The 57,671-nt window shown below is 40.7% G+C and carries 47 protein-coding genes, 1 tRNA gene and 3 pseudogenes (1 of these 51 running past the window's edge); 21 read left to right on the top strand and 30 right to left on the bottom strand.

The window, feature by feature from the left end; genetic code table 11:
• From pntA to B0185_RS08830, 3 genes are all read left to right on the top strand, one after another.
• Positions 1 to 509: the final stretch of a Re/Si-specific NAD(P)(+) transhydrogenase subunit alpha gene (gene pntA / locus B0185_RS08840; RefSeq protein ID WP_005706535.1), read on the top strand. It extends 1,030 nt beyond the left edge of the window; the window shows 509 of its 1,539 coding nt (coding positions 1,031-1,539); its start codon lies beyond the left edge, outside the window; it ends in the stop codon at positions 507 to 509.
• Between the two features lie 11 nt (positions 510 to 520).
• Complete coding sequence (pntB, locus tag B0185_RS08835) at positions 521 to 1,969, top strand: Re/Si-specific NAD(P)(+) transhydrogenase subunit beta (RefSeq protein ID WP_005706547.1); 1,449 nt, start codon at positions 521 to 523, stop codon at positions 1,967 to 1,969.
• Positions 1,970 to 2,041: 72 nt separating this feature from the next.
• Positions 2,042 to 2,272 (top strand): YceK/YidQ family lipoprotein, encoded by a 231-nt coding sequence (locus tag B0185_RS08830; RefSeq protein WP_005706566.1) that lies wholly within the window; start codon positions 2,042 to 2,044, stop codon positions 2,270 to 2,272.
• A gap of 138 nt (positions 2,273 to 2,410) precedes the next feature.
• On the opposite strand, the gene B0185_RS08825 is transcribed toward B0185_RS08830, so the two are convergent.
• The 10 genes from B0185_RS08825 to lexA all read right to left on the bottom strand — a co-directional run bounded on the left by B0185_RS08825 (position 2,411) and on the right by lexA (position 20,647).
• On the bottom strand, positions 2,411 to 3,175 hold the full coding sequence (locus B0185_RS08825; RefSeq protein WP_005706511.1) for a glycosyltransferase family 2 protein: 765 nt from the start codon (positions 3,173 to 3,175) through the stop codon (positions 2,411 to 2,413).
• A 124-nt stretch (positions 3,176 to 3,299) separates the two neighbouring features.
• Positions 3,300 to 4,529, bottom strand: a complete 1,230-nt coding sequence (locus tag B0185_RS08820) for a uracil-xanthine permease family protein (protein ID WP_005706517.1) — start codon at positions 4,527 to 4,529, stop codon at positions 3,300 to 3,302.
• 178 nt (positions 4,530 to 4,707) lie between these two features.
• Positions 4,708 to 6,117 (bottom strand): YadA family autotransporter adhesin, encoded by a 1,410-nt coding sequence (locus tag B0185_RS08815; RefSeq protein WP_050855319.1) that lies wholly within the window; start codon positions 6,115 to 6,117, stop codon positions 4,708 to 4,710.
• A 29-nt stretch (positions 6,118 to 6,146) separates the two neighbouring features.
• Entirely contained in the window at positions 6,147 to 14,525 is an 8,379-nt protein-coding gene (locus B0185_RS08810; protein ID WP_005706515.1) for an ESPR-type extended signal peptide-containing protein, read from the bottom strand.
• A 358-nt stretch (positions 14,526 to 14,883) separates the two neighbouring features.
• The gene (locus B0185_RS08805) at positions 14,884 to 15,294 is read right to left on the bottom strand and encodes a DUF2251 domain-containing protein (protein ID WP_005706564.1); all 411 of its coding nucleotides are present in this window, start codon (positions 15,292 to 15,294) and stop codon (positions 14,884 to 14,886) included.
• Positions 15,295 to 15,389: 95 nt separating this feature from the next.
• Positions 15,390 to 16,700, bottom strand: a complete 1,311-nt coding sequence (gene eno, locus B0185_RS08800) for a phosphopyruvate hydratase (protein WP_005706543.1) — start codon at positions 16,698 to 16,700, stop codon at positions 15,390 to 15,392.
• Between the two features lie 196 nt (positions 16,701 to 16,896).
• Complete coding sequence (gene rlmC, locus B0185_RS08795; RefSeq protein WP_039863241.1) at positions 16,897 to 18,075, bottom strand: 23S rRNA (uracil(747)-C(5))-methyltransferase RlmC; 1,179 nt, start codon at positions 18,073 to 18,075, stop codon at positions 16,897 to 16,899.
• A gap of 2 nt (positions 18,076 to 18,077) precedes the next feature.
• Positions 18,078 to 19,115, bottom strand: a complete 1,038-nt coding sequence (gene nagZ / locus B0185_RS08790; RefSeq protein WP_005706513.1) for a beta-N-acetylhexosaminidase — start codon at positions 19,113 to 19,115, stop codon at positions 18,078 to 18,080.
• A 200-nt stretch (positions 19,116 to 19,315) separates the two neighbouring features.
• Positions 19,316 to 19,993 (bottom strand): DNA mismatch repair endonuclease MutH, encoded by a 678-nt coding sequence (gene mutH, locus B0185_RS08785; protein WP_005706512.1) that lies wholly within the window; start codon positions 19,991 to 19,993, stop codon positions 19,316 to 19,318.
• Positions 19,994 to 20,017: 24 nt separating this feature from the next.
• Entirely contained in the window at positions 20,018 to 20,647 is a 630-nt protein-coding gene (gene lexA, locus B0185_RS08780; protein ID WP_005706552.1) for a transcriptional repressor LexA, read from the bottom strand.
• Positions 20,648 to 20,775: 128 nt separating this feature from the next.
• Between lexA and plsB the strand changes: the two genes are divergently transcribed.
• The 8 genes from plsB (at position 20,776) to B0185_RS08740 (ending at position 29,827) form a co-directional block, all read left to right on the top strand.
• Positions 20,776 to 23,187, top strand: coding sequence for a glycerol-3-phosphate 1-O-acyltransferase PlsB (gene plsB / locus B0185_RS08775; RefSeq protein ID WP_005706555.1), 2,412 nt, complete (start codon positions 20,776 to 20,778; stop codon positions 23,185 to 23,187).
• A 182-nt stretch (positions 23,188 to 23,369) separates the two neighbouring features.
• Positions 23,370 to 24,899, top strand: a complete 1,530-nt coding sequence (gene der, locus B0185_RS08770; RefSeq protein WP_005706575.1) for a ribosome biogenesis GTPase Der — start codon at positions 23,370 to 23,372, stop codon at positions 24,897 to 24,899.
• 68 nt (positions 24,900 to 24,967) lie between these two features.
• Positions 24,968 to 26,398: a bifunctional D-glycero-beta-D-manno-heptose-7-phosphate kinase/D-glycero-beta-D-manno-heptose 1-phosphate adenylyltransferase HldE gene (gene hldE, locus B0185_RS08765; RefSeq protein ID WP_005706531.1), complete on the top strand. Its 1,431-nt coding sequence runs from the start codon at positions 24,968 to 24,970 to the stop codon at positions 26,396 to 26,398.
• Between the two features lie 68 nt (positions 26,399 to 26,466).
• Complete coding sequence (locus B0185_RS08760) at positions 26,467 to 27,417, top strand: peptidylprolyl isomerase (RefSeq protein ID WP_005706537.1); 951 nt, start codon at positions 26,467 to 26,469, stop codon at positions 27,415 to 27,417.
• A 77-nt stretch (positions 27,418 to 27,494) separates the two neighbouring features.
• Positions 27,495 to 28,367 (top strand): 16S rRNA (adenine(1518)-N(6)/adenine(1519)-N(6))-dimethyltransferase RsmA, encoded by an 873-nt coding sequence (gene rsmA / locus B0185_RS08755; RefSeq protein ID WP_039863235.1) that lies wholly within the window; start codon positions 27,495 to 27,497, stop codon positions 28,365 to 28,367.
• 161 nt (positions 28,368 to 28,528) lie between these two features.
• The gene (locus B0185_RS08750; RefSeq protein ID WP_005706525.1) at positions 28,529 to 28,918 is read left to right on the top strand and encodes a RidA family protein; all 390 of its coding nucleotides are present in this window, start codon (positions 28,529 to 28,531) and stop codon (positions 28,916 to 28,918) included.
• A 19-nt stretch (positions 28,919 to 28,937) separates the two neighbouring features.
• Positions 28,938 to 29,672: a peptidoglycan editing factor PgeF gene (pgeF, locus tag B0185_RS08745; protein WP_005706519.1), complete on the top strand. Its 735-nt coding sequence runs from the start codon at positions 28,938 to 28,940 to the stop codon at positions 29,670 to 29,672.
• A 78-nt stretch (positions 29,673 to 29,750) separates the two neighbouring features.
• Positions 29,751 to 29,827, top strand: a tRNA-Ile gene (locus B0185_RS08740).
• A gap of 240 nt (positions 29,828 to 30,067) precedes the next feature.
• Here the strand turns inward: B0185_RS08740 and iscX are convergent.
• The 9 genes from iscX to B0185_RS08695 form a co-directional block, all read right to left on the bottom strand.
• Positions 30,068 to 30,262 (bottom strand): Fe-S cluster assembly protein IscX, encoded by a 195-nt coding sequence (gene iscX, locus B0185_RS08735; RefSeq protein ID WP_005706580.1) that lies wholly within the window; start codon positions 30,260 to 30,262, stop codon positions 30,068 to 30,070.
• Complete coding sequence (gene fdx / locus B0185_RS08730) at positions 30,262 to 30,603, bottom strand: ISC system 2Fe-2S type ferredoxin (RefSeq protein WP_005706571.1); 342 nt, start codon at positions 30,601 to 30,603, stop codon at positions 30,262 to 30,264. Before fdx ends, iscX begins: the two co-directional genes overlap by 1 nt.
• An 11-nt stretch (positions 30,604 to 30,614) precedes the next feature.
• A complete protein-coding gene (gene hscA, locus B0185_RS08725) occupies positions 30,615 to 32,468 on the bottom strand; it encodes a Fe-S protein assembly chaperone HscA (protein WP_005706565.1) in 1,854 nt (617 codons plus the stop codon).
• A 35-nt stretch (positions 32,469 to 32,503) separates the two neighbouring features.
• A complete protein-coding gene (locus B0185_RS08720) occupies positions 32,504 to 33,136 on the bottom strand; it encodes a DUF2625 family protein (protein ID WP_005706561.1) in 633 nt (210 codons plus the stop codon).
• 119 nt (positions 33,137 to 33,255) lie between these two features.
• Positions 33,256 to 33,777, bottom strand: coding sequence for a Fe-S protein assembly co-chaperone HscB (gene hscB, locus B0185_RS08715; protein WP_005706558.1), 522 nt, complete (start codon positions 33,775 to 33,777; stop codon positions 33,256 to 33,258).
• A 9-nt stretch (positions 33,778 to 33,786) separates the two neighbouring features.
• On the bottom strand, positions 33,787 to 34,110 hold the full coding sequence (iscA, locus tag B0185_RS08710) for an iron-sulfur cluster assembly protein IscA (protein WP_005706573.1): 324 nt from the start codon (positions 34,108 to 34,110) through the stop codon (positions 33,787 to 33,789).
• Between the two features lie 159 nt (positions 34,111 to 34,269).
• Positions 34,270 to 34,653 carry a Fe-S cluster assembly scaffold IscU gene (iscU, locus tag B0185_RS08705; RefSeq protein ID WP_005706518.1) on the bottom strand — a complete coding sequence of 128 codons (384 nt, stop codon included), beginning with the start codon at positions 34,651 to 34,653 and terminating at the stop codon, positions 34,270 to 34,272.
• A gap of 55 nt (positions 34,654 to 34,708) precedes the next feature.
• Positions 34,709 to 35,935, bottom strand: a complete 1,227-nt coding sequence (locus B0185_RS08700; protein ID WP_005706550.1) for an IscS subfamily cysteine desulfurase — start codon at positions 35,933 to 35,935, stop codon at positions 34,709 to 34,711.
• Positions 35,936 to 35,996: 61 nt separating this feature from the next.
• Positions 35,997 to 36,449 (bottom strand): Rrf2 family transcriptional regulator, encoded by a 453-nt coding sequence (locus tag B0185_RS08695; protein WP_005706523.1) that lies wholly within the window; start codon positions 36,447 to 36,449, stop codon positions 35,997 to 35,999.
• 337 nt (positions 36,450 to 36,786) lie between these two features.
• Between B0185_RS08695 and B0185_RS08690 the strand changes: the two genes are divergently transcribed.
• The 5 genes from B0185_RS08690 to trpD all read left to right on the top strand — a co-directional run bounded on the left by B0185_RS08690 (position 36,787) and on the right by trpD (position 42,153).
• Positions 36,787 to 38,175, top strand: a complete 1,389-nt coding sequence (locus B0185_RS08690; protein ID WP_005706527.1) for an outer membrane protein transport protein — start codon at positions 36,787 to 36,789, stop codon at positions 38,173 to 38,175.
• 75 nt (positions 38,176 to 38,250) lie between these two features.
• Positions 38,251 to 38,805 (top strand): methylated-DNA--[protein]-cysteine S-methyltransferase, encoded by a 555-nt coding sequence (locus B0185_RS08685; protein ID WP_005706546.1) that lies wholly within the window; start codon positions 38,251 to 38,253, stop codon positions 38,803 to 38,805.
• A gap of 100 nt (positions 38,806 to 38,905) precedes the next feature.
• A complete protein-coding gene (locus tag B0185_RS08680) occupies positions 38,906 to 40,462 on the top strand; it encodes an anthranilate synthase component 1 (RefSeq protein WP_005706530.1) in 1,557 nt (518 codons plus the stop codon).
• Between the two features lie 18 nt (positions 40,463 to 40,480).
• Positions 40,481 to 41,059 (top strand): aminodeoxychorismate/anthranilate synthase component II, encoded by a 579-nt coding sequence (locus tag B0185_RS08675; RefSeq protein ID WP_005706532.1) that lies wholly within the window; start codon positions 40,481 to 40,483, stop codon positions 41,057 to 41,059.
• Positions 41,060 to 41,151: 92 nt separating this feature from the next.
• On the top strand, positions 41,152 to 42,153 hold the full coding sequence (trpD, locus tag B0185_RS08670) for an anthranilate phosphoribosyltransferase (protein WP_005706581.1): 1,002 nt from the start codon (positions 41,152 to 41,154) through the stop codon (positions 42,151 to 42,153).
• Between the two features lie 56 nt (positions 42,154 to 42,209).
• Here the strand turns inward: trpD and pyrG are convergent, their stop codons facing one another.
• The 5 genes from pyrG to nrfA form a co-directional block, all read right to left on the bottom strand.
• Positions 42,210 to 43,847 carry a glutamine hydrolyzing CTP synthase gene (gene pyrG, locus B0185_RS08665; RefSeq protein WP_005706576.1) on the bottom strand — a complete coding sequence of 546 codons (1,638 nt, stop codon included), beginning with the start codon at positions 43,845 to 43,847 and terminating at the stop codon, positions 42,210 to 42,212.
• A gap of 192 nt (positions 43,848 to 44,039) precedes the next feature.
• Complete coding sequence (gene nrfD, locus B0185_RS08660; protein WP_005706562.1) at positions 44,040 to 45,005, bottom strand: cytochrome c nitrite reductase subunit NrfD; 966 nt, start codon at positions 45,003 to 45,005, stop codon at positions 44,040 to 44,042.
• Complete coding sequence (gene nrfC / locus B0185_RS08655) at positions 45,005 to 45,682, bottom strand: cytochrome c nitrite reductase Fe-S protein (protein WP_005706551.1); 678 nt, start codon at positions 45,680 to 45,682, stop codon at positions 45,005 to 45,007. Before nrfC ends, nrfD begins: the two co-directional genes overlap by 1 nt.
• Positions 45,682 to 46,335 (bottom strand): cytochrome c nitrite reductase pentaheme subunit, encoded by a 654-nt coding sequence (gene nrfB / locus B0185_RS08650; protein WP_005706549.1) that lies wholly within the window; start codon positions 46,333 to 46,335, stop codon positions 45,682 to 45,684. Before nrfB ends, nrfC begins: the two co-directional genes overlap by 1 nt.
• 19 nt (positions 46,336 to 46,354) lie before the next feature.
• Positions 46,355 to 47,869 carry an ammonia-forming nitrite reductase cytochrome c552 subunit gene (nrfA, locus tag B0185_RS08645; RefSeq protein ID WP_005706539.1) on the bottom strand — a complete coding sequence of 505 codons (1,515 nt, stop codon included), beginning with the start codon at positions 47,867 to 47,869 and terminating at the stop codon, positions 46,355 to 46,357.
• Positions 47,870 to 48,235: 366 nt separating this feature from the next.
• On the opposite strand from nrfA, the pseudogene ilvG reads away from it, so the two are divergent.
• The 5 genes and pseudogenes from ilvG (at position 48,236) to leuD (ending at position 53,471) form a co-directional block, all read left to right on the top strand.
• Positions 48,236 to 49,884, top strand: a pseudogene (gene ilvG, locus B0185_RS08640) (acetolactate synthase 2 catalytic subunit).
• A 1-nt stretch (position 49,885) separates the two neighbouring features.
• Positions 49,886 to 50,107: an acetolactate synthase 2 small subunit gene (ilvM, locus tag B0185_RS08635; RefSeq protein ID WP_005706556.1), complete on the top strand. Its 222-nt coding sequence runs from the start codon at positions 49,886 to 49,888 to the stop codon at positions 50,105 to 50,107.
• A 57-nt stretch (positions 50,108 to 50,164) separates the two neighbouring features.
• A complete protein-coding gene (lpxK, locus tag B0185_RS08630) occupies positions 50,165 to 51,142 on the top strand; it encodes a tetraacyldisaccharide 4'-kinase (RefSeq protein ID WP_005706514.1) in 978 nt (325 codons plus the stop codon).
• 303 nt (positions 51,143 to 51,445) lie between these two features.
• Positions 51,446 to 52,855, top strand: a complete 1,410-nt coding sequence (gene leuC / locus B0185_RS08625; protein WP_005706545.1) for a 3-isopropylmalate dehydratase large subunit — start codon at positions 51,446 to 51,448, stop codon at positions 52,853 to 52,855.
• A 13-nt stretch (positions 52,856 to 52,868) separates the two neighbouring features.
• On the top strand, positions 52,869 to 53,471 hold the full coding sequence (gene leuD / locus B0185_RS08620; RefSeq protein WP_005706526.1) for a 3-isopropylmalate dehydratase small subunit: 603 nt from the start codon (positions 52,869 to 52,871) through the stop codon (positions 53,469 to 53,471).
• A 224-nt stretch (positions 53,472 to 53,695) separates the two neighbouring features.
• On the opposite strand, the gene B0185_RS08615 is transcribed toward leuD, so the two are convergent.
• The 6 genes and pseudogenes from B0185_RS08615 to B0185_RS08585 form a co-directional block, all read right to left on the bottom strand.
• Positions 53,696 to 54,040: a hypothetical protein gene (locus B0185_RS08615; protein ID WP_005706559.1), complete on the bottom strand. Its 345-nt coding sequence runs from the start codon at positions 54,038 to 54,040 to the stop codon at positions 53,696 to 53,698.
• Positions 54,041 to 54,059: 19 nt separating this feature from the next.
• The gene (locus B0185_RS08610; protein WP_005706544.1) at positions 54,060 to 55,046 is read right to left on the bottom strand and encodes a hypothetical protein; all 987 of its coding nucleotides are present in this window, start codon (positions 55,044 to 55,046) and stop codon (positions 54,060 to 54,062) included.
• Positions 55,047 to 55,274: 228 nt separating this feature from the next.
• Positions 55,275 to 55,721 (bottom strand): annotated as a pseudogene (locus B0185_RS08600) (5' nucleotidase, NT5C type); the annotation flags it as partial.
• Positions 55,722 to 56,120: 399 nt separating this feature from the next.
• Positions 56,121 to 56,910 (bottom strand): annotated as a pseudogene (locus tag B0185_RS08595) (SIR2 family NAD-dependent protein deacylase).
• A 35-nt stretch (positions 56,911 to 56,945) separates the two neighbouring features.
• A complete protein-coding gene (locus B0185_RS08590) occupies positions 56,946 to 57,362 on the bottom strand; it encodes a hypothetical protein (RefSeq protein ID WP_040217139.1) in 417 nt (138 codons plus the stop codon).
• Entirely contained in the window at positions 57,362 to 57,556 is a 195-nt protein-coding gene (locus B0185_RS08585; protein ID WP_005706574.1) for a DNA translocase FtsK, read from the bottom strand. Before B0185_RS08585 ends, B0185_RS08590 begins: the two co-directional genes overlap by 1 nt.
• Between the last annotated feature and the right edge of the window lie 115 nt (positions 57,557 to 57,671).

Raw genomic sequence — 57,671 nt, 5'->3', positions numbered from 1 at the left:
GCGAAATCAACATCAACTTTGAAGATGTGGTATTACGTGGCGTAACCGTTATTCGCGAAGGCGAAGTAACCTGGCCAGCACCACCAATTCAAGTATCAGCTCAACCGCAACAAAAAGTGGCAGCTACCCCAGTTGAGAAAAAAGAAGAGAAACCAACCGATCCACGCGTGAAATATGGCGTGATGGCAGGTGTTGGTGCCTTATTCCTTTGGTTAGCTTCTGTTGCACCAGCGGCATTCTTATCACACTTTACCGTATTCGTATTGGCGTGTGTGGTAGGTTACTACGTGGTTTGGAACGTAAGCCACGCATTACACACCCCGTTAATGGCGGTAACCAATGCGGTTTCAGGGATTATCATCGTGGGGGCGGTGTTACAAATTCGCCAACCAACGGGTAATTTCTTCATTGATATTCTTGCCTTTATCGCGATTTTAGTCGCAAGCATCAATATCTTTGGTGGTTTTAAAGTGACGCAACGTATGCTTGCAATGTTTAGAAAAGGTTAAGGAGAAGCAAAATGTCATTTGGATTTGTTACCGCAGCGTACATTATTGCTGCAATCCTCTTTATTATGAGCTTAGCTGGTCTTTCTAAACACGAAACCGCAAAAGCAGGTTGTTGGTATGGTATCGTGGGTATGGCAATTGCATTAGTTGCAACCATCTTTGGCCCACAATCACAAGGTACACTTTGGATCTTAATTGCAATGGCAATTGGTGGTTTCATCGGTGTAAAAAAGGCCCTTAAAGTGGAAATGACTGAAATGCCAGAGCTTGTGGCAATTCTTCACAGCTTTGTGGGTTTAGCCGCGGTATTAGTGGGCTTCAATAGCTGGGGCTTACACGTAGAAGCCGTTGCACCGACTAATTTAGATGAAGTAGCACTTGCCGCATTCCACGCAGAACAAACAACTCTTGCGAACATTCACAACGTGGAAGTGTTCTTAGGGATCTTCATCGGTGCAGTAACCTTCTCTGGCTCATTAGTTGCATTTGGTAAATTAAGCGGTAAATTATTTGGTCGCAAAGTAAACTCTGCGGCATTAAATCTTCCGCACAAACATAAATTAAACCTTGCAGCATTAGTGATTTCAGCTTTCTTAATGGTGTCATTCTTAAAAAGCCCAGATAATATCTTCCCTGTGTTAATTATGACAGCAATCGCTCTTGCATTTGGCTGGCATTTAGTCTCATCAATCGGTGGTGCCGATATGCCAGTGGTGGTGTCAATGCTTAACTCATACTCAGGTTGGGCAGCCGCAGCGGCAGGCTTTATGCTAAGCAACGACTTGTTAATCGTAACAGGAGCGTTAGTAGGTTCATCAGGTGCAATCCTCTCTTACATTATGTGTAAAGCAATGAACCGCTCATTTATCAGCGTAATCGCAGGTGGCTTCGGTACAGAAGTGAAAGCAAGTTCAGGCGATGAAGAACAAGGCGAATACCGCGAAACTTCAGCAGAAGAAGTGGCAGAAATGCTTAAAAATGCAAGCTCTGTGATCATCACACCTGGATACGGTATGGCGGTCGCACAAGCACAATACCCTGTAGCTGAAATCACCGCAAAATTGCGTGAAAAAGGCGTGAATGTTCGCTTTGGTATTCACCCTGTTGCAGGTCGTTTACCTGGTCATATGAACGTATTATTAGCGGAAGCGAAAGTACCTTACGATGTGGTATTAGAAATGGACGAAATCAACGATGATTTCGAAGATACTGATGTTGTATTAGTTATCGGTGCAAACGACACCGTAAACCCAGCGGCATTAGACGATCCATCAAGCCCAATCGCAGGTATGCCAGTATTAGAAGTTTGGAAAGCACAAAATGTAGTAGTATTCAAACGTTCAATGGCGGTAGGTTACGCTGGTGTTCAAAACCCACTCTTCTTTAAAGAAAATACCCAAATGTTATTCGGCGATGCAAAAGAACGTGTAGACGATATTTTAAGAGCATTGAATAACTAGCTCTAAATTTAACAAAAGATAAGACTGACTTTGATATAATGCAAATGTCAGTCTTTTTTATTTCTTAATTTTATGAAAAATAACTTAATCAAATATAGCGGTTTAGCGATCCTTTTAGTAAATTTAACCGCTTGTGGCACAATAATTAATTTAGGCAAAGGAGATTATACTGCCTATGGTGGAGTCAGAAATGATTTTAACGTTATTCAAGAGGGGGGAGTGTTAGGCGTTTTAGCGGTGCTTGATTTACCATTGAGTTTTGTTTTTGATACATTGATATTGCCCGTCACATTAAGCAAATAATGCTAGTATTATATAGCAGTTGTACAAAATGATTTTTGCACTGATGAGGATATTAAAATGACTTTACCAATTTATTCTATTCGAAATAGGTGCGTGAACCTTACGATTCACACAACAATGTAAAATAATTTGGTACTCTTAATCATTATTTCTCGTTCTATTCCATAAATCTGCATATTTCACAAATGTAGAGTGTGCAGATAATATAGCAAGCAAAAATCCTTGTTTACCATCTAGAAATCCGGCTTTCAATAAATACATTTTTACAAAACAGCCTAATGCGTGAGTAACTCCATCCATTAAAGATGCCTTTTTCCCTGTATTAGCTCGCTGAATTGCCCAGGCTTTAGCATAACTCGCTGATTTTACTAAGTAATGGTGAATATCCTTATAGGTAAAATGTAATAAGTCCCCTTTAAGTTTCTTAACTTGTGCATTTTTAGGATAATGCACCTTCTCATGCACTAATTCATCACCATATTGTGCAAAATCTTGACGATATAAACGCACAACATAATCAGGATACCAGCCTGAATGTGTGATTTGACGACCAAAAACTTCACTTAAACGGCTTACTTGATAAACTGTATTTTGTTCATTATTTTCGACCGCTTGTAAAATACTTTGCTTCAGCTCTGGTGTTACTCGCTCATCAGCATCAAGCCATAATACATAATCACTGGTCACATATTGTTGTGCTAATTGGCGTTGCTTGCCAAAGCCCTGCCAATCTGTGTTAATGTAAACTTTCGCATCAAATCGCTCAGCAATTTGTAAGGTTTCATCGGTGCTGCCGCTATCTAAAATGACAATTTCATTTACCCAATCTTTTACTGTTTCAAGACAAGCAGCTAAATCCTGAGCTTCATTCTTTACAATCATTGCAACACTTAATGTTGGCATCTTTTCATTCCTATTCATATTGAGTAATACGGTTATTTTACGTGATATGAAGCAAAATCGCATCTTAAAAACAAGAAAACCTGATCAAGCATTGCTTAATCAGGTTTTGATCAGTTAAAGAAAATTATGCTTCGGTGTTTTTAACTCTAGGCAGTACTAAATTCATTAGAATCGCGGCAATTGCACAAAGGCTGATGCCTTTAAGTGAAAATTCGCCTACATTGATAAGCATACCACCAATACCAAAGGTCATCACGACTGAAACAATGACAAGGTTACGAGCTTCGCCCATATCTACTTTGGCTTTAATGAGCGTGCTCATTCCCACTGCTGCGATAGAGCCAAATACAAGCATCATAATACCTCCCATCACCACACCTGGAATCGTTTGTAAGAACGCCCCCACTTTACCGCAGAATGAAATGGCAATTGCCCAACAAGCCGCCCAAGTCATAATCGTTGGGTTGAAGTTTTTAGTAAGCATTACTGCACCTGTCACTTCTGCATAGGTCGTATTGGGTGGGCCACCAATTAAAGAAGCTGCGGTAGTTGCTACGCCATCACCTAATAATGTGCGGTGTAAACCTGGTTTTTTTAAAAAGTCGTTACCCGTTACAGAGCTGATTGCCATAATACCACCCACATGTTCCACTGCTGGAGCAATCGCAATGGGAAGTAAATATAAAATCGCATCTAAGCGGAATTCTGGGAAAGTAATGGTCGGCACATCAAACCATGCTGCATTTTGCACAGGAGTGAAGTCTACAATACCTAGAAAAAGAGATAACAAATAGCCCACAACGATACCGAACATAATCGGCACAAGTTTCATCAAACCTTTAGCAAAGACGGCAACAATGACAGTAGTGATTAACGTAACCATTGAGACAAGCATTGCAGTATCTTGTGAAATAGCTCCATTTGTATTTTTACCTAATGCCATATCCACTGCAACAGGGGCTAATCCTAAACCAATGATGATGATAACAGGACCAACAACAACAGGCGGAAAAATTCTGTCCATTATTTGAGCCCCTTTCCATTTTACCAGGCTACTTAAACAGAGGTAAACCAAGCCCGTACAAGCTAATCCGCCCATAGTAACAGCAATCCCCCACGCTTGCACACCGTATTGAATTGGAGCGATAAAAGCGAAAGAAGAAGCAAGAAAAATAGGTACTTGACGTTTGGTACAGAGTTGGAAAAGGAGAGTACCGACACCTGCAGTAAGCAGCGCGGTGTTTGGATCAAGCCCCGTGATTAACGGAACTAGCACTAAAGCACCGAAAGCGACAAAGAGCATTTGTAAGCCAACAAAGGCTTGTTTCGGTCTACTAATGGTTTGATTGTTCATGGAAGTTTCTCAGTTGTGATAATAAAAACAAGTTGGTTATCTTTCGACAACTGAGAGTAAATTATACTGAAAATCAGCTAGCTTGAATAGAACTTATCAATGGCTAATAAAAAAAGCGGTCAATTTTGACCGCTTTTTATCATTTAATCATTAACTTATAAAGTTAATATTAGTGGGATTACCATTGGTAACCTACACCTACAGAGCCACCCACTTCACCACGTGTATTCGCATTACCTTGAAGTTTCAAGATAACTTTACCGTTGTCTGAAGCACGAGAGTAACCTACTGCTACCGCACCTTGACCTTTGAAGGTACCTGCTGCGGCTGCTACCATTGATTTACCTGGAATGTAAACTTGTGGTAAGCCTGCTGCGGCATTTGAGCCAGCAATACCTGCACGTAAATCTTTACCCATACGATTCACTTTATTATCTAAGTGAGCAATGTTTTGATTAATTTGTGCATTGCTATTACGTAATTGACTTACATTTACGGCATCAGTGTCTTTGGCACCCGCAGCAACATTTGTGACACGTGTTGCTTTACCTGCTGCATCAGTAAGTTTCACTTCAGTGACACCATCTTCTGCTGATGATGATGTAGTAACTGTTGTTGCTGCATTACCAGCCCCTACTGTTACAGTATTCACGCTTACATCATTTGCTAATGCATAAGTCACAGCATTTCCATCACGTTTAACTTTTAAGTTTTTACCTGCAACATGGGTAATTTCATTACCAGCACGTACAGAAGAACCTTCATCATTAGCCGTAGAAGTCGTAATTTCTTCTTGTGTATCAGCAACTTTTACAGTCCAACTTGCACTGTTGATTGCATTTGCCACATTTTGAACAGTTGCAACTTTGTTACCTTCACCCGCTGCCACAGTGACTTTACCGCGATTTGCACCAGCCACATCTGTCGCTTCTGTGATTTCACCAGTGTTCACTTTAACGCCATCTTTACCCACAGTTAATGTATCTGTGTTAGCTGATTTCACATTAAAGGTTACATCTAAACCGCCTGTTGTTGAGTTCGCTACAACATTTGCTTTCGTACCGTCACCATTTACGTAGTTTACTTGCGTATTTGGGGTAACCACTTTCGTTGTAACATTACCGTTCGCATCTGTTACATTCGTTAACCAACCAGTGTTGTTGATGGTATTTGCTACATCTCCCACTGTTGCAACACGTTTACCATCACCATTTGTTGTTGCTTTACCATCTTTATAGCTGATAGTACCAGTAACTTGGTTCACGATTGAAGTTGCATTCACAGCAAAGTCTAACGAACTTGTTGAACCATCAGATTTAGCGGTAATTTTTACTGATCCATCTTTGCTCGTGAAGTTCACGTTATTACCGTGTGTAACAGCATCAACAGCTTCATCATTTGCTTGTAAATTCCAACCAGCATTTAACACATCGTTAACTGTTGCAGCATCTTTGCCTTTACCTTTAGGATCAATGTTAGTTGGTTTTGTAACCGATTTAGCATTGTTAGCTACTGGCGTTAAGTGATCTTCTGTAACAAGATCGTAAGATACATTAACTGTTTCTTTACCATCTGCTGCTTTAGTCACTACCACATTAGCTTTAGTGCTATTGCCATCTACGTAATTTTCCAGCCTGACTCATTAATCGCTTTCGCTACTTGGTCACCTGTTACGTAGTTTTTATCGCCTGTTGCAACACCCGTTGTTGTGTTACCTTCAACTTTACCTTGAGCAATGCTTACATTGATATTACGCACGCCATGTTCATCTGTTTCACCTGTTACAGAGATACCATTTGAACCATTGAAACGTACTTCATTTGCATTCGTTACGTTTGCTGCATAATCACCTGCTGATACTACCCAGCCTAATCTTTTCGCATCCGCAACAGTTAACGCATTGGTTTCGTGTGAGTTCTCTAAATCCGCTAAACCTGATGCCGCTTTCACATATGCTACATACGATTTCAACTCTGGTTTTGCTTTTACTAATTCATCTAACTCTTCTTCTGTCGCCAATGTGCTTTCTTTTGTGAAGTCTGCAACACCTGTTTCTGGGTCAACAACATAGTATTTATCTCCAACTTGAACTAATTGGTCACCATCTTTGTTGAATTCCATCGTGTACGCACCAGCGTCTACGTTCGTGATTCGGGTTGCATTGCCATCTTTACCTGCAACTTTTAATACACCTGAATCCTCCGCATCCTGCATATCCACCGTTAGATTTACTGCTGTATCACCTGAGCCAATTTGTACTCGGTTGTTCGCTGTCACACTGTCAACTTCGATGTCTTTCGCTAAACCATAAGTGAAGCTTGTACCATCGCGTTTCACTGCTAAGTTTTTATCTGCTTGGAAAGTCACTGTATCACCTGCGCCAATCGCTTGTGATTCTGCTCCTTTCTCTGAGCGGTCTGTCATCGCAGTATCTAAGTTAGCCGCATTCGCAAACCATTTCGCACTGTTAATCGCATCCGCTACATTTTGTACAGTCGCTACTTTGTTAGCTTCATCTTTTGCCACAGTGACTTTACCACGTTCAGCGTTAGCGATTGTCGATGTTGAACCATCTGCATTTGTGATAGTAATAGTTGCATTGCTATCTGCAGCTGTGATTTTACCTGTATTCACTTTAACGCCATCTTTACCCACAGTTAATGTATCTGTGTTAGCCGATTTCACATCAAAGGTTACATCTAAACCGCCGGTTGTTGAGTTCGCTACAACATTCGCATTTGTGCCTGAACCATTCACGTAGTTCACTTGCGTGCCTGGGGTCACCACTTTAGTTACTGTCTCTGGTTGATTTGTGGTTGCATTTGTTTGCGTTACGTTCGTTTTCCAGCCTGACTCATTAATCGCTTTCGCTACTTGGTCACCTGTTACGTAGTTTTTATCGCCTGTTGCAACACCTGTCGTTGTGTTACCTGCAACTTTACCTTGAGCAATGCCCACGGTGATTGTGTGTACGCCATTTTCAGATTTCGCACTCACATCTACGCCATTAGTGCCTTCAAAGACCACTTCATCTGTATTGGTTACCGCTGCAGAATGGTCTCCTGCACTCACTACCCAACCTAGATTTCTTGCATCCTCAACCGTTAACGCATTCGTTCCTTTTGAACCATATAAATCAGCTAAGCCTGCAAGTGCTTTTTGACGTGGGTCTAATTTCGCTAACTCTTCTTCTGTCGCTGGTGTTGCTTCAATATTTGTTGGATTACCCGCATCATCTAAAGTGACATATTTGTCGCCTTTTTTAACAATTTGGTTGCCATCTTTATCGAATGTGACCACTTCAGCACCCGCTTTCACGTTCGTGATTTGAGTTGCATTGCCACCTTTACCTGCAACGCTTAAGGCACCTGAATCTGTCGTTAGATTTACTGCTTTCTCATCTGAACCAATTTGTACTCGGTTGTTCGCAGTCACACTATCCACTTCGATGTCTTTCGCTAAACCATAAGTGAAGTTTGTACCCTCGCGTTTCACCGCTAAGTTTTTATCCGCTTTTAAGGCAATTAAATCACCTGCACCTATCGCTGCCGCTTCCTCATCTGTGTCTTTTTGAGTTCGGTCTGTTAACGCTTCTTCTAGATTTTCCGCTTTGGCAAACCATTTCGCACTGTTAATCGCATCCGCTACATTGTTTACTGTCGCAACTTGATTATCACCTGTTTGCTCGGCATCTTTCACGGTCACTTTACCACGTGTTGTGCCCGTTGTTGCCGCGGCTTCTAGCTCGCCTTTTAAGACCGATACACCATCTTCAGTGACATTTAAAATGTTATCCGCATCTTTATCGACTTTAAGACCAAAATCAACGTTGTATTTACCGCTATTCGCATCAAAATTAGAGGTAATATTCACGCCATCTTTCGCATTAAAGATAACTTCATCCGCATTTTGTACCGCAGTTGAATTACCCCCTGCACTCATGACCCAGCCTAATTTACCTGCATCCGCAACTGTAAGGGCGTTAGTTTGGTCTGAACCAGCTAAATCCGCTAAACCACTCGCCGCTTTTGCATAAGTATCGGCATCCGTATCAGTGTCTTTTAACGGTGTTTTTTCCTCAGCATTTGCTTTAGGTAAACCTTGGTCATCAATATCTGCCGTGTCATAGAACTTGCCACCAATTTCAACTAACTGGTTGCCTTCTTTATCAAAGACAAGCGTTTCTGTGCCTTCTGCAACATTACGTAATACAACATTATTACCTGCAGTATTATCGTTAGATGCAACATTATTCATTGAAGCCACTACGTTTGTTACCGCATCATTGTCAGCATCAACGCCATCTTTGAGTTTACCGTTTTCAACATTGTCAGCGTAGTAATATTTATCACCCACTTTAACAACTTTCTTACCTTCTGCGTCGGTATAAACCACTGGTAAATCAACGTCAACTGTTACATTCGTGGTATCTTGACCTGTTTGAGCATTACGTGTTGTTGTTGCTTTTAATACGGTATTTTTGCCGTTTACAAAGTTTACAACATCTTCAGGCGTTACTTTCTCAGTTGCAGAATCGTCTGCTGAGTTCGTGCCTTTTGTATCAACCCCGTTTTGTTTCACATAGAAACCAGATTTATAAACCGTTTGATTCAATTGATCTAAATTGACCGCTTGATCTGGTGCTTCTGCCCAACCTACGTTATTTAATTTAACACCATTTTCGCCTTCTTTAATTTCATCTTTATTAAAGTTAGGATCTGCTGCTAATAATTCTGCGTACGTTTTTGGCGTTACTGTTTGGTTAGCATCATCGTAAGTATATTCTTTTGCTTTGTATGGATTGGTATTCCATGAAGAACTTGCATCAGATAACACCGCACCTTTTTTCGAAATTGGTGTCGCTTTTGTATTCACTGCAACAGCACCAGCTTTCAGCGTGCCCTGATCATCTAAGTCAGAAACTTTATACCATTTTCCATCAGAAAGTTTCACTACATCAACTTCTTGACCGTTTTCTGTGATAGTGGTTTCTGTGTAATCCACAGGTAAATCAACAGAAACATTGATATTGCGAATTTCACCTACATTTGAACCGCTTACATCAACAGCACCTAAACCAACAAAGTTCACTTCTTTCGTATTGGTTACATTTGCAGAGTAGTCATTCGCTGAAGTTGATACAATCCACCCCATTCTCGCTGCATCTGCCACTGTCATTGCATTAGATTGAACAGATGAAGTTAAATTCACTAAACCATTTAATGCGTTTTCATATGGTGTTCTATCATCTGCTGTAGCAATGTCAGCTGTATCTACCGCTACTGCATTTTTAATTGGTTTACCATCTACCACATCTGCAACTTTGTAGTATTTATCTCCAACTTTTACTAGTTCGTCACCATTTTTCTTGAATGCGATTGTATTCGCACCCGCTTTTACATCGTAAGAGACTGAAACAACCTCTTTGCCACCAACGGTGTTTTTAATCACATTCGCTGTTGTTCCGTTACCATCAACATAGTTCACTTGCGTGCCTGGGGTAACCACTTTAGTTACTGTCTCTGTTGCACCTGTAGTTACATTTGTTTGCGTTACGTTTGTTTTCCAACCTAATTTATTTAAGGTTTCAGCTAATGCGTTTGCTTCAACTAAACCAGTTCTGCTTATTCCTTCTTCCGCTTTGCCATCTATTACCTCAACTTTGCCTTCGTTTGGCGTGAAGGTGACTGTATCGCCTTCTGCTTTTACAGAAAGCAAACCATCATCTGTTGAGACAAGTTTGAAGTTAACCCCACCTGTTTTGCTCAGTTTTTGATCTAATGTTTCCGATTCATTTTTGACTGCTGTACCTTTTACATTACTGCTAGCAGTCAATTTGATGGTGTTATCTGTTGCGGCTTTAACCTCTTGAAGTTGTTTATAATTTACCGCATCGTTATCACTATCGCCCTCTGCAACGTTAGTAATTTTTACTGGAGCAGTACCATCTGCAGCAGATACTTTTAATGTGTTTCCATCGCCTTTCGTTAATTTAGGGCCATCTGTACCAATTTGTACGCTCGTAAACTCAACATCATCTTTAGTTTTAAATTCAAACTTATTAGTTGTATGAGTAACTGCAAGATTTTTACCTGCTTCAAAGGTCACTTCCGTGCCAGCTGTAACTTGGTCAGACTTGTCGTTAGTAATTTGATTACCATCTGCACCATTTCCTGCCGCTTTAGCTGTCCAATAAGCACTATTCACTGCATTTGCTACTGCATTTACCGTTGCTAAGTTACTGCCTTGGTCAGTGGTTGTGGTTGTGCCTGCATTTGCTTTGGCTTTCACTTGACCCGCTTTTTTATTCGCATCTGCAGCAGTTACTACTTCAGTTTCACCTGTTTTCGCTTTGATGCTTACTTCAGTGCGTTTGTTATCTTGAGTATTAACTGTCACTTCGGTGGTGTTTTCATCGCCACTAATAAAATCAACCGTGTCGTACGTGCGAACAAAATCCACATTCGCTACAGTAGCATCCGTCGCTTGTTTTTTACCACGAATATTCCAACCGCTATTTAATACGTCTTGAAGACTTGCTGCTCGTGCTTTTTCTTCAGGCGTAATGCTTGTTTTTACTACGTTTGTAGCTGGTGCACCAACAAGCGTATCTTGTAACGTAGATTTAATACCATTCAAATAAACAGGGGCGTTGGTATTTGTGCCTTCTGTTGTGGACAAATGTAAACCTTTCGCATCACTTGTTAAACCCACTGGGTTGGTGTTACCAATGGTTAATTTCGTGCTTACATTCGCACTATTTACCGTAATATCATTCGCTAAAGCAAAAGTAAGGTTATGAGCATCACGTTTAACGCGTAAGTTTTTACCTGCTGTATAGGTAACAGCATCACCCGCTTTGACTACTTCGCCAGCATCATTTTTGGTTTCGTCATTATCGGTAATCGCCGTATCATGTTCATTAGCAGCTTTAATCACAGTTCCTGCACTGTTAATCGCATCCGCGACATTTTTCACGGTAGCCACTTTATCAGCATCGCCATTTTTCACCGTCACTTTGCCACGGTTTGCATTTACAGCGTTGCCTGTTAGGGCATCTGTCGTCGCATTTACTAATTCGCCTTTCGCAACATCTACCGTGATAGTACGTGTATTATCATCTGTTTTGCCTGAAACAACCGCTGCACCTGTACCAACAAATTTAACTTCATTCGCATTTTTTACTTGAGCAGTATATTCTGTTCCTAATCTACCTGTAGTTTTATTTGATGAAACTACCCAGCCCATACCACGTAAATCGCCTACTGTTGCAGCAGTCTCATTTGCTACACTTTTATCTGCAAGATTGGTTAAACCTGAATAAGCATCGTCTTGGCTCATCGTTAATTCTTCGAGAGTACCATTTACTAAAGGATTATTCACATCAAATTTAGCTAACCCACTCACCACATTCGTGATTTTTGCTGTTGCATTGGTTGTGCCTTTATTAAGTTTTAAATCACCTTCATTGGTTGGTGTTAAGGTTAATTTTTTATCATCGGCAGTATTTGCATTAACTAATTCCACCCCTTTGAAATTCGGCGTATCTACTGTCGCAAAGGTAAATGTTTTAGCAGTTTTGTGATCTACCGTTAGGTTTTTACCTGCTTCAAAGGTTACTTCCGTACCAGCTGTAACTTGGTCAGGGGTGTCGTTAGTAATTTTATTACCATCTGCACCATTCCCTGCCGCTTTCGCTTTCCAATAAGCACGGTTGATAGCATTTGACACATCCTCTACGGTTGCAGCTTTATCACCTTTATCTGTTTTCGCAGAAATCGTGCCGTCAGTTGTATCGTCTTTAAATTCCCCTTTTGTTACAGTATAAGTAACATTTGCACCCGTGCCATTTGCTGCAACAGAAACAGTTGCTAAACCATCTGCTTTAAAGTTCACTTGTTCATCAGGGCTAATGCGTGCTTTCGCAGCTGCATCATCACCTTGAGCAATTTTCCAGCCTGCATTCACATAATCATTTAGGTTATTAATAGCCGTTGCAACATTGGTTGCATCAGCTGGTTTGGTATATGTAGCTGTATCAGCTAAACCAGTTGTTTTTAACGGGTGGCTAAAGTTCTCAAGCGTACCATTTTGGTTTAAAGTCGCACCGCCACCGATAATGGTTGCAGCTGATGTTGCAAGATTATTTACTACACCACTGAAGGCATAAAGTTGAGAACCGTTAATCGCATCAGTAGAAGTAGAAGAAATTTCACCTGCGGCAACAAATTTAAGTTGACGTTCATTATTAGCAGAACCAATAGAAACAAAACGACCTTGTTTATCTACAGCAGCTTTTGATGGATTACCTTCAGTATCCGATCCTCCTAAATTACCCGCGAAGCCACTATAAACGAGTTTGCTACCGTCTTTTGCACCAATTTTCGCAGAATTAACCTTTTTTACCTCTGTTGGCACAGTGCTGTTATCACCTAATACCACTGCACCAGTGTAACTGTCACCATTTTGGGCTTGAACAGTCACTTTATTACCCAACACAAATGTTTGGTCTGCTTTTACGGTATTGTTGTTACCAAACGCATAAGAGTGATGACCTGTCACGGTATTTGGATCACCAAATGCACCAGAGTAGTTACCTGTAACGTTATTGCCATGACCAACAGAAATGGAGTCTACACCACTGGCTTTTGCCTGATAACCCAATGCAATTGCATTAGTCGAATTCGCACGAGCTTCATTACCCACTGCAATAGCACTTGTTGTTTCCGTATTATTTGCAGCAGCATGAGTTAAGTCGTTTTTGATTCTCTGTAAAGCAAGAGCAATACGCTCAATAGCAGAATTGATACTTGCTAAAGCGAATTTGTTTTCGGCTGTTGGATCTGCTGTAACCTCATTTTGCGCTTCTGTTTTTCGAGTTTGAGCCTTTGTTAGTAGTTCCTCTAAGCGTACTTTCTCATATTCTAGAGCTAGTTTATCTTGCTCTGTATAACCACCTGCAAACGCATTCTGTCCTAGAGCAATACTGCCGTTTTTAATTGCTGCGGCATTATTACCCACAGCAATTGCTGCATTACTTGATTTAGTACTAAATTGCCCTGAGATTGCTTCTTTTCCTGCAATAGGCTGTCTTATATTTCGTGCAGTTGTAGCATTTACCCCTAAAGCAATAGAATCAGAATCACGTGCACCGGCTTTATAACCAATAGATATGAATTGGCTTCCGGCATTACCACCTTGTTGTGCTTGGGTTGCCACTGCTTTGTTTTCATTAATATCATAATTTTTAGCATGATTTGTATGCCCTTTTTCTCCTCTTTCTGCTCTTAAATCACGATCTGAGAATAAAGACATTGCACCAGACAATCCGCCTAAAGCCACTGAATTATGTTGATCAGCACCTGCTATTGCACCAATACCAATACTGCCATTGATATTTCCACCAGAAAGTGCAAAGTTACCAATAGCAACAGAGCCTGCTGTCATTGCATTCCATCCATTTGCATTCAACGTATCCGCTCTTGCACCAACCCCAATCGAAACAGATGGACCAGAGATTTGTGTACCATAACCAAATGATGAACCAAAGGAGTCCTTCGAACTAGCACCTCCTCCCACTCGAACATGGTTCCCAACAATAGTATCCCCTGCCATACCGTTTTGACCTGCACTAGAAGTATAACCAAATGCAGTAAAATCATAGCCGATCATAATAGAACCATCATAAGATCGTGTTTTGTGATCACCAATAACAATTACATTTTTAGGTGCTGCACTACCTTCAGCTTGTGCTGTAACAGATGCAATATTATCATTTGTAATCGCAATTCCTGCTGTACTAGATGCAGCAACTTTAATCGGTGTAAGTGTTGCCGTTGCGGCTAAAGAGTTACCCGAAACTAACGCAGAACCTACCGCAAGAGAGATGGTGGTTAATGTTTTAGATTTTGTTTTTCCCTTTGCTTTAGAGAATTCGCTCACTGCGACCCACGTTTGGGTTGCGTGATTCCATATCACTTTAAAGACTTTATTCATTCATTTTTTCCTTTTATATGTGGTATATAATGAAAAAAGGGGAACATAAGCAACATCTCTCATATTCAAAATAATATAGAGGTGGGTTTATATTCTCCTTCGTTGGACACATTGATGATCTAATAAATAAGATAACCGTGTTGGTTATAATACATTTTTCCGATAAACAAAAAAACATATTTACATAACATTACATACAAAGTATGTAAATTAACCTATTCATAGATAGACACCGATTATTATAGCATAAAAATAAAACAAAAGGAGGGCTAAAACCTCCATAAATTCAGTATTATGTCATCGCTGTACAAGATGATTTTTGCATAACCCCCGCCCCTACAGGAACAACCATAAAGACTTATCCTAACCACGACTTAACAAGCTCATGAGTTGTTTCTTTATGCACCCACATACTGCTTAAATCTGGTTGCGGGAATTTTGTATGGTTGTAGCCAACCAATTGCTGGAAATCAAACACGGCGTGCGGGTAGCCATTAAGCAATAAAAAGGCTTGATAGCCATCTTCAGACCAACAGATTTCTAATCGGCGTGGTTCTTTTAGGCTATTTTGCTCAATATCACTCACGTTGTAGACGAACAAACTATCAACAATCGGTTGCTCGGCTTGGTGTAAATCCATTGCATAGAAATAGCCTGTTTCGCCATCATCTTCAAACATAACGACTAAATATTCCTGTTGGGTGGAGTGAGCCCCATTACGATAGCCTTCTCCTAATAATATTTGATCAGTTAATATGGAATATAACATTTTGTTTTCCTTACCATAGCAAAAAAAGATAGAAAAAATGCCACAGAAATCTGTGGCATTCTTATAAAGCTAATCCGCTTTAATCAAAGTCTGAATTATGCTTGACCTTTCACCGCTTTTAAACCTAAGAATGGTGCTGGAGTACCTGCACGTTCTAATGCTTCTTCAATACGGATTAATTGGTTGTATTTCGCAATACGGTCTGAACGGCTCATTGAACCTGTTTTGATTTGACCTGCTGCTGTACCCACCGCTAAGTCTGCGATAGTTGCATCTTCCGTTTCACCAGAACGGTGTGAGATAACTGCGGTGTAACCTGCATCTTTCGCCATTTTGATTGCGGCTAACGTTTCAGTTAATGAACCGATTTGGTTGAATTTGATTAAGATGGAGTTTGCGATACCTTTTTCGATACCTTCTTTTAAGATTTTAGTATTAGTTACGAATAAGTCATCACCCACTAATTGGATTTTGTCACCTAATACTTGAGTTTGGTATGCGAAACCTTCCCAGTCTGATTCATCTTGACCGTCTTCAATAGAAACGATTGGATACTCTTTGGTTAAGCCTTCAAGGTAGTGAGTGAACTCTTGAGAAGTGAAAGTTTTGCCTTCGCCTTTTAACTCGTAGTTGCCCGTTTCTTTGTTGTAGAACTCAGAAGATGCACAGTCCATTGCTAAAGTAACATCTTTACCTAACACATAACCTGCTTTTTCTACTGCTTCTTTGATACATGCTAAAGCGTCTGCGTTAGAAGCTAAGTTTGGAGCGAAACCACCTTCATCACCCACTGCAGTATTTAAACCTTTAGATTTTAATACTTTCGCAAGATTGTGGAATACTTCAGCACCGATGCGTAATGCTTCACGTAATGTTTTCGCACCGACTGGTTGAATCATAAATTCTTGGATGTCCACGTTGTTATCTGCGTGTTCACCGCCGTTGATGATATTCATCATTGGTAATGGCATTGAATATACGCCAGGTGTGCCATTTAATTCCGCAATGTAAGCGTAAAGTGGTAAACCTTTAGATGCTGCTGCTGCTTTAGCCGTTGCTAATGAAACAGCTAAGATTGCGTTTGCACCAAATTTAGATTTGTTTTCTGTACCATCTAAGTCGATCATAATTTGGTCGATTTCAGCTTGTGCAGAACCCTCTTTACCAACGATAGCGTTTGCAATTTCATTGTTTACTGCTGAAACCGCTTTTAATACGCCTTTACCTAAGAAACGTGATTTATCGCCATCACGTAATTCTAATGCTTCGCGAGAACCTGTTGATGCACCAGATGGAGCTGCTGCAAGACCAACGAAGCCACCTTCAAGATGAACTTCCGCTTCAACTGTTGGGTTACCACGAGAGTCGATGATTTCACGACCAATTACTTTTACAATTTTAGCCATTGTTGATATTCCTCTAATTGAAATAATGAAAAAAGAATAGGGATATAGTAAAGAGATTTGCTGAATTTGTCTTGCAAAAAGATGATTTAGTTTCATTTTATTTGCTACTAATTTGATCTAATACTATAAATCGGCAATATTATAGCAACTTTTCCCTCTTTTCGGTAAGCCTACCAAAAAAGAGTGAGAAAAAATCCTATTTTTTAACTAATAACGTGAGTACCTCATAATGTGCCGTATGCGGAAACATATCAAAGAGTTGTACCTTACATAATGAATAATTCGTGAATACCTCAAAATCTTTTGCCATGGTTTGAGCGTTACAGCTGGAATAAATTAAATATGGCGGAGCAAGCTCGTTTAAATATTCACTCAATGCTTTGCCAATCCCTCTTCTTGGCGGATTAACAATGACTAAATCGGGGCGGTTTTGTGTTTCACTCGAATGAATCGCAAATTGAGCCGAGTCAAGTGAGGCAAACGTGATGTTGTTCAGCCCTAATTTTTCAGCCGATTTGGTGGCACTCGCAATGGCGGATGCAGAAATTTCAATACCTGTCAGTGAAACGCTTGGATTTTTTGCTTGCAATGCGTTGACACAATGTAATCCAAACCCTCCCACGCCACAAAACAGATCCCAACAGTGCTGAATAGGCAAATCTTTTACCCATTCTTGAGCTGTCTTATACAATTGGCTTGCCACAAGCGGGTTGGTTTGAAAGAAACCTTGCGGACGAATAAAGAGCGGAATGCCGTTAAAATTTTCTTCAATTGTCGTCTGCTCTGTCAGGAAAATTTCCGTTTCGCCTTCTAAAATCGCAGCGTGTTGCGGTTGGATATTTAAACTCACCACTGAATTTGCAGGTAGTTTCGCTAATAATGCGGGGAATTCCCGCTCTACAAGCGGTTGTTTTTGCGTTGAGCGAAGCACAAAACGCAACATAACCGATTGATTAGCCTGGCTTTGCGTAATGAGGATATATTTCAGCTCGCCTTTTTTCTTTGCAATGTTATAAGGCACTAATCCCGCTCGACCGATAAAATCTTTTAACATTGGGAAAAGTGTTTCAATTCCTTTAGCATACAAAGGGCAGTCAGTTAAATCCACGCCACTTTGTGAATCGTTCTGATCTTTTAGCAAGCCTAAAATCGGGCGTTCTACACGACCACTTACCACCATTTTGGCTTTATTTCGAAAGTGTGAAATCTCTGACATTACAGGCGGTAGAATTTCCGTCTGATTTTGCAAAATAAAAGGTGAAATCAACCGCTTGAGTGCTTCTTCTTTTAGGAAAATTTGCTCAGATAAATCCTTTTCCAGCCATTGGCAAGAACGGCATTGCTGTTGATTAAAGTGTTGGCAATTTAATTTCATCATCAATGATTGAGTGCCTTCCATTCTAGCCATTTTTGTTGCCATTTGCTCAAACGTGCGGAGGCTTGTAAATAGTCACGATTTTTCTCTAAATCAGACCAGTTGATATATTTGCGTTTCATCAAACTTAGATGGCGTTCTTTTTGTGCTTGAGTAGGCTGATAGTTTAAATGATCCAACACCTGCACCACACCTTCAGGTTCATTACAAAGCAGTAACAAATCGCAACCAGCACGAATCGCTTTTTCTGCACGCTCAACAACATTACCCATAAATCCCGCCCCTTTCATGCCTAAATCGTCAGAGAAAATCACGCCATTAAAACTCAATTGTTGGCGTAAAATCTCTTTTAACCAATAACTTGAACCGCTAGCAGGTTGGCTATCACATTGAGTATAAATCACGTGAGCGGGCATAATCGCAGAGAGTTTATTTTTCGCAATCAGCTGTTTAAATGGCTGAATATCTTGCTCAAAAATCACTGCTTTCGGACGATCATCAAAGGGAGTTTCTACATGAGAGTCGGCTAAAACATGTCCGTGTCCTGGAAAATGTTTACCTGTCGTTGCCATTCCAACGGCTCTCATTCCATCAATAAAGCATTCAGCAAGCGGTAGTAATTCATGGAGATGTTGCGAAAAAGCACGATCACCAATTGCCTGACTTTGATGTCCTAAATCCAACACTGGGGCAAAACTTAAATCAATATCTAAGGCAAACATTTCACTCGCCATTACCCAACCTGTTTCATAAGCAAGCTGTTTTGCCTCTTGTTCATTTTGAGCAAGCTGAGCAAAAGATTGCATTGCGGGTAGCGATGTAAACGCCTCACGGAAACGCTGTACTCGCCCGCCTTCTTGATCAACAGTAATCAGCAGTGGCTTTTTTACACGTTGGCGAATTTCTTTAATTAATGCCTGAATTTGCGGTTTATCGTAAAAATTTCGGCTAAACAAAATTACACCCGAGACGAAAGGATGTTCGAGTAACTCGACTTCTTCTTGAGAGAGTACTTTGTCTTTTAAATCAATCAGTAACATAATTTATCTTTAAATGAATTTTATCTCATCGTTATATTTTTCCAACGTAGTAATTATTGCTATTTGCATGGGGGGATTCTCATCCTTTATATATATTTGTATGATTTTGGGCGGGGATAAACCCCGCCCCTACAATAAATATGGCTTTATACAAGGGCTACATGATGCGGGGAACTCCCCTTCTTAATATGCAAACACCATTAACTTGTCAGCAGAAATTTCTGCAAGATCTGTCGAGTAAATTGCTTTCTTAAATAAAAGGCTAGAGGCAAGGATTGGATTGGCTGCCCTTGTTCATTTACCGCATTGGCAAGTGCCTTGCTATTTCTGCCTTTAGGACGAAGCTGTAGCACTTCTCCCAATGTAGCATTAATTTGATGTAACTGCCCTAATACTATCAGCTCCATCAACTCTTCCCAATCTCGTTGGAGTTGTCTCTCTTGCTCTAAAGAGGGTTGCCACAGAATCGGTTGCCCAATATGCCGTTCTGCAAGCGGAATCTGACGACTCCCTTCTATGGGCATCCACAATACTTTTTGCAATTTATGTCGAACGTGCGAGCTTTGCCAGGTGATGCCATTATTTTGCACTAGCGGGGCAAGGCTTACAAACGTTGTTTCTAACGGTTCACCTTGCTCGTTAATCGGGAGCGTTTTGAGTTCTATGCCTAAATGAGCAAAATCTTGTTCAGCTTTCGAACCCGCTTTTGCCCCGAGAGCCGTTTCAATCAGCTGCCCAACCCACCCTTTATCGTGCTTTAAATCTTTCGGCACAGGTATGTTTAACATTTCAGCAATTTCACCTAATCGAAAACCAGCTAACCAATGGGCATTGGCTAATAGTTCAGCTTCAGAAACAGGAAATTTAGCTAAATTCATTTTATCAGAAATATTAGGGGGAAATTACATCCAAGCGTTACTACGAATTACCCCTACGGCAATGCCTTCAATCTCAATATATTCAAAACGCGGATCAACGACAATCGATTCTAACTCATCATTTTCAGGATGAAGATAGATTAAATTACCTTTTTTCTCCAGACGTTTAACGGTTACTTCATCGTCCACACGAGCAACAACTACCTGCCCATTTTTGGCGACTTTCGTTTTGTGCACGGCTAATAAATCGCCATCTAAAATGCCGATATTTTCCATTGAATTGCCGTTTACACGAAGCAGATAATCCGCTGTTGGGTTAAACATAGTCCCACTGACAGGATAGTGATCTTCAATGTGTTCGATTGCCTCAATTGGCGTACCTGCTGCTACGCGACCAACTAACGGCAAGCTGTCTTCATTTGCCGCTTCTTCATCATTCACTAAGATACGAATACCGCGAGATGTACCTGAAAGCATCTCAATATAGCCTTTACGTGCTAAGGCTTTTAAATGTTCTTCTGCCGCATTAGGCGATTTAAAACCGATTTCACGTGCAATTTCCACACGCGTTGGGGGCATACCAGTCGTTGAGATATGATTTTTAACAAAATCAAAGATTTCTTGCTGGCGCTCAGTTAATTGTTTACGTGCCATTTTATCCTCTCTGGTCTTTTATACATAATCTTTGGTATTATATACAGTAAGCTATGATTTGTAACTAATTTTTTCGAAATTTTGTGATACCATATGCCCGTTTGACAAAATAAATAAAGGATAATCCAATGTCAATTTTGCTTAATTTATACCGTAAATTGTTGAATTTACCGCTTTCTTTGCTAGTAAAATCACGATCTATTCCGACAGATCCCATTACCGAATTAGCACTTAGTCGTGAACAGCCTTTAATTTACGTTTTACCTTATACGTCACAATCAGACCTCCTGATTTTGCAACGAAACTGCCGTAGTTTGAACTTACCTGACCCGTTAGAACAAAATGTGATTAACGGTGTTTCATTGCCTCGTTTCGTCTTTTTAAACGAAGATCGCCGCATTTTTAAATCAAAAGAAGCAAAAAGCGAAACCGTTGCATCCATTCATCGCTATTTAGATTTACACAAACAAGATCCCAATTTAGATGTGCAACTCATCCCTGTTTCTGTTCTTTGGGGAAGAGCTCCAGGTAAAGAGAAAGCCCCCAATTTACGTGCGTTAGGTGCATTTTCGCGTATTTTCTCGATCATTTGGTATGGTCGTGATAACTTCGTCCGTTTCTCACAAGCGGTCTCTTTAAATGAAATGGTTGCAAATCACGATGTCGATGAAAAACTCGCTCATAAATTGGCTCGTATTGCTCGTATGCACTTTGCAAAACAACGCTATTCAGCGATGGGCCCACAATTGCCTGATCGCCAAGCAATGTTCAATAAATTGTTAGATTCTGAAGTATTGAAAAAAGCGATTGCGGATGAAGCAGAAAATAAAAAAATTCCGCTTGAAAAAGCACGTGCTGAAGCCACCAAAATGCTTGATGAAATTGCAGCCGATGTAAAACACGATAGCTTGCGTATGGCAGATCGTCTGTTAAGCTGGCTTTGGAATAAGCTCTATCAAGGTATCAATGTTGAAAACAGTGAGCGAGTGCGTAAACTCGCCTTGGAAGGACACGAGATTGTCTATGTGCCTTGCCACCGTAGCCATATGGACTATCTGTTACTTTCCTATTTACTTTACCATCAAGGTTTAGTTCCGCCTCATATTGCGGCGGGAATTAATCTAAATTTCTTTCCAGTTGGTTCACTTTTCCGTAGCTGGGGAGCATTTTTCATTCGTCGTACATTCAAAGGCAATCGCTTATATTCCACTATTTTTCGTGAGTATTTAGCCGAGCTTTTCTATCGTGGCTATTCAGTTGAGTATTTTATTGAAGGTGGGCGTTCTCGTACAGGTCGTTTACTTGAACCTAAAACGGGCATGATGTCGATGACTATTCAAGCCCTACAACGTGGCTTAGCTCGCCCAATCAGTATTGTGCCTGTTTATATTGGTTATGAACACGTGCTAGAAGTGGATACCTACGCAAAAGAATTACGTGGTGCGACAAAAGAGAAAGAAAACGCCGGCTTAGTACTTCGCGTGATTAAAAAATTGAAAAACCTAGGGCAAGGCTATGTAAACTTTGGTGAGCCAATCCAAATCAATCACTACCTAAACCAACACTTCCCAGAATGGCGTGAACCAAGCGAAGATGGGCGTGCAAAATGGCTCAATGAAGCGGTGGATAGCCTTGCTAAAAAAGTGATGGTCAATATCAACAAAGCAGCGGCAGTTAATGCGAAAAACCTGATTGGCTCGGCATTGCTTGCTTCTCGCCAACGTGCATTAACACGTGAGCAGTTGATTGAACAAGTAGAAAGTTATTTGCAACTTTTCCGAAACGTTCCTTATTCTCAAGAGATGACTCTCCCAACCGTCTCAGCAGAGGCGATGCTTGAACACGTGTTAAAATTACCTCGTTCAGGCGTAACTGCTGAAAAAGATAGTTTTGGCGAACTCATCCGTTTAGATCGCGAATCTGCCGTGTTGATGACCTATTATCGCAATAACATTCAACATCTGTTTGTATTGCCTTCACTCGTAGCAAGCGTAATTTTGCACTTAGAAGCGGTTTCAAAAGATTTAATTATCAAAATCGTGCAACAGATTTATCCGTTCTTGAAAGCGGAGTTATTTCTACATTTTAATGATACGGAACTTCGTAACCAAATAGAGCTAATTTTAAACGAATTTATTCGCCAGCAATTAGTAAAAAGTGAAAGCGATGTATTCAAACTGAACAATGCTCATCTGCGTTCATTACAGCTACACAGTAATGGCGTGCGTGAATTGTTGCAACGCTATTTTATCGGTTTAAACATCTTACTCGATCGCCCTGATATTTCACGTGGAGAACTTGAAAAAGAGAGCCGTTCAATTGCTCAACGCTTATCTGTTCTGCATGGCATTAACGCACCAGAATTTTTTGATAAAGCATTATTCTCCACCTTCACTTCAACCCTAAGAACCGAAGGTTATTTCGATAACAAAGGAAAAGGCAATCAAACAAAAGTAAAAGAGATTGAAGATTTAATCTCAAGCCTGATTTCAGCAGAGATCAAAATGACGATTCGTAGTGCTGTGAAGCCAATTGAATAATGATTCATCTTGATTAAACATTAAAAACTGAAGTGTATGTGGTTTAACCACATACGCTTTTTTGTTCTTATTTTAGACTTATTTTTAAATTATACGACTTTAAGATATAATGCAGAGATTTTTTAATCTGAATGATTTACGTATACGTGGATTAAAATAGTTTAATTTTAAAGGATAACGAAATGACTCCAGTTGTTGCCCTTGTGGGCAGACCGAATGTGGGTAAATCCACGCTCTTTAACCGCTTAACTCGCACGCGTGATGCGTTGGTGGCGGATTTTCCAGGTTTAACCCGTGACCGTAAATATGGTCACGCTAATATCGCAGGCTATGATTTTATCGTGATTGACACAGGCGGTATTGACGGCACCGAGGAAGGTGTTGAAGAAAAAATGGCGGAACAATCCCTTTTAGCCATTGAGGAAGCTGATGTAGTCCTTTTCTTGGTAGATGCACGTGCAGGGCTTCTGCCAGCAGATGTAGGCATTGCACAATACCTACGACAACGTAAAAAAACGACTGTTTTGGTAGCAAACAAAACGGATGGTATTGATGCTGATTCACACTGTGCAGAATTCTATCAATTAGGCTTAGGCGAAGTAGAACAGATTGCTGCAGCACAAGGTCGTGGCATTACGCAGTTGATCGAGCAAGTTTTAGCCCCATTAGGTGAGCAATTAAATGCGGATAAAGCGGTCGAAAATGGTGAAGAATTTGCAGAAGAAGAGGACACCTCGCAAGATGAATGGGATCACGATTTCGATGTAGATAATGAAGAAGATGCGGCATTATTAGACCAAGCATTGGCAGAAGAAATCGAAGAACGTATTGAAGATAAAAATATTAAAATTGCGATCGTTGGGCGTCCGAATGTGGGAAAATCAACCTTGACTAACCGCATCCTTGGCGAAGAGCGTGTCGTCGTTTACGATATGCCAGGCACAACCCGCGATTCCATTTATATTCCGATGGAACGCGATGGTCAGCAATATACCATTATTGATACTGCGGGGGTGCGTAAACGTGGCAAGGTAAATTTAGCTGTCGAGAAATTCTCGGTAATCAAAACCTTACAAGCGATTCAAGATGCGAACGTAGTGCTATTAACCATTGATGCTCGTGAAGGGATTTCCGACCAAGATTTATCGCTTTTGGGCTTTATTTTGAATGCGGGACGTTCGCTTGTCATTGTAGTAAATAAATGGGACGGCTTATCACAGGATATTAAAGATCAAGTAAAATCAGAGCTTGATCGCCGTTTAGATTTTATCGACTTCGCTCGTGTGCATTTTATTTCCGCATTACACGGTTCTGGCGTGGGTAACTTATTTGATTCAGTGAAAGAGGCTTATGCCTGTGCAACACAAAAAACATCAACCTCTATGCTTACCCGCATTTTGCGTATGGCTACTGATGAACACCAACCGCCACTCGTAAATGGTCGTCGTGTGAAATTAAAATATGCCCACCCAGGTGGTTACAACCCGCCAATTATCGTGATTCACGGTAACCAAGTGGAAAAATTAGCTGATTCGTATAAGCGTTATTTATCGAACTATTTCCGTAAGAGCTTGAAAATTATTGGTAGCCCAATTCGTATTCAATTCCAAGAAGGGAATAACCCATTTGCGGGCAAACGCAATAAACTTACGCCAAGCCAATTGCGTAAACGTAAACGTTTGATGAAATTTATTAAGAAATCGAAGAGATAGTTTATGAACTCCCTCTTTAGCAAAGAGGAGGAGTCGCTAGCTTAAATCCAAAATGAAGAATAAAAATTATGATGATGCAATACTCTCCAAAATTTAACCAAGCCAAAGTGTTGGTATTGGGTGATGTGATGCTCGACCGCTATTGGTTTGGGGCGACCAATCGTATTTCACCTGAAGCTCCTGTGCCTGTGGTGAAAGTGCAGGATATTGAAGAGCGTGCAGGCGGTGCGGCAAACGTGGCGATGAACATTGCCAGCCTTAACGTGCCTGTGGCTTTGCATGGTTTAATTGGGCAAGATGATGCGGGCAATTCGTTGGATAAATTATTGAACGTATACAATATCGAAAACCATTGTGTGGCGGTGCAAACTCACCCAACCATTACTAAATTGCGTATTCTTTCTCGCCATCAACAATTATTACGCTTAGATTTTGAAGAGGGCTTCCATAACGTGGATAGCCAACCACTTCTTGCAAAACTATCTCAAGAAATCACCGCTTACGGGGCGTTGATTTTATCAGATTACGGCAAAGGCACGTTGGAAAGCGTACAAGAGATGATTCAAATCGCACGTAAAGCGAACGTGCCTGTGTTAATCGACCCGAAAGGCACAGATTTTGAACGCTACCGTGGGGCAACTTTGCTCACGCCAAATATGTCGGAATTTGAAGCCGTGGTTGGGCATTGCAAAGACGATGACGAAATCGTAGCGAAAGGCTTAAAAATGATCGCTGACTTTGATTTGTCAGCGTTATTAGTGACTCGTTCTGAAAAAGGAATGACCCTACTTCGTCCAAATCAAGCCCCTTATCACTTACCAACTCAAGCGAAAGAAGTATATGATGTGACGGGTGCAGGCGATACCGTAATCAGCGTGTTGGCAACGGCGATTGCTGATGGTCGCCCTTACGAAGAAGCGTGCTATTTAGCCAATGCTGCTGCAGGCGTGGTTGTGGGTAAACTGGGCACATCAACCATTACGCCTGTAGAATTAGAAAATGCGATTCACCAACGTACAACGACTGGTTTTGGTGTGGTCTCTGAAGCGGAGTTGAAAGAGATCGTGTATGATGCTAAAAACCGTAGCGAGAAAATTGTGATGACCAACGGTTGCTTTGATATTCTTCACCCAGGACACGTTTCTTACTTGGAAAACGCACGAAAACTGGGGGATCGTTTAATTGTGGCTGTTAATACGGATGAATCAGTAAAACGCTTAAAAGGCGAAGCCCGACCAATTAATCATTTAGCTGCTCGAATGGCTGTGCTTGCTGGCTTAGCTTCAGTAGATTGGGTAGTGCCGTTTGATGAAGATACACCTCAACGCTTAATCAGCGAAATTTTGCCAGATTTGTTGGTGAAAGGTGGCGATTATAAACCTGAAGAGATCGCAGGTAGCCAAGAGGTCTGGGCAAATGGCGGTGAAGTGCAAGTATTGAACTTTGAGAATGGTTGTTCTACCACCAATGTGATTAAGAAAATTCAATCTTTAGCCTAATTGAACCTTTTGTGTTCAGTTAGCTCTAATTAACTGTTATTTAGTGGTTCTTATATAGGAAAAAGAAAATGAAATTTACTTCCGCAAAATCAATCTTAGTTGCTTTAATAGGAGCATTATTCTTCGCTCAATCAGCAATGGCTGAAGAGCGTGTACTTGCAACCGTTAATGGTAATATGATTATGGAAAGCCAAGTGATTAATGCATTAGGTAAAAAAGCCAATAATGAGCTAAACCGCAAAGCGGCACTTGAAAGCGTGATTGATGAAATGTTAGTGCAGCAAGCAGTACAAAAAGCTGGCATCAAAATTGATTATCGCCAAGTTGATCGTGCAATTGAAGATATTGCAGCTCGTAATGGCTTAACCTATGGTCAATTATTGGATGCATTGGATTATCAAGGTATTAGCTTAAATCAATATCGTCAACAAATTGCACAACAAATGATGATGGAAGCGGTACGCCATCAAAGTATTGGCCAAGCAATTCAAGTGCAACCAGAGCAAGTGCAAGCTCAAGCAAAAGCAATGTTAGAAAAAGACAAAGCAGCTGGTAAAGTTCAACAAGTATCAGCACCAGAATATCGAATTAGCCATATTCTTATCAAAACCAACCCTGTATTAAATGATGCTCAAGCTAAAGCAAAATTAAATCAATTGGTTGCAGACATTAAAGCTGGAAAAACCACTTTTGAAGAAGCGGCAAAAGCAAATTCGGTTGATTATGTTTCCGCCGCGGATGGTGGTGATTTAGGCTTCCAATTCTTGGATACTTTTGATCCTGCTTTTGCTAAGGTGGCAAGCCGTGCAAAAAAAGATCAAATCTCTGCACCATTTAAATCACAGTTCGGCTGGCACGTTTTGAAAGTGACTGATACACGTCAAGGCGATAGAACTCAAGATGCCTATGCTCAAAAGGCCTATGAAAATTTAGTGAATAAACAAGCCGAGGAAGCCTCAAAAGATTGGGTAAAAACCTTACGTAAAGGGGCAAATATCCAATATGTAGACGCTAAATAATTCGAGCTATTTCAGGAACCTCGCTTAAGCGGGGTTCTTTAATTTCAAAAACATTCTTCACACATTTAAATATAAATATAATGAGTACAAATTCAAAAAAACATTTAGGTCATACTGCTCGTAAACGTTTCGGGCAAAATTTCTTACACGATATGAATGTAATTCATAATATCGTATCAGCAATTAACCCGAAAAGCGGTCAATTTTTATTAGAAATTGGCCCTGGTTTAGGTGCATTAACAGAGCCAGTTGCCGAATTAGTAGATAAACTCACCGTCGTAGAACTTGACCGTGATTTAGCGGAGCGTTTACGCCATCATCCTTTTATCAACCAAAAACTCACTATCATAGAACAGGATGCGTTACGTTTTAATTTCCGTGAATATTTTGAAAGCCTAAACTTACAAGATAGCGAAGGCGTACGCGTGTTCGGTAACTTACCTTATAACATCTCTACGCCATTGATGTTCCATCTGTTTAAGTTCCACGACTTAATCCAAGATATGCATTTTATGTTGCAAAAAGAGGTAGTAAAACGTTTATGTGCAGCACCAAATAGCAAGGCTTACGGACGCTTAACCATTATGGCACAATATTATTGTCAAGTCATGCCAGTGCTTGAAGTGCCTCCAACCGCATTCAAACCTGCACCGAAAGTGGATTCTGCGGTCGTGCGTTTAGTGCCATACAAAACCTTACCACATCCCGTAAAAGATATTTATTGGCTTAATCGCGTAACAACTCAAGCATTTAACCAGCGTCGCAAAACCTTACGTAACGCATTATCAACACTTTTCACAGCAGAACAATTAGAAGCATTAGGCGTAGATTTAACTGCTCGTGCCGAAAATCTTAGCATCGCAGATTATGCTCGTTTAGCGAACTGGCTATGCGATAATCCACCCGTGGATGTAAATCAAGAAGTGTTAGAAGAATTTTTTGAAGATTAAAATTTAACAAACTGTCATTTAGAAGTAATTATAAATGATTGTTTTGTTATTAAGCACTTAATCAATAAAACTTCATCAAATAGTTTATTTTTTTATTTTTAGATGTCAGTGCATAGATTAGAATATGCACGACTTTTATTTTATTGATACAAGGAAAACATATGACAACAGTAATTCACACAGAAAACGCCCCTGCAGCAATTGGTCCTTACGTACAAGCGGTTGATTTAGGCAACCTTGTTTTCACATCAGGTCAAATTCCTGTTAATCCTAAAACAGGTGAAATATCGGCAGATATTACCGAACAAGCTCGCCAAGCACTCGAAAATGTTAAAGCCATTTTAGAACAAGCTGGTTTGAGTGTTGCTAACATCATCAAAACAACGGTTTTTGTAAAAGATTTAAACGACTTCGCAACGGTAAATGCTGAATATGAAAAATTCTTCCGTGAAAATAACCATCCTGCATTCCCTGCGCGCTCTTGCGTAGAAGTCGCTCGCTTACCAAAAGATGTTGGCTTAGAAATTGAAGCGATTGCCGTTCGCTCATAAAACTAAAAAGGGAATGAGAATGAACGCAATTTATCCAAATTGGCAAGCACCGAAAAATATTAAAGCCCTTACGACAGTAAGAATGGGAGGCGTGAGTCTTCCACCCTTTGATAGCTTTAATTTAGGTGATCACGTTTGCGATGATCCAAAAGCAGTGCAGCAAAATCGTACTTTACTCGTGGATAAATTTGATTTGCCTCATTCTCCCCTTTTTCTCACGCAAACCCACAGCACGAAAGTCATTGAGCTACCTTTTACGGGAAGCAATATTGAGGCTGATGCGGTTTATACGCAACATTCTCGCCAAGTCTGCTTAGTGATGACTGCAGATTGCTTACCTGTGCTATTTTGTAATAGAGAAGGCACAGAAGTTGCCGCAGCCCATGGGGGATGGCGTGGCTTATGTAATGGTATTTTAGAAGAAACTGTCGCAAAATTTAAATGCCCGACTTCCGATATTATTGCTTGGCTAGGCCCAGCCATTGGTCCAACCGCTTTTCAAATAGGTGAAGAGGTCATCGAACAATTTTGTGCCTTCGATTCCAATGCGAAACTCGCTTTTACGCCTGATCTCACTACAAACAGTAAATTCCTCGGCAATCTTTACTTACTTGCGACTCAACGCTTAAACAAGCTTGGCATTACAGAAATCTCAGGCGGAAAGCATTGCACTTATACAGAACAAGATAAGTTTTTCTCTTACCGTCGAGATAAACAGACAGGCAGAATGGCCTCTCTTATTTGGATAGAATAATTGTTTATTTTTTGTATAAACAGTCTGAAAAAGATAGACGAAATTAGCACTTTATTCTATAATTTAACTCTCTTTTATCCCCCCTTAGCTCAGTCGGTTAGAGCAGGCGACTCATAATCGCTTGGTCACTGGTTCAAGTCCGGTAGGGGGGACCAATTCAAATTTTTCTTCTCTTCCGCACTCTTTCTATTCTTACCATAATTCCTTGTGGTTCGTTAGTTAATGTTATTCCATACCTATACAAGAAGAGCGTAATAGAAATATACGGCAAATAGGCTAGCAGGCTGATTTAAACAGCGAAATGATCAATTAAAGTTAGTCCAAAAAACCAACTCTTTTGCCTACTATTGCTATAAAAAAATGCTTTTACCATTTAGTAAAAGCATTTTTCTTATCTATTCATACTCTTCAATCCACTTCAGCAAAATCGCCTCAAGGATTGATTCGTTAGAACCTTCAGGATCGTCATCAAACTCTTCTAATTCGCAGATCCATTGGTGCATATCGGTAAAACGCACGGTTACTGGGTTTAAATCAGGATCGCGATCGTACAACGCCCACGCAATATCTTGTACATCAGTCCATTTCATTAGTGAGCAGCCTCGTTTGCGTGGTTCAGGTTATATTTTGGAATCTCGACCACTAAGTCTTCATCACCAATCACACATTGGCAACTTAGGCGGCTTTCCATTTCTAAGCCCCAAGCTTTGTCCAACATATCTTCTTCTTGATCTGAGCTTTCGTTTAAAGAATCAAACCCTTCACGAATCACTACGTGGCAAGTCGTACAAGCACAAGAACCATCACAGGCATGGTGGATTTCCACGCCTGCATTGTGTGCCACTTCTAATAAATTATCGCCTTCATTGGCTTCAACAACCATACCCTCTGGGCAAAATTCTTCATGGGGAAGAAAAACTACTTTTGGCATATTATCCTCTTTTAAATAATCTCATCAACGGCTTTACCCGCTAATGCTTTTTGAATTGATAAATTCATTCGTTTTGCTGCGAATGCTTGGGTAGCATGGTCAAGCTCTTTAATCCCTTGGGCAATCGCTGCTCTATCTGAACCTTGTTTTAAATCAATCAACTTTTGAATTTCCGCTTCAATGGCTTTAAATTCTTCAATGGAAAGTACTTCCGCCCCATCTTCTTGGAGAGCTGAAATCACGGTATCAATCACGCGATCCGCTTCCACACGCTGTTCCGCCAGTTGGCGGGCTTCCATATCTTCTTTAGCATTTGCCATTGAAGACTTGATCATCTGGGTCACTTCTTCATCGGTTAAGCCATAAGATGGCTTGATCTGAATCGAAGCCTGCACTTTAGTGGATTTTTCCATTGCTGTTACGCTCAACAAACCATCAGCATCGACTTGATAAGTCACGCGAATAGTTGCCGCACCTGCTACCATCGGTGGAATGCCACGTAAGGTAAAACGACCAAGTGAACGGCAATCTTCTACCAATTCACGCTCGCCTTGCAGAACATGAACCGACATCGCTGTTTGCCCATCTTTAGCGGTAGTAAACTCTTGGGCTCGTGCCACAGGAATAGTGGTATTGCGTGGAATGATTTTTTCCACCAAACCGCCCATCGTTTCAATACCAAGCGAAAGCGGCACAACGTCTAACAATAACATATCCGCATCAGGCTTATTGCCGACCAAAATATCCGCTTGAATGGCTGCACCAAGGGCAACCACTTTATCTGGATCAATAGACGTTAATGGCGTTTTACCGAAGAACTCACCCACTTGTTCACGCACAAATGGTACGCGAGTTGAACCGCCAACCATAACGACTTCGCGGATCTCTTCGCCTTCCACGCCTGCATCTTTCAACGCTCGGCGGCAGGTCATTAACGAACGTTTAACAAGTGGTTGAATTAACTCGTTAAATTGCGAACGGCTGACCGTGCCTGTCCAATTTGCAAATTTCACTTCAGTTTCGACCGCTTGTGAAAGGGCAATTTTGGTTTTTGTTGCAAGGGTCAATAACTCACGTTGCTCATTTGCATTTTGTGGTTGCACGCCTGCTTGTTCAGCAATCCAGTTTGCTAATAAGAGGTCGAAGTCATCGCCACCTAATGCGGTGTCACCACCTGTTGCCAATACTTCAAACACACCTCGACTTAAACGCAAAATCGAAATATCGAATGTGCCGCCACCTAAATCGTAAACCGCAATAATGCCTTCTTGTCCACTATCTAAGCCGTAAGCAATCGCTGCTGCAGTTGGCTCATTTAATAAACGCAATACATTCAAACCTGCTAAACGTGCTGCATCTTTGGTGCTTTGACGTTGAGCATCATCAAAATAAGCAGGCACGGTAATGACTACGCCCGATAATTCGCCCGCTAGGCGTTGTTCAGCAAAGCGGTTTAAGTGTGCCAAAATATCTGCTGATACTTCCACAGGGCTTTTATTGCCTTGTTTAGTTTGGATTAACGGTAAGCCGTTATCACTTGCCACAAATTGATACGGTAAATCTGGGTAGCGGGTCTGCACATCGGCAAGCGAACGCCCAATTAAGCGTTTGGCTGAAATCACGGTGTTTTGCGGATCAACTGCTGCAAACGCAAAACCTTCCACACCCACGGTTTTATCGTTTTCCGTGTAATGCACCACCGACGGCACTAACGCTCGCTCTTTTTCATCTAATAACACGGTTGCCGTGCCACTTTGCACAGTTGCAACCAATGAATTCGTTGTCCCAAGATCAATCCCCACCGCCAAACGTGCTTGGTGCGGTGCGGCAGTTTGCCCTGGTTCAGCGATTTGAAGTAATGCCATTATTATCTCTTCTCTATTTTTTGTTTTAATTTATTTTAGGCTACTGAGTAACCCATATTTTCAGGAGCAAACACACCTTGATAGTGGCGTTCTACAGGCACAGCGATTTTGCTTTCAAGCTCTAACACTTGATGACCTTGCAGTTCTTTAATATCATTTTGCCAATTATCCCAACGTAAATCTTGGTAGAAATCGTTTAAATCGCCTGATAATGCCCAGCCTAAAAATTCAGAATAGCCTAAGTTCAACAGTTCCCACGTTTTCTTTTTCGGATGATGATAATACACTTGCCCAATTTTGTCGCCTAAACTGCCTGCGTTAATAGCAAAGTAACCACCCATTGCATCATCTGCTACTAATAAGTAACCGGGTTGCTCGCCCGATTGTTTGAAAGTTTTACCAAAGTTCCAATCAAATAAACCACGAGGTAATTTTTCGTTGCCAGAACCTAAAATGCGCAACCAACCGTGATCGATTAACACACCACCTGTTTCATACACAATCGCACCAAGCGGTGAACGGGTCGGTAGTTGCATTCCAACTAATGCAGCAGCTGCATCTTCAGAGTAGCTAGCTAAAATTTCGTAGTGATTTTTTGCTTGAGTAAACCAATCACGCAAAATCAACCACGCTGAATTTTTATCTAATAATTCTTCTAGGGTTTTCATCAGTAAAATATCTCTAAAAATCGATCGCTTGATAAGGCTAACCGTAGGGGCGGGATTTATCCCCGCCCTATAAATTCAATATCATACTGGGCGGGGATAAACCCCGCCCCTACGCAAAATTAAATTTCAAAAAACTGCTCTTCAACCTTCTCAATCTGAATAATCAGCTTTTTAAAATAACGCAAACGATCTGTTAATGCGTTTGCCTGCTGCCAATTTTTTTGATTTAGCGTTTCTTCTAATTCGATTAAAACTTTTTTCTGCTCGGCTTTGATCTGTTTTAGAAAGTGGGTTAAAGCCTCTTCATCTTTTTTATGTTCAATGCTTTCAAGAGTTTCATGCCATTCCATCTGTTGCATCAAGAATTCAACATCTCGCATACTTTTTTCTTCGAGGTTTTTCTCTACCCCCGTTTCAATCTTAATAATCTCTTCGGCACGCAAAATTGGATCTTTCAGCACATTTAATGCTTGGTTTACATCAGCTGATTTTTCAATTGCAATACGTTGCTCGGCTGTAGAGCTACTTGCGTAATTATCTGGGTGAAGCTCTTTTTGTAGCTCTAAATAACGTGCCGAAAGTGCGGTTTGATCTACCTGAAATTGCACAGGCAAACCGAAAAGGGAAAAGGCGTTAGTCATCATAGCCTCCTAAACATTAAAACTCTCACCACAACCGCATTCATTTTTTACATTTGGGTTGCTGTATTTAAAGCCTTCATTTAAGCCTTCTTTCACAAAATCTAACTCCGTGCCATCAAGGTAAGTGAGGCTTTTTTCGTCCACAATCACTTTTACACCGTGTTGCTCGAATATTTGATCGTCTTCATTTAATACATCAACGAATTCCAACACATACGCCAATCCTGAACAGCCCGAGGTTTTCACGCCTAAGCGTAAACCAATGCCTTTACCACGATTTTCAAGGAAAGTACGCACGCGGTTTGCGGCGGTTTCTGTTAATGTAATTGCCATAATATATATTCCTAATATCTTAAATGAAGAAAATCATATTTTACGAAACATTGTAGTGTGTGAAACATCGTTTCACGTATGAAAGGCGTGTGTCGACAAGCTACAAAATACAAGCGGTCTTAATTCGCAAAATTTTTGCAAAATCAACCGCTTGTTAAATTATTTACCTTGTTTTTCTTTGTAATCTGCGATTGCTGCTTTGATTGCATCTTCTGCAAGAATTGAGCAGTGAACTTTCACAGGCGGTAATTCTAACTCTTCTGCGATGTCGCTATTTTTAATTGCACCCGCTTCTTCTAAAGATTTACCTTTTACCCATTCAGTAATCAGTGAGCTTGAAGCGATTGCAGAACCACAACCGTAGGCTTTAAAGCGTGCATCTTCGATAATGCCAGCATCGTTTACTTTGATTTGTAAGCGTAAGATGTCACCACACGCAGGTGCACCCACCATACCAGTACCGATGTCTGATGCTTCTTTGTCGAATGTACCTACGTTACGTGGATTTTCGTAGTGGTCGATTACTTTTTCACTGTATGCCATTTCATTGTTCCTTCTATTTTATCTCCCTCTTTAGTAAAGAGGGAGGTTAATCTTATTAGTGGTGATTCCACTCAATTTTGCTTAAATCTACGCCTTCTTTGAACATTTCCCAAAGTGGAGAAAGATCACGTAATTTCACAATCGCTTTTTTCACTAATTCGATAGTGTAGTCAATTTCTTCTTCCGTTGTCCAACGACCTAATGTGAAGCGAATTGAGCTGTGAGCTAATTCATCATCACGACCGATAGCACGTAACACATAAGAAGGTTCTAAACTTGCAGAAGTACAAGCTGAACCAGATGAAACTGCAATGTCGCGTAATGCCATCATTAATGACTCACCTTCTACGAAGTTGAAGCTAATGTTTAAGTTTGAGCCTACACGTTTACCTGGTTCCATTGAGCCGTTTACATACACTTCTTCAATATCTTTGAAGCCGTTATATAGGCGGTCACGTAACTTAGTTAAGCGTGCCATTTCTTCGGTCATCTCTTCTTTTGCGATACGATACGCTTCACCCATCCCCACAATTTGATGAACTGGTAATGTACCTGAACGCATACCACGCTCGTGACCACCACCGTGAATAATCGCTTCTAAACGCACGCGTGGTTTACGGCAAACGTATAAACCGCCGATACCTTTTGGTCCGTATAATTTGTGGCTTGAAAATGACATTAAATCTACTTTTAATTCGTGAACATTTACTGGCACTTTACCCACAGATTGCGTTGCATCAACGTGGAAAATGATTTTGTTAGCACGGCAGATTTCACCGATTGCCGCGATGTCTTGAATCACACCCATTTCGTTATTCACGTGCATAACAGAAACCAAGATAGTATCTGGACGAATAGCTGCTTTGAATTTTTCTAAATCGAGCAAGCCATCTTCTTCTGGGTCTAAGTAAGTCACTTCAAAGCCTTCGCGCTCTAACTGACGGCAAGTATCTAACACCGCCTTGTGTTCGGTTTTCACGGTGATGATGTGTTTACCTTTAGTTTGGTAGAAGTGTGCTGCACCTTTGATTGCAAGGTTATCTGACTCGGTTGCACCTGAAGTGAACACGATTTCGCGTGCATCAGCACCGATTAAGTCTGCGATTTGGTTACGTGCAACATCAACCGCTTCTTCTGCTTCCCAGCCAAATTTATGTGAACGTGAAGCAGGGTTACCAAAGATGCCATCTTTGGTCATATATTGCATCATTTTTTGGGCTACGCGTTCGTCCATTGGCGTAGTTGCCGCATAATCTAAGTAAATAGGTAATTTTACTGACATTTTTTAAGTTACTCCTAACTCGCTACAAGCGGTTATTTTTAATGAAATCTTTGCTTATATTTTAGTGCTGATGCGGATGCTCGTGGCAATGAGACTTACCACAATCGTGATCCGCATTTTCTTGAACTAAATCGTCAAGCGACACGGTGTTTAAGAACTGTCCGATTTGATCTTCTAAACGTTCCCAAAGCGTATGAGTTAAGCAGCGAGAATCGTTACGGCAATTACCACTTCCCTTACATTTAGTCACGTCCACATTTTCGTTCACTGCCGCAATAATCATCCCAACAGTAATCTCCTTCGGCTCTTTTTCGAGCTTATAACCGCCACCTGGTCCACGTACGCTATACACAATACCTTCACGACGAAGCTGTGCAAAAAGCTGTTCTAAATAAGAAAGTGAGATAGCTTGACGATCTGCAATATCCGCAAGACTGACAGGCTCTTTTTTACCGTGAATGGCAATATCTAAAATTGCCGTCACCGCATAACGCCCTCTTGACGTTAATCTCATAAATTCGCCCTCATTTAATTAAAAATCCAATCAAAGATTGGAAGTGTCTGAATTTTGATGGAGTTGACTATTTTAGTCAAGTATATTGAACTGATTTAAACTTATCATTTTAAAAGGTTTCACCAAATGATAAGGAATTTCCCTACTATTATAGAGGTTTTGAAGGCAAATTTAAACTTAAAACGAAATAGAAAAGTAGGCAAAAGTTCCCTTGCAACTGGTCGGAACACTTGCTTTATTTCCTTTTTGGAGTTGCAATCAACCATTTCACTTCGTAGAATTTCCCCGTTTTTTACTTATTCATCATTATTTCTTACTTATTATTAAAGGATAGTTCATGTCTCGATTTTCTAAAACATTGCTTGCATCAGCATTAACATTAGTAGCAGGTGGAGCAAATGCGGCGGCATTCCAATTAGCAGAAGTTTCAACATCAGGCTTAGGTACAGCTTATGCTGGGGCTGCTGCTGTGGCAGATAACGCATCTGTTGTTGCAACTAACCCTGCGTTAATGACTGAATTCAAAAGTGCAGAATTTTCTGTCGGAGGTATTTTAGTCGATGCAAATGTTGATGTTGAAGGTACAATGGGTACAACCACAAAAGTAAATGCTTCACACAAAAACGTCATTCCAACAGCAGTTGTACCTAATATGTATTTCGTTGCCCCAATCACAGATCGCTTTGCATTAGGTGGCGGGTTAAATGTTAACTACGGTTTAAAATCAGAATATGGTGAAGACTATGCGGCAGGCGTATATGGCGGTAAAACTGAATTAACGGCATTAAACTTCAACTTAAGCGGTGCTTATGATTTAGGCTACGGCTTCAGTGCTGGTGTGGGCTTAAATGCAATCTATTCAGATGCTGAAATTCAACGCCATTTAGGTGTGGGCGGTAAAGCAATTGCTCAACAATTAGCCACCCGAGCAGCACAAGCAGCAGCGGCTGGTCAAACTGCTCAAGCGACGCAATTAGCCGCAGTTGCACGCCAATTAGCAACAATGCCAAATCACACCTCAGTATCTAAAATCAAAGGTGACGAGTGGAGCTTAGGTTGGAACGCAGGTTTAGCTTATAAACTCAATGAAAACCACCGTTGGGGTTTAGCGTATCACTCAGCTGTTGATGTTAAATTCAAAGGTGAATACTCAAACGCATTCCCAACGGCTTATAATGCACTTATTCAGCAATTAGCTGCAAGAGGAGTAACTTTACCAATTAGCGAAGCGACTGGTGGCTCAAACGTTCCTGGTCGTTTGACTCTTAACCTACCTGCTTATTGGGAATTCTCGGGTTTCCACAAATTAACCGACAAATTCGCAGTTCAATATAGCTATAAATATACTGAATGGGAACGCTTAAAAAGCTTAACCGCATACGGTTCAAGCGGTAACACTTTATTCCATAAAACAGAAGAATTTAGCAATTCTTCACGCTATGCACTTGGTGTTTCTTATGATATTAACGAAAAATTAACCGTAAGAAGTGGTATTGCTTACGATAAAAATGCAAGCAAAACTCACCCATCAATCTCTATCCCAGATACAGACCGTATGTGGTATAGCGTGGGGGCAACTTACCGCTTCACTCCAAATTTAGCAGCTGACTTCGGCTATGCTCACCTACGTGGTAAAAAACACGGTTTCAGAGAAGGTCAATCAGGTCAATTTGAAGTTACTTCAAAAGCGAACCTCTACGGCTTAAACTTAAACTACAAATTCTAACCCTAACTTAGCATAGAATTATGAAGCCAGGGCGTGTAGATTATTTACACGCCTTTTATTTTATCTCACTTTTTTATGACAATTTTCTATCAATACTATCTCTCTCCCGTTGGCAATTTATTACTTCTTGCTAAAGAACATGGACTGATTGCAATTGAGTTTGACGAAGAACAGCCTACTACTAAGCTTGAAAATTTCATTCCCGTAAGCAATACAAGCGGTACCGTTTATGAAATCTTTTGCAAAACACGCGAAATTTTAGACCGCTATTTTCAAGGCGAAAAGCTCGATTTTCAACATTTAGATTTTCTTACCCCGCAAGGTACGGCATTCCAGCAATCAGTTTGGAAAATCCTCCGCCAAATTCCCTACGGCAAAATTACTAGCTACGGTGAAATTGCTAACCAGTTAGGTAAACCAAATGCCATGCGTGCTGTCGGTGGGGCAGTTGGACGTAATCCCATTTCGATCCTTATACCTTGTCACCGAGTACTAGGTAAAAATCAAAGTCTCACAGGCTTCGGCGGTGGCTTACCTAATAAACGCTATTTACTTCAACTAGAAGGCATTGGCTATAAAGATCAAGGCGTTGAATATGTAAACCCGAAAAACAAACATTGGGAACGTTAAAACAATAGTACAAAGAAATTTATACTATTTTTACTTGCACGCTTGACAAACCGCCTTTGTACTAGTTTAATAGTACAAAAATAAACACAGGAAGATAAAAATGAACGTGCAAATTCAACAAACCACGTTGCCTTATTTTGCTGATACCACGGCGATGTATCACGCTCTTTGTGGCAACCAACCTCATACCTTATTATTAGACTCCGCTGAAATCCAAAGCAAAAATAGCCTCAAAAGCTTACTCTTCGCCCAATCTGCATTGCATATTTTTTGCGATGCACAGCAAGTCACTTTTGAGCCTTTAACTAAAAACGGCAAAGCAGTCATTCCACATATTCAAGTTGCTTTAGCGAATTTAAATCCTGCACCTTCTTGCGAATTTTGTGCAGAATCACACCGCTTGGTTGCAGAGTTCCCTACTATTCCTACTCAATTAGATGAAGATAGCAAACTCAAAACTAGCACGGTGTTTGATGGCTTGCGTGTTGTAAACCAACTGTTTAAAGCAACAAGCTCACCCGTTTATTTAGGCGGATTGTTTAGCTACGATTTAGTTGCGAATTTTATCCCAATGGATAACATTACATTGCAAGATGATGGCTTAAGTTGTCCAGACTACAGCTTCTATTTAGCCGAGCAATTGGTCTTTATCGATCACCAAGCTCAAACCGCAACGCTTAATACTTTCTGTTTCAATCCAGCGGAGCAAGCAATATTAAGCCAACAAGCGGTCGAATTTGCAGAAAAACTTGCCAATGCACCAACTAATTTCAGCTTACCAATTCAAACCGCAAATGCAGAAGCAGTCGCGAATTTAGAAGATGAGCCATTCAAAGAGATTATTCGCAAACTGAAACATCATATTCACGTGGGCGATGTATTCCAGATTGTACCTTCTCGCCGTTTCAGCTTACCTTGTCCGAATACATTGGCAAGTTATCGCCAGCTTAAAATGAACAATCCAAGCCCGTATATGTTCTTTATGCAAGGAGAAAATTTCACGCTCTTTGGTGCTTCGCCTGAAAGTGCATTGAAATATTCTGAACACGATCGTCAGCTAGAAATTTACCCTATTGCAGGCTCTCGCCCGCGTGGTTTTGATGAGTACGGTAACATTGATTTAGAGCTTGATTCTCGCCTTGAATTAGAATTGCGTTTAGATAAAAAAGAGCTTGCCGAACATTTAATGTTAGTCGATTTAGCTCGAAATGATGTAGCTCGCGTAAGCCAATCGGGCACGCGAAAAGTAGTGGAATTGATGCAAATTGACCGCTATTCGCAAATTATGCATCTTGTTTCTCGCGTGGTGGGTAAACTTCGCACCGATTTAGACGCATTACACGCTTACCAAGCTTGTATGAATATGGGCACGCTCACAGGTGCACCGAAAATTAAGACAATGCAGTTGATTTACCAATTCGAACAGCAAAAACGCCATAGCTACGGCGGTGCGGTCGGTTATTTAACCTCCGAAGGCAATTTAGATACCTGTATCGTCATTCGCTCTGCTTTTGTGCAAAATGGAGTAGCTTATGTGCAAGCAGGATGTGGCGAAGTGTTGGATTCAGATCCGCAATTAGAAGCGGACGAAACCCGACACAAAGCCCGTGCGGTATTAAAAGCAATTGGACAGGTGAATCAAGGGCAACAGCATTAAGGATTGGAGGAAAGCACTATGGCACATATTCTTTTTGTCGATAATTTCGACTCATTTACCTACAATTTAGTGGATCAATTTCGCGAGCTAGGACACCAAGTAACGATCTTCCGCAACGATTATCCCTTGGAAGATTTTATTCAAAAAGCTTTAACCACCAAAAACGCATTAGTCGCCCTCTCACCTGGACCTGGCAACCCTGCTGAGGCGGGTAACTTGCTGCCGATTATTCAGCAACTTAAAGGCAAAGTACCGATGATTGGCATTTGCTTAGGGCATCAAGCGATTATCGAAGCCTTAGGCGGAAAAGTGGTACATACAGGCACGGTATTACACGGTAAAGTGTCAAAAATTGAGCACGATAACCAAGCTATGTTCGCAGGTATCAGCAACCCAATGCCTGTGGCTCGTTACCATTCTTTAATGGGCGATGATCTACCTGAAGAACTGGAAGTCAATGCTCGTTACGGCACGATCGTGATGGCAATTCGTCATAAAACTTTGCCGATTTGTGGCTTCCAGTTTCACCCAGAGTCAATTTTGACCGTAGAAGGGACAAAATTATTGAAGCAATCGGTGGAATGGTTGTTGAGATAGTAAGACGGACTTTAGTCCGCCAAATAAAAATAACAGATAGAATGGCGTACTGAAGTCCGCCCTACTTTGTATAAAAAGATAAGGAACACACTATGCAAACCGAACAACTTTTGGAAAAATTATTTAATCATCAACCGCTTGATAAAGCTGAATCCACCTTCTTCTTCACTCAAGTTATGCAAGGCAAGGTATCAAATGAGCAACTCGCTGGGGCGTTAATTGCCTTAAAAATGCGAGGCGAAACGATTGACGAAATTTCAGGTGCAGTGACCGCGGCACTCGAAAATGCAGCCCCTTTCCCAACACCAGATTACGCTTTTGCAGACATTGTAGGCACAGGCGGCGATGGGCATAACACCATCAATATTTCAACAGCAAGTGCTATCGTTGCCGCTACAATGGGCTACAAAGTGGCAAAACACGGCAGCCGTAGTGTTTCCAGTAAAACTGGGGCAAGTGATGTACTCTCTCAACTTGGTATCAATATTCAAGTGCCCGCAGAAACCGCACGCAAAACCTTAGACGAAATAGGCATCTGCTTTTTATTCGCTCCGCTTTATCACTCAGGTTTCAAATATGCCATCCCCGTCCGTCAAGCATTAAAAACCCGTACGCTGTTTAACATTTTAGGGCCTCTCGTCAATCCTGCTCACGCTAAACGCCAACTTTTAGGTGTTTACTCGCCAGAAATTTTAAAAATCTATGCGGAAACGGTAAAAGCGTTAAACCACGAGCATACTATTGTCGTCTATGGAGCGGGTTTAGATGAAGTAGCCGTTCACGGCGAAACGCAAGTAGCGGAAATTGAAAATGGTGATATCCGTTATTATTCTGTAATACCTGAAGATTTTGGCGTCTCACGTTATCCTATCGAAGCCTTAAAAGGCGGAGAACCCGCTGAAAATGCCGAAAAAATCCGAGCTTTATTACAAGGCAAAGGCGAAGCAGCACATATTGATGCGGTCGCAGTGAATGTAGCAATGCTAATGCGAACCTTTGGCGAGACTGACTTAAAAGCCAATGCAGCAAAAGTAAAAGCGGTGCTAGCCAGTGGAAAGGCGTTTGAGACGTTAAATAAGTTGGCGAGTTATTAGACAGATAAAAGACAAATGTAAAAGGAGCTCATTTCGAGCTCCTTATTTATGCTGTATTACCCTTTATGTGAGTCTTGGTACTCCTTCGCCGCTTTTACAAAACCTGCAAAAAGCGGGTGACCATCACGCGGTGTTGAGGTAAATTCTGGGTGGAATTGAGCTGCTACAAACCAAGGGTGATTTGGCACTTCAATGATTTCTACTAATTTACGGTCTTCTGATAAACCCGTTACTTTCAAGCCAGCAGCTTCAATTTGCGGAAGTAATGTATTGTTTACTTCGTAACGGTGACGGTGGCGTTCTTCGATGGTTTCTGCACCATATAATGCACGGGCTTTTGACCCCTCAATTAAATGGCATTTTTGTGCTCCCAAACGCATTGTGCCACCTAAATCTGAGTCATCAGAACGAGTTTCAACATTGCCGTCTTTATCTTGCCATTCAGTGATTAAGCCAATTACAGGTTGTGGACAATCTTTATCGAATTCACTTGAGTTCGCTTCTTTTAAGCCAGCGACGTTACGAGCATATTCAATTAAGGCAATTTGCATCCCTAAGCAGATACCTAAATATGGGACTTTGTTTTCGCGAGCATATTGTGCGGTACGAATTTTGCCTTCCACGCCACGATAGCCGAAGCCACCAGGAACAAGGATCGCATCCACTCCTTCAAGCACGCTTGTGCCTTTAGTTTCAACATCTTGCGAATCGATGTATTTAATGTTCACGGTTAAACGGTTAGTTAAGCCCGCATGTTTCAATGCTTCATTTACAGATTTATACGCATCTGGCAATTCGACATATTTACCCACCATACCAATGGTGACTTCTCCCGTTGGATTTGCTTGGCGGTAAAGCACTTGTTCCCATTCAGATAAATCTGCTTCTGGGCAATCTAAGCGGAAACGGTCGCACACAAAGCTATCTAAACCTTGTGATTTTAATAATTCTGGAATGCGGTAGATTGAATCTACATCTTTTAATGAAATTACCGCACGCTCTGACACGTTACAGAATAAGGCAATTTTTTTGCGTTCATTTGAAGGAATCGCACGGTCTGAACGGCAGATCAACACATCTGGCTGAATACCAATTGAAAGCAATTCTTTCACAGAATGCTGAGTTGGTTTGGTTTTCACTTCGCCTGCAGTTGGAATATACGGCACTAAAGTTAAGTGCATAAATAAGGTTTTTTCACGACCTACATCTACCGCTAATTGGCGTAATGCTTCCAAGAATGGTAGTGATTCGATGTCGCCTACTGTACCGCCCACTTCAACAATCACCACATCACGACCTTTACCACCTTCGATTACACGTTCTTTGATCTCGTTTGTGATGTGTGGAATTACTTGGATAGTTGCACCTAAGTAGTCGCCACGACGCTCTTTGCGTAACACTTCAGAATAAATTTTACCGCTGGTGAAGTTGTTCGCTTTGCTCATTTTTGAGCGGATAAAACGCTCGTAGTGACCTAAGTCTAAGTCGGTTTCAGCACCGTCCGCTGTTACGAAAACTTCCCCGTGTTGGGTTGGGCTCATTGTGCCTGGGTCTACGTTGATATAAGGATCAAGCTTCATAATGGTGACATTTAAACCACGAGCTTCAAGAATAGAGGCTAAAGACGCTGCAGCAATGCCTTTCCCTAAAGAAGAAACAACACCGCCCGTCACAAAAATATAATTCGTTGCCATTTTATTTGCCTTTGTGATGAAAAATTGGGTTGGAAATGAATTGAAAAGTTGGCATTTTTACGAAATCCCAACTATCAGGACGGGATAACAGTTTACAGCAAAAAGCCAATGTTTGCTATTAGAAAATAGCAAAGCGGTCTATTTTGCAAAAGATTTTTCAAAATAGACCGCTTGGAAAACAAGGAGTGTAAGCTAACTCGCTACCGTCAACTGCCCTGCATAGAGGATAAAGAAACGTAAGCAGAACACACCGATTAAGTCGAAGATAGAGACCAAAATGATGAATTTCGGGCTGTGTTTCACTTCGTGGCTGCCGAATAAGTTTGCCACGAGTGGAATTAAGATACCGATAAAGAATACCCCAATCCAGAACACCATTCCCCAGAAACCTGTCATTGCGTTGTGTAAGGCAAGTTGTTTATCTGCCCCACCAAAATGCAAGCCTACGAAGAATGCCACTAACAAACCTAATTCAGTAACCATAATCGGTACTTCGAATTTGTGGATAAAGTGAATTTCTCGGCTTTCGCCTGAAAGTTTACCCGCAATTAAAATCATCAAGAAAGTTGCTGCGATACCTGATGAAGTACCCGATGCTAAGAACAACGCTGGGAGCACGGGGTTATTCAACATTGGGTAGCTGATTAACGCCGAAAGCAAGAAGCCCGTATAAGCACCGAGCACTGCAGCTAAGGTAAATAGCACAAATTCAATCGGTTTTAATAACTTACGTTCTGCGAAATCAATCCAAGGCAAGACAAATTTAAACACAGGGAAGTAACGATTTACAAGTACTGCGATCCAGTCTTTAAACATAATCGCAATCCAGACTACCAATACAGCCATATAGGCTTGGAACATCATTACGCCCATTGACATCACAGAAGTACCGTTGTAGTTAAACATCAGCTTCCAGAATGTCCACGGTTTAGTTAAGTGGAACACCAACAAGGTCAAACCAAGAATTGTTGGGATGGTGCCTAAAATTGCCGCACTACGAATAATCCAGTTCTCACTTGGCTTTTCTACTTTTACGCTATTACGGAATGCAATAGCAAGCTGCACCGCACCAGAGGAAATCCCTAATAAGAAGAGATAAACCGCAATGGTGCTATCCCACACTAAATTGGGGGTATGAAAAGGAATATAGTCGTTCATTATCTATGCTCCCCTTTGCCAAATGGAATGTGATATAAGTTCGGTTGCGTACCTAATGACACTTTGGTGCGATAAACTGGGTTTTCACGCACTTTTTTCGCCACGGCACTGTTTGGATCGTTCATATCGCCAAAGGTTAATGCTTTAGTTGGACAAGCTTCTACACAAGCAGGCTGTTTACCTTCCGCTAAATTAGTATCACGACAGAAGTTACATTTATCCGCTGATTTTTTCTCTGGATGGATAAAACGCACACGATACGGGCAAACAGCGATACAGTATTGACAACCTACGCACAAATCAGAATGCACATCTACAATCCCTGTTTTAGGATCAACAAACGAAGCTCCTGTTGGACACACAGCAACACAAGGTGCGTTTGAGCAGTGTTGGCAAGATTGACGGAAGAATTCATATTCCACATTTGGGAATTCGCCATAAGGTTCACTACGGATAATTTCTAAACGTGAAACCCCTTCTGGCACTTTGTTTGTGGTTCGACAAGCGTCCATACATGCGGTACAGCCGATACAAGATGTTTCATCGTGTACCATCGCATAGCGAATTTTTTTCGGTTCATTCTCAGTTGCAAGAGTAACCGAAGTAGCAAGCCCTGTGCTTGCTACCACAGCGATAGCACCTGCCCCTGAGACGAAATCTCTACGGGTACAAGTCATTATTGGTTTTCCTTAGCTTCCTGAGCTTTAACTTCTTCTTTATGAGCCTGAATTTTAGTGTGGCAATCTGTACAAAGTTTGATACGTTGCTTTTCAGGAATTGCCTTCATCGGATCTTTTTCAGGGTGAAGTTCGTGGCAGTTTGCACACGCAATTTTGTTTGCGTGAGTATCGTGAGCCCAGAATTTTTCACGTAATTTATCCGCTGTATGGCACGCCACGCACACTTGATTTTGTTCGTGAACAGTACGTTCAAGTTCAGGTTTGCTTGGTTTTTGATCCATTTTGCTGAAACGCATTACATCACGCACACCTTTACGGTGGTTTTCAGACATATTGCCATGGCAGCTTACACAAGTTACTTGCTCACCGCTATTTGGACTTTTCGTTCCATGTTGGAAGTGTTTACCCGCGTGGCTAAATGGTTTACCTGTCGCATTTGCAGTTTCGTGACATTGCGTACAATATTGGTTTGGATCGCGACGAGCTTCATCTGCGACTTGAACATCTGATTTACCTTGCCACATTTGTTGTGGTAGTGGTGGCATTTCAGCATGAGCGGTTGAAATTGCAGAGAACATTGCAAAACAACTTGCTAAAGCGACCGCTTGGAGGGCGATTGCTCGCCCTGCTTTTGAGATTAAGTTTTTCATATCATCACCTCAAGCTTGATTATTTCGCTTCTGCTTTTGGTGTTGTGACTTCTTTTGGAGCTTCTACCGCTGGTAATAAGCCTTTTTCGCGAGCTGTAGCTTCCCATTGTGGCACCACTGTGCGTAAGAATTCATCTTTGGCAGCTTGGTCTTTAGGAATATCTAAGCCAATTGCTTTTTGTGCTTTTTCACGCGTTGAAATATCTGGGATAGCCACTGGAGTAGTTACACCGTGTTTCGCTAATACCACGCCTAATTGAGCACGTGCATCTGCTGCACGGTCGATACCTGTTGCAATCACGTGTAACATCATATCTGGTGCGTGCATATGACCACCGTGGCTTGCTGAGGTGTAATCCCAACGCCATTGTGCGTGGCGAATTGCTTTTAAGATCTCTTTCATCTCTTCAGGTGTTGCACCCGCTTCCCAAGCGGCTTTCGCTTCGAAGTGTGCTTTTACAAGCTGATCTTCAAGTTTGATCATCGCATCTTTCACTTGTTTTTTATGCTCTGCAACACGTTTTTGAAGTGTCTCTTTGCTTTGCTCGTGACAAGTTTTACAAGTGTTTTCGAATTGATCAAATGGATTGCCGATTTTGTGGTCGGTGTACACTTTGCCATCTTTGTCTTTCACTTTCGGCATATGGCAGTCGATACAAGTTACGCCATTTTTACCGTGTACACCTTGTGACCAAATTTCAAAGTCTGGGTGCTGTGCTTTTAACATTGGGGCTTTTGATAATGCGTGAGTCCAGTCAGCAAATTCAATATCATCGTAGTATTTTTCAATGCTACTCACATCTACGCCATTTTTCCAAGGGAAGGTTACGTCTTTTTTATCTTTGAAATAGTATTCCACATGGCAGTTTGCACATATAGCAACACGTTTGCCTTGTTTATCTAAGTTTTCAAAAGTCCAACCTACACTTTCCAATGCACGTAATACGTGTGGACGAGCAACACGTAATGCAGGTTTACCTTCTTTAAAATCTTCTGATTTTGTATCGTGACAGTCGGCACAACCGATTGAGTTCACGATTTCAGAACCATATTTTGCCCATTTAGGATCAAAGTAACCACGTTCACCTTTCTCTTCAATTAAACGAGGCACATCGGGGCCTTTACAAGTCCAGCATGCCATTGGCTGCGGGCCATCATTTTCATCTTTCGGTGCCCCTGTACGCAAAATTTCACGCACATCAGTGACGGCATAATAGTGACCACGAGGCTTGTTATATTCTTTTGAGAAAGAATAACCAGCCCAAAGAATGACACTACGAGGATCAGCTTCTAACGCACTACCACGATCAGTCGATTCAGAAGTTGCTTTCCAAGAATTGTATTGAAGTGGATATTTATCTGCAAAAAGATGATTTGCAGATTCAACAGTCACACCCAGCTTTTCGTGTTTGAGTGCTTTTTGAGTTAAAGTCTCAGTTTGAGCACCCGAAGCCTTTTCTTCAGCCTGCGCTGAATGAAAGCAACCGAGCATTGCAATGGTCGCCATTGCTAAAGTTTTGGTTAAACGTTTCACGATAGAGTCCCCCACAAGGATGGTTTATTAAAAATATCTAAATGAGAATTTTTCTTATTAAAAACAATAAGATACTATTATCTTATATGCGTGTGAGCATATAGAATTTATTAAATTTTCGCTATTGTAAAAATCGTTTTCTTTGAACTAAATCAATAAAAAGAGGTATAAATACCACTTTATAGTTAACCTTGATACCTCTTAATAAATAGCATTTCTTTTCACAAAATGGTAAATTTTGATCGCTTATTTTCCTATTTCAATAAAAATCTCATTTTTTCATAAATTTAATTCAAAAACCCTTGGTTTTATGTTATCTATTACCGCTATTACTCATTAAACAAAAGAAAAGGACACAACATTTTAATGAACGGTGCAAATTTAGTGATTGAGTGTTTGAAAGCACATCAAGTAACGCATCTTTTTGGCTACCCAGGCGGGGCAATTATGCCAACTTATGATGCAATTTATGACTCAGGATTAGATCATCTTCTTTGCCGTAACGAACAAGGGGCAGCCATGGCAGCCATTGGTTACGTACGCTCAACAGGCAAAGTGGGGGTATGTATTGCGACTTCAGGACCTGGAGCAACCAATTTAGTAACAGGTTTAGGTGATGCGTTTGCTGATTCTATCCCAGTAGTTGCTATTACAGGACAAGTCGCTAATCCGCTTATCGGGACAGATGCCTTCCAAGAAGCAGATGTATTAGGGCTTTCGCTTGCTTGTACTAAACACAGCTTTATTGTGCAGAACATTGATGAACTGCCTGAAATCATCGCTCAAGCATTTAAAATTGCTCAAAGTGGCAGACCAGGCCCCGTATTAATTGATATTCCAAAAGATGTGCAAGTAGCAGAAACTTCGCTTAAACCGATTGTTTACCCAAAAGATCCTGCTCCTCAGCAAGATCCAACTGCATTAACTGAAGCAAAAGCCATACTCGCTAATGCGAAGAAACCCGTGCTTTATGTCGGCGGTGGAGTTGGAATGGCAACGGCTGTGCAAGCGGTTAGAAATTTCATTGAAGTTGCAAATATTCCGTCTGTTTCAACCCTTAAAGGACTTGGCACGATCCCACCTCATCATCCACTTTATATGGGAATGATCGGAATGCACGGCACAAAAGCGGCAAACTATGCGGTACAAGAGTGCGATCTATTGATCGCTTGCGGTGCACGTTTTGATGACCGCGTAACAGGCAAATTAGACACCTTCGCCCCACATGCAAAAGTGATCCATATTGATATTGATGCAGCTGAAATCAACAAGCTTCGCCAAGCTCACGTGGCACTCAAAGGCGATATGGCAGAAGCGGTCAATATTTTAGCTCATCCGCTTGATATTGATGAATGGCGTGGGCGAGTAAAAGCACTCAAATCTGCCCACGATTTTGCCTACAACGACAACGCTGGTGAAGGCGATATTGATCCTTACGCATTATTGAACACCCTTTCTGAACGCAAATCGGAAAATGCCGTCATTACCACCGATGTAGACAACACCAAATGTGGTCAGCTCAACATATCCGCCACTTTGCACCTGAAAATTACATCACTTCAGCAGGCTTTGGCACGATGGGCTTTGGTTTGCCTGCAGCAGTTGGTGTAGCAAAAGCTCGCCCACAGGATCCTGTGATTTTAATCACTGGTGATGGCTCATTTATGATGAATATTCAAGAGCTTGGCTCGATTAAACGTGGTCAATTACCAATCAAAATGTTGTTGCTTGATAACCAACGTTTGGGCATGGTTCGACAATGGCAATCACTCTTCTTCAAAGCACGCCATAGCGAAACGATTTTAGACGATAACCCTGATTTCGTCATGCTTGCTAATGCTTTTGGTATTCCTGCTGAACGCATTGAAAAAGCCAGCGAAGTTTCTGGTGCATTAGACCGCTTGTTAAACGCTGAAGGCGCATATTTACTGCAAGTATGTATTCCAGAAGAGAGCAACGTTTGGCCGTTAGTGCCACCGGGTGCTTGCAACACCGATATGTTGGAAGGAGAATAAAATGCAGCAATATAATTTAACCATTGAAGCGAATGCTCGCCCTGAAACATTAGAACGTCTGCTTCGTGTAGTACGTCACCGTGGCTTTGAAGTGTTGGATTTAAACGCTCAAAAAAGTGAACAGACATTAACACTTAATCTTAAACTTCAAAGTACCCGAGCAATTTCATTGCTGACTACACAATTAGAAAAGTTGTTTGATGTAACAAAGATTACTAGCTAATCGCATTGTCGGGGCGTGTTCAACACGCCCCTACCACTCTTATTTCATAAACACAAAATGAAACTCTGGCAAAAAACCTCAATTATCACTTGGCTACTCGCCCCATTTTCGCTGCTCTTTTGGTTCATTAGCCAAATCCGCGTTGCCCTTTATCGCAAAAAAATCCTCAAATCCTACCGCTCGCCTGTGCCTGTTTTGGTGATTGGCAATATTTCTGTGGGAGGGAACGGCAAAACTCCGCTTGTGATTTGGTTGGTAGAACAGCTTCAGAAAAGAGGCGTAAAAGTCGGTGTAATTTCTCGTGGTTATGGTGGGGAAAATAAGGTTTATCCGCAGCTAGTTACGCCAGAAAGTGATCCGAAATTGATGGGTGATGAACCTGTGTTAATCTCACAACGCACCCACGCACCAGTGGCAATTTCACCAAACCGCCAGCAAAGTATTGAACTGCTATTAAACCAGTTTGAGCTTGATTTGATTGTCACTGACGACGGTTTGCAACATTACGCTCTTGATAGAGATATGGAATGGGTGGTAGTTGATGGAGAACGCCGATTTGGTAACGGTTTCGTGCTCCCAGCAGGCGGATTGCGTGAATTGCCAAGTCGATTAAAGCAGGTGCAAGCGGTCATTTGTAACGGGAAAAATGCAAATGCAAGTGAACACGCAATGCACCTCGAACCCGATTTTGCGATTAACCTTAAAACGGGTGAAAAACGCAAACTCAGCGAATTTACCCAGCCTGTTTACGCTCTTGCGGGCATTGGCTACCCACCTCGTTTCTTTAATATGCTCAAAGAGCTTGGCATTCCCCTTGCCGATACATTTAGCTTTGCCGATCACCAAGTCTTTACCGCTGGAATGATTGTACCAAAGCTCAGCCAAAATCTCCCGCTTCTGATGACCGAAAAAGATGCCGTAAAATGCAAAGCCTTCGCCCAAGAAAATTGGTGGTATGTGCCTGTTTCTGCAAGATTTTCCGAAAAATCGACCGCTTGTTTAGTGAGGATGGTTATGGATTTAATTAAAAATTGATAGCTTTTCCCTTTTAATCCAAAAACAGACGAAAAACCTTCTAAGTAAATTACCCTATAAAGCAGTGAAATTGCTAGATAACCTTCTGTGTCCGTTTTTAGTTCTAATATTTTATTCTGCTAAAAGCCTAAAATCCCTCGTTTTAGGCTTTTTTACTAGCATAAAAATCGTCTATTCTCATTAAATTAGCATTTTACTTTCATTTATCGAACCGTTATAGTTAAAGCGTTTTCAGACAAGCGGTTAAAAAAGCGAAATTTTTGCAATCGCTCTATTCGATTTTATTTTGAGTTGGAATTTATTATGGCAAAAACACTATACGAAAAACTTTTCGATGCACACGTTGTTTATGAAGCCGAAGGCGAAACGCCGATTCTTTATATCAACCGTCATCTTATTCACGAAGTAACCAGTCCACAGGCATTTGATGGCTTACGCGTAGCAGGGCGTCAAGTTCGCCAAGTAGGCAAAACATTTGGAACGATGGATCACAGTATTTCTACTCAAGTGCGTGATGTAAACAAACTTGAAGGTCAGGCTAAAATCCAAGTTTTAGAACTTGCCAAAAACACGAAAACAACAGGCATTCAATTGTTCGATATGAGCACAAAAGAGCAAGGCATTGTTCACGTAATGGGACCAGAGCAAGGCTTAACTCTTCCAGGAATGACGATTGTGTGTGGCGACTCTCACACTGCAACTCACGGAGCATTCGGAGCATTGGCATTCGGTATCGGTACCTCTGAAGTGGAACACGTGTTAGCCACGCAAACCTTAAAACAAGCCCGTGCGAAAAGTATGAAAATTGAAGTGCGTGGTAAAGTAAACCCAGGCATTACGGCAAAAGACATCGTACTTGCAATTATCGGTAAAACCACGATGGCAGGCGGTACGGGGCACGTGGTTGAGTTCTGCGGTGAAGCGATTCGCGATCTTTCAATGGAAGGTCGAATGACGGTATGTAATATGGCAATCGAATTGGGTGCTAAAGCAGGTTTGATCGCGCCAGATGAAACCACGTTCGCATACTTAAAAAATCGTCCACACGCACCACAAGGCAAAGATTGGGATGATGCAGTTGAATATTGGAAAACCTTAAAATCAGATGACGAAGCACAATTTGACACTGTTGTTGTGTTAGAAGCAAAAGATATTGCTCCACAAGTAACTTGGGGGACAAACCCTGGTCAAGTCATTGGTATCGACCAGGTTGTGCCAAATCCTGAAGAGATGGCAGATCCTGTCACAAAAGCCTCTGCAGAAAAAGCCTTAGCCTATATTGGGCTTGAGCCAAATACCGATCTTAAAGAAATTCCTGTCGATCAAGTGTTTATCGGTTCTTGCACCAACTCTCGTATTGAAGATTTACGTGCAGCTGCAGCAGTGATGAAAGGGCGTAAAAAGGCGGATAATGTAAAACGTGTGCTTGTTGTGCCAGGTTCAGGCTTAGTAAAAGAGCAAGCAGAAAAAGAGGGATTAGACAAAATCTTTATCGAAGCAGGTGCAGAATGGCGTAACCCAGGTTGCTCGATGTGCTTAGGAATGAATGATGACCGCTTAGGTGAGTGGGAACGTTGTGCTTCAACCTCTAACCGTAACTTCGAAGGTCGTCAAGGTCGTAATGGTCGCACGCACTTAGTGAGCCCAGCAATGGCAGCCGCCGCGGCAATGTTCGGTAAATTTGTAGATATTCGCCAAGTGGCATTAAATTAATAAGGATAAAATAATGGCAGGTTTTAAACAACTTTCAGGCTTAGTCGTGCCTCTTGATGCAGCAAATGTGGATACCGATGCAATCATCCCAAAACAATTCTTACAAGCCATTACCCGAGTGGGCTTTGGGAAACATCTTTTCCATGAATGGCGTTATTTAGATGCTGAAGGCACAAAGCCAAATCCAGATTTTGTGTTGAACTATCCGCAATATCAAGGTGCAAAAATCTTACTTGCACGTAAAAATTTAGGTTGCGGCTCATCACGTGAGCACGCACCTTGGGCGTTAGCAGATTACGGTTTTAAAGTAATGATTGCACCAAGTTTTGCAGATATTTTCTATAACAATAGCTTGAATAACCATATGCTACCGATTCGCTTAAGCGAAGAAGAAGTAGAAGAGATTTTCCAATGGGTATGGGCAAATGAAGGCAAACAAATTGATGTGGATTTAGAAGCAATGACCGTGACTACTGGCGATAAAGTTTACCACTTTGAGCTCGATGAATTCCGTCGCCACTGCTTGCTCGAAGGCTTAGACAATATCGGTTTAACTCTTCAGCACGAAGATAAAATCGCAGAATATGAGAAAAATATCCCCGCATTTTTGCGTTAATAAATATGCTAAAAAGCCACCGAAAGGTGGCTTTGTTTTTACCTTAAATACTCCAAAATGCTCTCTTTAATATCCATTTCTAATTGATTTACGGCTAAAGAAAGATCATTCTCAAGTAACACATCATCATAACAAAACAAATGTTGCTCATTACAAAAATCTTTTAAGAAAAATAAAATATTAGCTTGATAAGCTTTTCTATCATTTTCGGTAGATTTATAAGGCTAGACTAATAACAGAATAATTTTTCTATGATTTTCTTTTAATTTCTCTGTAATCACAGGAATAAATTGTGAATGATGAATCATTAAGCCTGATACAATAATCAATTGCTCTGCTGAAGAAAAACTATCAAGAAATTTATGTGTACTTTCTAAGAGCCTAATGGTTGGGAATTGCCCTTCTGTAGGATTATTTTCATATTTTATTAAATGTGTACGACAATAAGAATGCGTTAATTCATTTGAGGTTATTCCTAATAAAACACAATCTGCATTAATACTTTCTAATTTTAAATTAGAAAACAAATCACGTCCTATTTTCCCTATACCAATAATTCGAGTTTTCATTATTTTTCTCCGATAAAATCTACTCATCAATATCTTGCAAATTTTTTCCCATTTCTAACCGTTTGACAATCTCTTTAATTCGCATATCACGACACCACATTCCCGAAATATTACCTGCTTTATATAAATGAGCTTCATAACAGGCTGAGATATATTGAAACGGCTTATTACTTACACAATTAAAGAAATGAGCAACTTGTTCTTGTATATTTAATGGATATTTAAATGGCATTAATAAATATTTTCTGATTATATCCATATTTTGGCTAAAATCAGATTGATTGTGCTGATTCTGCACTAAATAGCAAGCATAATACTCTTGCTCATTTTCTCTTTCAAAATAAACAGCATTGATTTGGTAGACTTTCCACTTATATTTATCAGCAAACAGTGACAATACATTCAATGCTTGTTCATTCTTAGGATAAATTAAGGCAGACTCAATACCATTGTTATAGCGAAAAATAAAATCACTACTTACTTTTGTGCAATTTCGATAACTGATTGGATTCTGCGGAGTACGATAATTTTCTTTATTTGCATAGGTTATTTTATTGACTAATTTTCGATGAATGTGATTGCCTTTTTGTATAATTTCACCTTTAAATTTCCAACGTTTATTGAACTTCTGATGTTTAGGCGCAATCCAGCGATCAATTCGGTAAGCAGCAATTGTCCAACCACGATAAACAGCAACAGCATATTTCGCATTCCCTTTTTTATCGCCAAATTTCCACCATTTTCTTACATAAGAAAAGACTAATTTTTCAAACCGTTCTTGGCTCATTTTAGATTGATTTTTGGTAATATGATGGAATACTTTATCTAAATTAATTAACACAACGGGTAAATCAGTTTCTAATTTACATCCTTCGTAATGCTGATATATTTTACACATTGACTGCACACCAATAGTTGAACGTGATAAATTAACTTTATCAATCCCCATTAAATATAAAATATCTTTTGAGCTTTCAACTAATAGATTCGCTTCGTCTTCAGACAATCCCTGTTCAAAATAAAATAATCTGGAAAAACACCTTGCTTAACTAAATTTTGACATTCAGGATATTCAAATAAAAGCATTGGAAGCAGTTTCTGATTACGCTTTCTTTCATTCAACCAAAAAACAGGCGAATTATTGCCAATGCCTTTATCAATAGAAAGAATTTGATTATTTCTCGGGTCAATCAACACATAAATATAATAACCATTACTCATCACTTTTCTCCATCAAATATGCCACCACCGCAGCCCAATCAGGGAAACGATCCGTACCAAAATGGATATGTTCACCGCTAAATTTATTAGCGCCATTTTTCAAGCGATCATCCACCAAATAATCTCCCGCATTCAAATTTTTGTGATGAGATAAAATCAACCGCTTATAAAGTGGCGAAGAGGCATCTTTACCAAAATAACGCTGAATCCACTCCAATTTATCTCGCCACGCCGAAGGATTATCCCAAGGCGAAGTGGAAAGCACATAGAGATCGTATTTTTTCGCTAATACATCTACCGCTTCCAACGCCCCTTCCATCGGCTTCATCAAGGCAAAAATCCCCTCCACCTCATCATAACGCCCTGCATATTCTTGCAAAGTTTGTTCATCTAATTGAGCAATACCAGACGGAAAATCCACCAATACATTGTCCATATCTAAATAAAGGATCTTTTTCATAAATACCTCGTGTTGTTTTCTTGATGTGAATAGAATAAGGGGGGTAGCGACAAATGGTGTCGTATGGATTCATTGAACAGCCGAGAAATCTTCGGGAGTTGAAACGTTATCCATTTTAACTTGTAAGAAATATTTACAAGTTAATAAATATCATATGGCAACAATCCGGAATTTCCGGATTGTTCCAATAAATACAGGATCCCACACAATCAGCATTTTGCCTGTTTTGAACTTATAAGAAATTCTTAGCAGTTAAAATTTAATCAAATTTTTAAAAAATGAGATACCCACAAGCGGTTAATTTCTCGAGTAAAATTACAAATTTTCTAAATTTTTACCCGCCCACTGGCAAAAACTGATTTCGCAAAATTTTTCCATTTTTCCACCGCTCTTTTATTATTAAAGTAATTCATCAATCTCTTTTAATGCTGCAAGTGCGGTCATTTCTAAGCTTAAAAAATGCATTTTCGGCACACCTGCATCTTGCGGATTGATGCGAATAAAACCGCCTTTTTTCATTTTTGCCGTGCGCTCTGAAAAATATCGCACCGTTGGAATCGCTTTGCCTGCCCCCAGTTCAATCACCACCAGATTTTTGACCTCTTTCAACCAGGCATCGAGTCGCAATTTTTTGAAATCTTGATAATTGCTGGAATACGTCCAATCATCAAACATCAACACGTTTTGACGCGCCAAACCGCCACAATAAGGGCAACGTGGTTTTTTCACTAGTAAGATGCAATTTTTCATTGTCTATTTCAGGATGAAAATCGACCGCTTGCCAGCTTAATCCACGGCAATTTTCAATACATTGCTGACGTTCCAATGTGCCGTGAACTTCATACACATGGCTTTCCTCAAACCCTGCCTTTTGAAAATGCCCATCCACATTGCTGGTAAAGACAAAATAGCCGTGCGGTTTTGCCTCTGCCCAACGTTTTAAAATTCGATACCCTTCGTGCGGCACCACATTGCGATATTGCACCAGCCGATGCCCATAGAACCAGTAGGCAAGATCGGGATTTCGCTGGTAAGCAAGCGGCGTGGCAATATCTTCAAAGTTAATATTATGCTCGCGAAACATTGGGTAAGCATTCCAAAATCCGCCCACGCTACGGAAATCCGGCAAGCCAGAATCTACGCTCATTCCCGCCCCAGCGGTAATTAAAATGCCGTCGGCTTTTTGAATTAATTATACGGCGTAATTAAGATCGTTTTTCATCTTTATTCCTCTTTCACAAATTGTGCCCAACAGTCGCCAAAGATAACTTTATTTTCATATTCTCCTTTGGTTAGATCTTGAATAATGGGTTTAAATAATTCATCATAAATTAATTCTTCTACGGAATTAAAATATTCTTTCTCTTCACATAATCGGCAATAATAACCTTTTTCACAATAAGCAACGGAACTATCAATATCAAACATAAAATCAATAATTTCCCCCTCTTTTTCAAAAGGCATATTAATACACCAATACCTCCTATATTTAGAAAAGCAAAGTGTTAAATGTTTATCCCACAATGGAGAACGCATTTCAATATAATTTTTATGGTAAGTAATAGTTAATTGATATTCTTTTGCTAATTCGGAATGAGCAAAATATTTCAAAACCATTTGGTGTAAAAGTGATCTTGCCATCATTTATCTCCTAATATTTCTCGTTTTAAATATTTATCCGCTTTAGAAACAAAACCTTCTTTTTCAAGTTGTTCTATCATTCTTGTGGCACGCATAAAACTGATTCGTAAATGGCGCTGCAAAGCGGAAATTGATGTTTGTTTGGTTTCTAAAATAAATTTTTTTGCGTCAGGTAAAAGTGGATCTGTTGTCATAGAATATTTTCCAGTTTCCTATTGGTTTTTGAGCGATGTAAGAAGTAAAAGTAGGGGCGAATTACATTCTCCCTGATACTTAGGCGATGTTTTGGGGCAAATGTAATTTGCCCCT

Source organism: Haemophilus parahaemolyticus (genome assembly GCF_002015035.1).
Classification (GTDB): Bacteria; Pseudomonadota; Gammaproteobacteria; order Enterobacterales; family Pasteurellaceae; genus Haemophilus_A; species Haemophilus_A parahaemolyticus.
This window is presented reverse-complemented; position numbering and strand designations above follow the sequence as displayed.

What these genes read in the sequence shown, in the direction of transcription:
- pntB (WP_005706547.1), top strand. Translation starts at nt 521, where the DNA reads ATGTCATTTGGATTTGTTACCGCAGCGTACATTATTGCTGCAATCCTC.
- B0185_RS08830 (WP_005706566.1), top strand. Translation starts at nt 2,042, where the DNA reads ATGAAAAATAACTTAATCAAATATAGCGGTTTAGCGATCCTTTTAGTA.
- B0185_RS08825 (WP_005706511.1), bottom strand. Translation starts at nt 3,175, where the DNA reads ATGCCAACATTAAGTGTTGCAATGATTGTAAAGAATGAAGCTCAGGAT.
- B0185_RS08820 (WP_005706517.1), bottom strand. Translation starts at nt 4,529, where the DNA reads ATGAACAATCAAACCATTAGTAGACCGAAACAAGCCTTTGTTGGCTTA.
- B0185_RS08810 (WP_005706515.1), bottom strand. Translation starts at nt 14,525, where the DNA reads ATGAATAAAGTCTTTAAAGTGATATGGAATCACGCAACCCAAACGTGG.
- B0185_RS08805 (WP_005706564.1), bottom strand. Translation starts at nt 15,294, where the DNA reads ATGTTATATTCCATATTAACTGATCAAATATTATTAGGAGAAGGCTAT.
- eno (WP_005706543.1), bottom strand. Translation starts at nt 16,700, where the DNA reads ATGGCTAAAATTGTAAAAGTAATTGGTCGTGAAATCATCGACTCTCGT.
- rlmC (WP_039863241.1), bottom strand. Translation starts at nt 18,075, where the DNA reads ATGAAATTAAATTGCCAACACTTTAATCAACAGCAATGCCGTTCTTGC.
- nagZ (WP_005706513.1), bottom strand. Translation starts at nt 19,115, where the DNA reads ATGTTACTGATTGATTTAAAAGACAAAGTACTCTCTCAAGAAGAAGTC.
- mutH (WP_005706512.1), bottom strand. Translation starts at nt 19,993, where the DNA reads ATGAATTTAGCTAAATTTCCTGTTTCTGAAGCTGAACTATTAGCCAAT.
- lexA (WP_005706552.1), bottom strand. Translation starts at nt 20,647, where the DNA reads ATGGCACGTAAACAATTAACTGAGCGCCAGCAAGAAATCTTTGATTTT.
- plsB (WP_005706555.1), top strand. Translation starts at nt 20,776, where the DNA reads ATGTCAATTTTGCTTAATTTATACCGTAAATTGTTGAATTTACCGCTT.
- der (WP_005706575.1), top strand. Translation starts at nt 23,370, where the DNA reads ATGACTCCAGTTGTTGCCCTTGTGGGCAGACCGAATGTGGGTAAATCC.
- hldE (WP_005706531.1), top strand. Translation starts at nt 24,968, where the DNA reads ATGATGATGCAATACTCTCCAAAATTTAACCAAGCCAAAGTGTTGGTA.
- B0185_RS08760 (WP_005706537.1), top strand. Translation starts at nt 26,467, where the DNA reads ATGAAATTTACTTCCGCAAAATCAATCTTAGTTGCTTTAATAGGAGCA.
- B0185_RS08750 (WP_005706525.1), top strand. Translation starts at nt 28,529, where the DNA reads ATGACAACAGTAATTCACACAGAAAACGCCCCTGCAGCAATTGGTCCT.
- pgeF (WP_005706519.1), top strand. Translation starts at nt 28,938, where the DNA reads ATGAACGCAATTTATCCAAATTGGCAAGCACCGAAAAATATTAAAGCC.
- iscX (WP_005706580.1), bottom strand. Translation starts at nt 30,262, where the DNA reads ATGAAATGGACTGATGTACAAGATATTGCGTGGGCGTTGTACGATCGC.
- fdx (WP_005706571.1), bottom strand. Translation starts at nt 30,603, where the DNA reads ATGCCAAAAGTAGTTTTTCTTCCCCATGAAGAATTTTGCCCAGAGGGT.
- hscA (WP_005706565.1), bottom strand. Translation starts at nt 32,468, where the DNA reads ATGGCATTACTTCAAATCGCTGAACCAGGGCAAACTGCCGCACCGCAC.
- B0185_RS08720 (WP_005706561.1), bottom strand. Translation starts at nt 33,136, where the DNA reads ATGAAAACCCTAGAAGAATTATTAGATAAAAATTCAGCGTGGTTGATT.
- hscB (WP_005706558.1), bottom strand. Translation starts at nt 33,777, where the DNA reads ATGACTAACGCCTTTTCCCTTTTCGGTTTGCCTGTGCAATTTCAGGTA.
- iscA (WP_005706573.1), bottom strand. Translation starts at nt 34,110, where the DNA reads ATGGCAATTACATTAACAGAAACCGCCGCAAACCGCGTGCGTACTTTC.
- iscU (WP_005706518.1), bottom strand. Translation starts at nt 34,653, where the DNA reads ATGGCATACAGTGAAAAAGTAATCGACCACTACGAAAATCCACGTAAC.
- B0185_RS08700 (WP_005706550.1), bottom strand. Translation starts at nt 35,935, where the DNA reads ATGTCAGTAAAATTACCTATTTACTTAGATTATGCGGCAACTACGCCA.
- B0185_RS08695 (WP_005706523.1), bottom strand. Translation starts at nt 36,449, where the DNA reads ATGAGATTAACGTCAAGAGGGCGTTATGCGGTGACGGCAATTTTAGAT.
- B0185_RS08690 (WP_005706527.1), top strand. Translation starts at nt 36,787, where the DNA reads ATGTCTCGATTTTCTAAAACATTGCTTGCATCAGCATTAACATTAGTA.
- B0185_RS08685 (WP_005706546.1), top strand. Translation starts at nt 38,251, where the DNA reads ATGACAATTTTCTATCAATACTATCTCTCTCCCGTTGGCAATTTATTA.
- B0185_RS08680 (WP_005706530.1), top strand. Translation starts at nt 38,906, where the DNA reads ATGAACGTGCAAATTCAACAAACCACGTTGCCTTATTTTGCTGATACC.
- B0185_RS08675 (WP_005706532.1), top strand. Translation starts at nt 40,481, where the DNA reads ATGGCACATATTCTTTTTGTCGATAATTTCGACTCATTTACCTACAAT.
- trpD (WP_005706581.1), top strand. Translation starts at nt 41,152, where the DNA reads ATGCAAACCGAACAACTTTTGGAAAAATTATTTAATCATCAACCGCTT.
- pyrG (WP_005706576.1), bottom strand. Translation starts at nt 43,847, where the DNA reads ATGGCAACGAATTATATTTTTGTGACGGGCGGTGTTGTTTCTTCTTTA.
- nrfD (WP_005706562.1), bottom strand. Translation starts at nt 45,005, where the DNA reads ATGAACGACTATATTCCTTTTCATACCCCCAATTTAGTGTGGGATAGC.
- nrfC (WP_005706551.1), bottom strand. Translation starts at nt 45,682, where the DNA reads ATGACTTGTACCCGTAGAGATTTCGTCTCAGGGGCAGGTGCTATCGCT.
- nrfB (WP_005706549.1), bottom strand. Translation starts at nt 46,335, where the DNA reads ATGAAAAACTTAATCTCAAAAGCAGGGCGAGCAATCGCCCTCCAAGCG.
- ilvM (WP_005706556.1), top strand. Translation starts at nt 49,886, where the DNA reads ATGCAGCAATATAATTTAACCATTGAAGCGAATGCTCGCCCTGAAACA.
- lpxK (WP_005706514.1), top strand. Translation starts at nt 50,165, where the DNA reads ATGAAACTCTGGCAAAAAACCTCAATTATCACTTGGCTACTCGCCCCA.
- leuC (WP_005706545.1), top strand. Translation starts at nt 51,446, where the DNA reads ATGGCAAAAACACTATACGAAAAACTTTTCGATGCACACGTTGTTTAT.
- leuD (WP_005706526.1), top strand. Translation starts at nt 52,869, where the DNA reads ATGGCAGGTTTTAAACAACTTTCAGGCTTAGTCGTGCCTCTTGATGCA.
- B0185_RS08615 (WP_005706559.1), bottom strand. Translation starts at nt 54,040, where the DNA reads ATGAAAACTCGAATTATTGGTATAGGGAAAATAGGACGTGATTTGTTT.
- B0185_RS08590 (WP_040217139.1), bottom strand. Translation starts at nt 57,362, where the DNA reads ATGGCAAGATCACTTTTACACCAAATGGTTTTGAAATATTTTGCTCAT.
- B0185_RS08585 (WP_005706574.1), bottom strand. Translation starts at nt 57,556, where the DNA reads ATGACAACAGATCCACTTTTACCTGACGCAAAAAAATTTATTTTAGAA.